General features: G+C 69.6%; 47 protein-coding genes (1 of these 47 running past the window's edge). 24 read left to right on the plus strand and 23 right to left on the minus strand.

Annotated features, from left to right (window positions below; genetic code table 11):
• The first annotated feature begins 3 nt into the window (after positions 1–3).
• Genes TsocGM_RS09575 through TsocGM_RS09585 form a run of 3 tightly spaced genes read left to right on the plus strand, consistent with a single transcriptional unit; the run spans position 4 to position 4,223 of the window.
• Positions 4–879, plus strand: coding sequence for an HvfC/BufC N-terminal domain-containing protein (locus TsocGM_RS09575; RefSeq protein WP_158633457.1), 876 nt, complete (start codon positions 4–6; stop codon positions 877–879).
• 33 nt (positions 880–912) lie between these two features.
• The gene (locus TsocGM_RS09580; RefSeq protein ID WP_126725086.1) at positions 913–1,710 is read left to right on the plus strand and encodes a PP2C family protein-serine/threonine phosphatase; all 798 of its coding nucleotides are present in this window, start codon (positions 913–915) and stop codon (positions 1,708–1,710) included.
• A 14-nt stretch (positions 1,711–1,724) separates the two neighbouring features.
• Positions 1,725–4,223 (plus strand): DUF255 domain-containing protein, encoded by a 2,499-nt coding sequence (locus TsocGM_RS09585; protein WP_233578674.1) that lies wholly within the window; start codon positions 1,725–1,727, stop codon positions 4,221–4,223.
• 61 nt (positions 4,224–4,284) lie between these two features.
• On the opposite strand, the gene TsocGM_RS09590 is transcribed toward TsocGM_RS09585, so the two are convergent.
• The 13 genes from TsocGM_RS09590 to TsocGM_RS09650 all read right to left on the minus strand — a co-directional run bounded on the left by TsocGM_RS09590 (position 4,285) and on the right by TsocGM_RS09650 (position 20,627).
• Positions 4,285–6,036, minus strand: coding sequence for a TolC family protein (locus TsocGM_RS09590; protein WP_158633458.1), 1,752 nt, complete (start codon positions 6,034–6,036; stop codon positions 4,285–4,287).
• 353 nt (positions 6,037–6,389) lie between these two features.
• Complete coding sequence (locus TsocGM_RS09595) at positions 6,390–7,781, minus strand: efflux RND transporter periplasmic adaptor subunit (RefSeq protein ID WP_126725088.1); 1,392 nt, start codon at positions 7,779–7,781, stop codon at positions 6,390–6,392.
• Positions 7,782–7,829: 48 nt separating this feature from the next.
• Positions 7,830–11,087 carry an efflux RND transporter permease subunit gene (locus tag TsocGM_RS09600; protein ID WP_158633459.1) on the minus strand — a complete coding sequence of 1,086 codons (3,258 nt, stop codon included), beginning with the start codon at positions 11,085–11,087 and terminating at the stop codon, positions 7,830–7,832.
• Between the two features lie 565 nt (positions 11,088–11,652).
• Positions 11,653–12,645, minus strand: coding sequence for an anti-sigma factor family protein (locus TsocGM_RS09605; RefSeq protein ID WP_126725090.1), 993 nt, complete (start codon positions 12,643–12,645; stop codon positions 11,653–11,655).
• Between the two features lie 81 nt (positions 12,646–12,726).
• Entirely contained in the window at positions 12,727–13,287 is a 561-nt protein-coding gene (locus TsocGM_RS25945; protein WP_158633460.1) for an RNA polymerase sigma factor, read from the minus strand.
• A gap of 191 nt (positions 13,288–13,478) precedes the next feature.
• Complete coding sequence (locus TsocGM_RS09615; RefSeq protein ID WP_126725092.1) at positions 13,479–14,822, minus strand: IS701 family transposase; 1,344 nt, start codon at positions 14,820–14,822, stop codon at positions 13,479–13,481.
• Positions 14,823–15,125: 303 nt separating this feature from the next.
• Positions 15,126–15,893, minus strand: a complete 768-nt coding sequence (locus TsocGM_RS09620; RefSeq protein WP_126725093.1) for a hypothetical protein — start codon at positions 15,891–15,893, stop codon at positions 15,126–15,128.
• Positions 15,894–16,029: 136 nt separating this feature from the next.
• Positions 16,030–16,470 (minus strand): thioredoxin family protein, encoded by a 441-nt coding sequence (locus TsocGM_RS09625; protein ID WP_126725094.1) that lies wholly within the window; start codon positions 16,468–16,470, stop codon positions 16,030–16,032.
• A 329-nt stretch (positions 16,471–16,799) separates the two neighbouring features.
• Entirely contained in the window at positions 16,800–17,642 is an 843-nt protein-coding gene (locus TsocGM_RS09630; protein ID WP_126725095.1) for a hypothetical protein, read from the minus strand.
• A gap of 292 nt (positions 17,643–17,934) precedes the next feature.
• Positions 17,935–19,014 (minus strand): redoxin domain-containing protein, encoded by a 1,080-nt coding sequence (locus TsocGM_RS26955; protein ID WP_315850371.1) that lies wholly within the window; start codon positions 19,012–19,014, stop codon positions 17,935–17,937.
• A 39-nt stretch (positions 19,015–19,053) separates the two neighbouring features.
• The gene (locus TsocGM_RS25665; RefSeq protein WP_148114872.1) at positions 19,054–19,218 is read right to left on the minus strand and encodes a DinB family protein; all 165 of its coding nucleotides are present in this window, start codon (positions 19,216–19,218) and stop codon (positions 19,054–19,056) included.
• Positions 19,215–19,559 carry a DinB family protein gene (locus tag TsocGM_RS09645; RefSeq protein WP_126725098.1) on the minus strand — a complete coding sequence of 115 codons (345 nt, stop codon included), beginning with the start codon at positions 19,557–19,559 and terminating at the stop codon, positions 19,215–19,217. Before TsocGM_RS09645 ends, TsocGM_RS25665 begins: the two co-directional genes overlap by 4 nt.
• Positions 19,560–19,601: 42 nt before the next feature.
• Positions 19,602–20,627, minus strand: a complete 1,026-nt coding sequence (locus tag TsocGM_RS09650) for a DUF3179 domain-containing protein (protein WP_233578694.1) — start codon at positions 20,625–20,627, stop codon at positions 19,602–19,604.
• Between the two features lie 349 nt (positions 20,628–20,976).
• On the opposite strand from TsocGM_RS09650, the gene TsocGM_RS25950 reads away from it, so the two are divergent.
• Together TsocGM_RS25950 and TsocGM_RS09660 are read left to right on the plus strand one after the other, a co-directional pair.
• A complete protein-coding gene (locus tag TsocGM_RS25950; protein WP_158633461.1) occupies positions 20,977–21,666 on the plus strand; it encodes a Crp/Fnr family transcriptional regulator in 690 nt (229 codons plus the stop codon).
• Between the two features lie 169 nt (positions 21,667–21,835).
• Positions 21,836–22,309 (plus strand): anti-sigma factor family protein, encoded by a 474-nt coding sequence (locus tag TsocGM_RS09660; RefSeq protein ID WP_126725101.1) that lies wholly within the window; start codon positions 21,836–21,838, stop codon positions 22,307–22,309.
• A gap of 509 nt (positions 22,310–22,818) precedes the next feature.
• Here the strand turns inward: TsocGM_RS09660 and TsocGM_RS09665 are convergent.
• Positions 22,819–23,034: a YHS domain-containing protein gene (locus TsocGM_RS09665; RefSeq protein ID WP_126725102.1), complete on the minus strand. Its 216-nt coding sequence runs from the start codon at positions 23,032–23,034 to the stop codon at positions 22,819–22,821.
• An 18-nt stretch (positions 23,035–23,052) separates the two neighbouring features.
• Between TsocGM_RS09665 and TsocGM_RS09670 the strand changes: the two genes are divergently transcribed.
• The 4 genes from TsocGM_RS09670 to TsocGM_RS09685 all read left to right on the plus strand — a co-directional run bounded on the left by TsocGM_RS09670 (position 23,053) and on the right by TsocGM_RS09685 (position 26,436).
• Entirely contained in the window at positions 23,053–23,337 is a 285-nt protein-coding gene (locus TsocGM_RS09670) for a hypothetical protein (RefSeq protein WP_126725103.1), read from the plus strand.
• 396 nt (positions 23,338–23,733) lie between these two features.
• Positions 23,734–24,045 carry a hypothetical protein gene (locus tag TsocGM_RS09675; RefSeq protein WP_199756745.1) on the plus strand — a complete coding sequence of 104 codons (312 nt, stop codon included), beginning with the start codon at positions 23,734–23,736 and terminating at the stop codon, positions 24,043–24,045.
• Positions 24,046–24,213: 168 nt separating this feature from the next.
• A complete protein-coding gene (locus TsocGM_RS09680) occupies positions 24,214–25,170 on the plus strand; it encodes a hypothetical protein (RefSeq protein ID WP_126725104.1) in 957 nt (318 codons plus the stop codon).
• A gap of 51 nt (positions 25,171–25,221) precedes the next feature.
• The gene (locus TsocGM_RS09685; protein WP_126725105.1) at positions 25,222–26,436 is read left to right on the plus strand and encodes an aminotransferase class V-fold PLP-dependent enzyme; all 1,215 of its coding nucleotides are present in this window, start codon (positions 25,222–25,224) and stop codon (positions 26,434–26,436) included.
• A gap of 100 nt (positions 26,437–26,536) precedes the next feature.
• On the opposite strand, the gene qatD is transcribed toward TsocGM_RS09685, so the two are convergent.
• From qatD to TsocGM_RS09710, 5 genes are all read right to left on the minus strand, one after another.
• Complete coding sequence (qatD, locus tag TsocGM_RS09690; protein ID WP_158633462.1) at positions 26,537–27,301, minus strand: Qat anti-phage system TatD family nuclease QatD; 765 nt, start codon at positions 27,299–27,301, stop codon at positions 26,537–26,539.
• Between the two features lie 2 nt (positions 27,302–27,303).
• A complete protein-coding gene (qatC, locus tag TsocGM_RS09695) occupies positions 27,304–28,632 on the minus strand; it encodes a Qat anti-phage system QueC-like protein QatC (RefSeq protein ID WP_126725107.1) in 1,329 nt (442 codons plus the stop codon).
• Positions 28,629–29,279 carry a Qat anti-phage system associated protein QatB gene (gene qatB / locus TsocGM_RS09700; protein ID WP_126725108.1) on the minus strand — a complete coding sequence of 217 codons (651 nt, stop codon included), beginning with the start codon at positions 29,277–29,279 and terminating at the stop codon, positions 28,629–28,631. Before qatB ends, qatC begins: the two co-directional genes overlap by 4 nt.
• 292 nt (positions 29,280–29,571) lie before the next feature.
• On the minus strand, positions 29,572–31,566 hold the full coding sequence (locus TsocGM_RS09705; protein WP_126725109.1) for a KAP family P-loop NTPase fold protein: 1,995 nt from the start codon (positions 31,564–31,566) through the stop codon (positions 29,572–29,574).
• 116 nt (positions 31,567–31,682) lie between these two features.
• Positions 31,683–32,126 (minus strand): hypothetical protein, encoded by a 444-nt coding sequence (locus TsocGM_RS09710; RefSeq protein WP_126725110.1) that lies wholly within the window; start codon positions 32,124–32,126, stop codon positions 31,683–31,685.
• Between the two features lie 474 nt (positions 32,127–32,600).
• Between TsocGM_RS09710 and TsocGM_RS09715 the strand changes: the two genes are divergently transcribed.
• Entirely contained in the window at positions 32,601–34,091 is a 1,491-nt protein-coding gene (locus TsocGM_RS09715; RefSeq protein WP_126725111.1) for a hypothetical protein, read from the plus strand.
• Between the two features lie 442 nt (positions 34,092–34,533).
• Here TsocGM_RS09715 and TsocGM_RS09720 read toward each other — a convergent pair whose 3' ends face one another.
• On the minus strand, positions 34,534–35,457 hold the full coding sequence (locus TsocGM_RS09720) for a nucleotidyl transferase AbiEii/AbiGii toxin family protein (protein ID WP_199756746.1): 924 nt from the start codon (positions 35,455–35,457) through the stop codon (positions 34,534–34,536).
• Positions 35,454–36,056, minus strand: a complete 603-nt coding sequence (locus TsocGM_RS09725; protein WP_126725112.1) for a type IV toxin-antitoxin system AbiEi family antitoxin domain-containing protein — start codon at positions 36,054–36,056, stop codon at positions 35,454–35,456. Before TsocGM_RS09725 ends, TsocGM_RS09720 begins: the two co-directional genes overlap by 4 nt.
• Before the next feature lie 319 nt (positions 36,057–36,375).
• Between TsocGM_RS09725 and TsocGM_RS09730 the strand changes: the two genes are divergently transcribed.
• Entirely contained in the window at positions 36,376–37,197 is an 822-nt protein-coding gene (locus TsocGM_RS09730) for a ParA family protein (RefSeq protein ID WP_158633463.1), read from the plus strand.
• A complete protein-coding gene (locus tag TsocGM_RS09735) occupies positions 37,197–38,099 on the plus strand; it encodes a ParB/RepB/Spo0J family partition protein (RefSeq protein WP_126725114.1) in 903 nt (300 codons plus the stop codon). Before TsocGM_RS09730 ends, TsocGM_RS09735 begins: the two co-directional genes overlap by 1 nt.
• A gap of 8 nt (positions 38,100–38,107) precedes the next feature.
• Here the strand turns inward: TsocGM_RS09735 and TsocGM_RS09740 are convergent, their stop codons facing one another.
• Positions 38,108–39,316 carry a hypothetical protein gene (locus TsocGM_RS09740; RefSeq protein ID WP_126725115.1) on the minus strand — a complete coding sequence of 403 codons (1,209 nt, stop codon included), beginning with the start codon at positions 39,314–39,316 and terminating at the stop codon, positions 38,108–38,110.
• 2,403 nt (positions 39,317–41,719) lie between these two features.
• On the opposite strand from TsocGM_RS09740, the gene TsocGM_RS25955 reads away from it, so the two are divergent.
• Together TsocGM_RS25955 and TsocGM_RS09750 are read left to right on the plus strand one after the other, a co-directional pair.
• On the plus strand, positions 41,720–42,646 hold the full coding sequence (locus TsocGM_RS25955; RefSeq protein WP_158633464.1) for a ParA family protein: 927 nt from the start codon (positions 41,720–41,722) through the stop codon (positions 42,644–42,646).
• Entirely contained in the window at positions 42,639–43,247 is a 609-nt protein-coding gene (locus tag TsocGM_RS09750; RefSeq protein ID WP_126725117.1) for a hypothetical protein, read from the plus strand. Before TsocGM_RS25955 ends, TsocGM_RS09750 begins: the two co-directional genes overlap by 8 nt.
• Before the next feature lie 223 nt (positions 43,248–43,470).
• Here TsocGM_RS09750 and TsocGM_RS09755 read toward each other — a convergent pair whose 3' ends face one another.
• Positions 43,471–44,502: a DUF932 domain-containing protein gene (locus TsocGM_RS09755; protein ID WP_126725118.1), complete on the minus strand. Its 1,032-nt coding sequence runs from the start codon at positions 44,500–44,502 to the stop codon at positions 43,471–43,473.
• A 492-nt stretch (positions 44,503–44,994) separates the two neighbouring features.
• Here TsocGM_RS09755 and TsocGM_RS09760 point away from each other — a divergent pair, with 492 nt between their 5' ends.
• The 10 genes from TsocGM_RS09760 to TsocGM_RS25965 all read left to right on the plus strand — a co-directional run.
• Complete coding sequence (locus TsocGM_RS09760) at positions 44,995–45,231, plus strand: hypothetical protein (RefSeq protein ID WP_126725119.1); 237 nt, start codon at positions 44,995–44,997, stop codon at positions 45,229–45,231.
• 67 nt (positions 45,232–45,298) lie between these two features.
• Positions 45,299–47,695, plus strand: a complete 2,397-nt coding sequence (gene mobF, locus TsocGM_RS09765) for a MobF family relaxase (protein WP_158633465.1) — start codon at positions 45,299–45,301, stop codon at positions 47,693–47,695.
• Positions 47,696–47,714: 19 nt separating this feature from the next.
• Positions 47,715–49,415: a type IV secretory system conjugative DNA transfer family protein gene (locus tag TsocGM_RS09770; protein WP_126725121.1), complete on the plus strand. Its 1,701-nt coding sequence runs from the start codon at positions 47,715–47,717 to the stop codon at positions 49,413–49,415.
• A 675-nt stretch (positions 49,416–50,090) separates the two neighbouring features.
• Complete coding sequence (locus tag TsocGM_RS09775) at positions 50,091–51,062, plus strand: hypothetical protein (RefSeq protein WP_126725122.1); 972 nt, start codon at positions 50,091–50,093, stop codon at positions 51,060–51,062.
• Positions 51,063–51,284: 222 nt separating this feature from the next.
• A complete protein-coding gene (locus TsocGM_RS27585; RefSeq protein WP_261341630.1) occupies positions 51,285–51,413 on the plus strand; it encodes a hypothetical protein in 129 nt (42 codons plus the stop codon).
• Positions 51,410–52,192, plus strand: a complete 783-nt coding sequence (locus TsocGM_RS09780; RefSeq protein ID WP_126725123.1) for a hypothetical protein — start codon at positions 51,410–51,412, stop codon at positions 52,190–52,192. Before TsocGM_RS27585 ends, TsocGM_RS09780 begins: the two co-directional genes overlap by 4 nt.
• Positions 52,193–52,311: 119 nt before the next feature.
• Entirely contained in the window at positions 52,312–52,941 is a 630-nt protein-coding gene (locus TsocGM_RS09785; RefSeq protein ID WP_126725124.1) for a hypothetical protein, read from the plus strand.
• A gap of 516 nt (positions 52,942–53,457) precedes the next feature.
• Positions 53,458–56,145 carry a type IV secretion system DNA-binding domain-containing protein gene (locus TsocGM_RS09790; protein WP_158633466.1) on the plus strand — a complete coding sequence of 896 codons (2,688 nt, stop codon included), beginning with the start codon at positions 53,458–53,460 and terminating at the stop codon, positions 56,143–56,145.
• Entirely contained in the window at positions 56,133–57,278 is a 1,146-nt protein-coding gene (locus TsocGM_RS25960; RefSeq protein WP_158633467.1) for a hypothetical protein, read from the plus strand. The genes TsocGM_RS09790 and TsocGM_RS25960 overlap by 13 nt, the downstream gene beginning before the upstream one ends.
• Positions 57,275–57,671, plus strand: partial view of a hypothetical protein gene (locus TsocGM_RS25965; protein WP_158633468.1) — the 5' portion only. It continues 125 nt past the right edge of the window; only the first 397 of its 522 coding nucleotides appear in the window; it begins with the start codon at positions 57,275–57,277; its stop codon lies beyond the right edge, outside the window. Before TsocGM_RS25960 ends, TsocGM_RS25965 begins: the two co-directional genes overlap by 4 nt.

Here is a 57,671-nt window from a genome sequence, read left to right on the forward strand (position 1 = left end):
CGCATGATCAAGGATTCGCTGGCACTCGACCGGCTCCAGCACTGGATGCAGGCCGTCATCACCCATCCCGGCGGCGTCCTCGCGGGGATGGGCGCCGAGGAGGCCCGGCGGCACATCGACGTCGACGGAGACCGGGTCGAGGAGGTCATCACGCGATCGAGGGCCCTGGGCAGCGTCGATCGCCTGGAGGTCTACGCCAGGGCCTATTACGCCCGCCTGATCGAGTGCCTCCGGGCAGAATTCCCCGTCCTGATCCGGGCCATCGGCGAGGACCTCTTCGACGAGTTCGCCGTCGGTTATCTGATACACTACCCCTCGCGCAGCTACACGCTGAACCGCCTGGGGGCGCACCTCGCGCGCCACCTGGACGAGACCCGCCCCCCGGACGAGGGGTGGGCGGCGTTGCTCGTCGACCTGGCCGCCCTGGAGTGGGCGATCGGCGAGGTCTACGACGGGCCGGGCGTCGAGGGGCAGCGGCTCCTCGACGCCGCCGACTTGCTGGTCGTGCCCGCCGATCGCTGGCCGGAGGTCCGCCTCGAGGCCGCGCCCTGCCTGCGGACGCTGGCGCTGAGCCACCCTGTCGGGGCCTACTACACGGCCCTGCGTCGGGGCGAGGACGCGACGCCGCCAGGGCCGGCCGAATCGTTCCTCGCCCTGACCCGGCGGGACTTCGTGGTGCGGCTCCACGAGCTGTCCCGGCCGCAATACCACCTGCTGAACGCCCTGATGGGGGGCCAGCCGCTCGGCCCGGCCATCGGCGCGGCGATGGAGGCGGATGCGGTCGCCCCGGACCGACTCGTCGCGGACCTGCGGCGATGGTTCCACGATTGGGCGGCGGCCGGCTTCTTCCGGGCGATCGCGTCCCCCCGGCGAGCCTGACGGCGCCCGCGGCCGAGGCAGAGGCACCCCGCGATGATCCCATCTCCCGTCACGCAGCACGAGTCGAGGCCCGAGGGGGCGGCGCGGGCGTTTGGATGCCCCTGGAGGAAGCACCTCGAGCTCGCGGCGCTGATCCACGAGAGCCTGCTGCCGCGGCCCGTCCGCCACCCCCGCATCGAGATCGACGTCCGCTACCGGCCGATGGAGTGGGTCGGCGGCGATGACTGCCAGATCGTCTTCCCCGACGAGGCGTCCTGCTACCTGACCATCTACGACGTGGTCGGCCACGGCCTCGGCCCCGCCCTGCTGGCAACCCGCATCAGCGCCGAGGTGCGCGGCCTGATCGCCGGCCGCCTCCGGCCCGAGGAGATGGTCGAGCGGCTTGAGGGCTTCTTCTGGCGGTATTTCTCCGGGACCGAGCTGCAACTGAGCTTCTTCGCCGCCCACCTCGACCTCGACCAGCGGCGGCTCACCTACAGCGGCGCCGGCCATCCGGCCCCGTTGCTCATGCGCCGCAGCCCGGGACGAATCGAGCAGCTAGCGAGCCAGAACCTCCTGATCGGGGTCCGCGAGGGCGGGCTCGGGCGACCGATCCAGGGCGAGCTGGACTATGCCCCCGGCGAGCGCCTGCTGCTCTTCACCGACGGCCTGACGGAGACGGCGAACCCGGACGGGGAGCTGCTCGGCGAGGCGGGCCTGATCCGCCTCGCCTCCGTCACATGTGCCGGCAGCGTCTTCGACGTGGGGGCCTGCATCGCCCGGCAGATCGAGGCCTTCCGGGTGGGGCCCCCGCAGGACGACGTGACCCTGATCCTCGCCGAGATGAAATGAAATAAGGTTCCCCCATGAATCGATGGAAATGGCGCTCGATCGGCTTCGCCTCACTCGCCCTCGCCCTCGCCCTCGTCGCCGGCCTCTGGATGGCGACCTCCGGCGGCCCGGTCGGCCTCGGCGCGTCCGACGAGCCCAGGGCCGCCGAGGCCGATGAGCGGCCGACGAACCGACTGGCGGAGGAGACGAGCCCCTACCTGCTCCAGCACGCGCACAACCCGGTCGACTGGTATCCCTGGGGTCCGGAGGCCTTCGCGAAGGCGAAGGCCGAGGGCAAGCCGATCTTCCTGTCGATCGGCTACAGTTCCTGCTACTGGTGCCACGTCATGGAGCGCGAGAGCTTCGAGGACGAAGAGATCGCCTCCTACATGAACGAGCACTTCGTCAATATCAAGGTCGACCGCGAGGAGCGGCCCGACGTCGATCAGATCTACATGACCGCCGTCCAGGCCATCACCGGCAGCGGCGGCTGGCCGATGTCGGTGTTCCTCACGCCCGACGGCCGTCCCTTCTTCGGCGGCACGTACTTCCCGCCGGAACCGCGCCGCGGCATGCCCGGCTTCCCCCAGATCCTCGCGGCCGTGGCCACGGCCTGGCGGGAACAGCGGGACGCGATCGAGCGGGACGCCGACCGGCTCACCGGAATCGTCCGGCGCTCGATGGCCAACGCGGCCGGGGACACGGTCCCCCTTTCACGATCGATGGCCGACGACGGCGTGGCCGCCCTAGCCGGGCGCTTCGACCCCGAATACGGCGGGTTCGGCTACTCCTCGAACAATCCGAATCATCCCAAGTTCCCGGAACCCTCGAACCTGATCTTCCTCCTCGATCAGCACCGGCGCGGCGAAGGCCGCGCGGAGGGGGGCCCGGGCCAAGGTGTCATCGCTCGCCAGCTCGCGGGACCAGGCCCGCTGGAGATGGTCGTCGAGACACTCGACCACATGTCCCGCGGCGGCATCCGCGACCACCTGGCCGGCGGCTACCACCGCTACAGCACCGACCGCTCCTGGGCCGTGCCGCACTTCGAGAAGATGCTCTACGACAACGCCCAGCTCGCCGCGGTGTTCGTGGAGGCGTACGAGCAGACGGGCGACGAGCGCTGGAGGCATGAGGCGGAAGCGATCTTCACCTTCGTCGCCGAGACGCTGACCGACCCCGAGGGCGGCTTCTACTCGACCCTCGACGCCGAGACCGACGGCGAGGAGGGGGCCTACTACGTCTGGTCGCGCGACCAGGTCGAGGAGGTCCTCGGCGGCGGCGAGGACCTCGAGCTGTTCGCCCGCGTCTACGGCCTGGACGGCGAGCCGAACTTCGAGGGCGAGCGGTACGTGCTGCATCTGCCGGAGCCGCTCGCGGAGCAGGCCGAGGCCCTCGGCCTCACGCCCAAGCTCCTCGAGGCCCGGCTGGGGCCGCTGCGGGCCCGGCTGCTGGAGGCGCGGCGGGTACGCGAGGCACCGCGGCTCGACGACAAGGTCCTGACCTCGTGGAACGGCCTGATGATCGCCGCCTACTCCGATGCACATCGCGTGCTCGGCGAGGAGCGTTATCGCGAGGCCGCCGAGCGGGCCGCCGACTTCCTCCTGGCGAACCTCCGGACCGACGACGGGGGCCTCCTGAGGAGTTATCGCCAGGGGCAGGCCAAGCTGGCGGCCTACCTCGACGACTATGCCTTCCTGGCCCACGGGCTCCTGCGGCTCCATGCCGCCACGGGAGACGAAGGGCGCCTGGAGCAGGCCCGGGAGCTGGTCGATCGGATGATCGCCGACTTCGCGGACACGGAGTCGGGGGGCTTCTTCTTCACAGCCGACGATCACGAGAGCCTGCTGGCGCGGCCCAAGGACCCGATCGACGGCGCCCTGCCCAGCGGCAACAGCGTCGCAATCTGCGTCCTCGTCGCCCTCGCCGAGGCCTCCGGCGAGCCGCGGTATCTCGATCAGGCGGGCCGCGCGCTGGAGGCCTTCAGCCCGATCCTCGCGCGGGCGCCGGCGGGCGTCCCCATGATGGTCGTGGGCCTGGAGGAATACCTCGATGCCCGGCCCGAGGCCGCCGCGAGGGCCGCCAAGGGAGGTGATGCCCAGACCCCCCCGGCGAATGATGAGGTGCTGACCGCCGCGGCCACCCTCCTCGATGACCCGGCGTCGATCGTCCCGGGAGGGACGTTCGAGGTCGCACTGAGCCTCGACGTCGCGCCGGGCTGGCACCTCTACGCGAACCCGTCCGGCTCGGATCTGGCGAGGCCGACGGTCGTCACGCTGGCCCCCGGTCCGGGCGCCACTCTGGCCACCGTCGAATATCCCGAGGGCGAGCCGATGGTCCTCGCAGGGAGCACCGAACCCCTGCCGGTCTACGAGGGCAAGGTCCGGCTCACGGCCCGAGTCCTGCTGGCCGAGGATGCCGACGGCGTGCCGGATCACCTGACGTTCCGGATCGACTATCAGGCGTGCAACGACCGGGCCTGCCTGGCGCCGGCGATGCTCGCCGCACCGCTCCGACTCGCAACAAGCCCGCAGTGACGCTCGCGGGCGGCGATGGGCCGATCCCGATAGGGGCCGCCAACTCGGGATCGGGCCATGCTCACCTGGCCTGTCGCCGATGGCCTTCCCGGATGTGGAGATTCGCCGGGGCGCGGAACGTCGGGGTCGGCGCGAGCAAGGGGGCCGGGCCGGGAGGTGGGGGGACCGACGGGCCGGGGAGCATCGGCGGCCGTCCCAGCGCGTGGTAGAGCCGGAACTGGGCCCGGTTGAAGGCCAGCGCGGCGTCGAGGTAGTTGAGCCGGGCCTGGGCTAGGGCCTGGATCGGCTGGAGCACCTCGATCGGCCGGGTCGCGCCGGGCAATGCGGCACCCTGGCGGATGTTGGTGAGATTCAGATCGAGCGAGCGGATGGCCTCGGGCAGCGCCTGGGCGGCCTCGTAGAGCTGCCGCTCCGCCGCGGCGCTGAGTTCGTAGGCGGCAGACACCTCCGAGGCCACCCGGTCTTGCGTCCGCATCTTGGCGAGGACCGCCTCGCGCTGCTCGGCGGCCCGGCCGCGGATGACGGCGCGGTCGCCGAGCCCGAAGTTCGTCAGGCCCCAGAAGAGGTTGATGTCTGCGTCGCTCCGGCCGTCGAAGTTGCCCCAGAAGTCGCCGGGGCCGCCGCCGAACCCACCGGCCGAGAAGCGCGTGACCAGGCTGGGGACAAACGGCCGCAGCCGGGCCTGCTTCAGGCGGTAGAGCGTGGCCTGCACCAGCGCCTGGGCCTCGGCCAGCTCGGGGCGATTGGTCAGCCCCGTGACGATCAGGTCGTCGAGCGGGACCTGCCGCTCGACCATCCGGACCACGGTCTCGGGCGGCTCGACCGGGGCGACGAGGATCCGCGGGTCGAGCCTCGTCCGGCGGACGAGCTCGGCCGAGGCGGCCCGGAGCTGGCCGGCCGCCTCTTCCAGGTTCTGACGCTGGATCTCCAGCTCGGTCAGGCTGCGGCGATAGTCCGCCTCCAGTCCCGCCCCGGCCTGGGCATAGGTCCGGGTCAGCGCGACGAGGTCCTCGGCGTTGGCGATCGCCTCGCGGGCGATCGCGACGCGGCCGGCGGCCCGCTGGAGGTCGAAGTAGGCGTCGGCCAGCTCCAGGAGGGTGTCGTTGGTGGTCGCCGCCAGGTTCGCCTGCCGGGCCTCGGCGACCTGACGCGCGGCCAGCGGCTCGAAGATGATGTCCGAGAAGCGGAGGATCGACGTCAGGCTCGACACCTGCGCCGGCCCGCCGCCGGGCGGGGGCGCCGCGACACCCTGGCCGAGCGACCCCGTGCCGCCGATGAACGCCGAGCTGCGGTTGGCCTGGAAGACGTTGCCCTCGTTGTCCTGGATCTGGCCGTCGTGCCAGACCCAGTTCGGCCCGTAGAAGATGCTGGGCAGCCACTGGACGCGGGCCAGTTGCAGCGCGGCGATCGCCCCGGCGATCCGCTGCCGGGCCATGGCGATCTCCAGGTCCCGCGCCCCGGCCAGCCGGAGGGCGCCGACCAGGTCGATCGGGTAGATCGGCCGCGGGGCCGGGGGCGCCGGCTCGATGCCGGGCGGGACCGGGCCGATCAGCGGGTTGATCTCCACCGGCGGGGGCCCATCCTCCGGGTCGATCGCGTCGGGGAGGCCGGACCCGAGGGCATCCGGCCCGCCGACACCCGGGATCGGCGAGGGGACCGTGTCCGGGACCGACGGCCCCTCGGGTCCCCCGAACTCCTGCGGGCCGGGAGGCGCCGGGACGCTCGCCGGCATGACCGGGCGAGGACCCGGCAGCACCGGCGGAGGGATCTCGTCCGCGCCGAGCGCCGCCGACGCCAGCACGCCCAGGACCATCCCTCCGGAACAGCTCCGGCGACTCCGTCGTATCCTGGCGAACATCGAGCCATCCCTCCTTGATCGGCTCCGGGAACCGACCGTCGCGATCCTTCGCGACGGCCACCGAGCGGCGTGACCGGGGGCCCTCGTCCGGCGACCGGGCCGCCGCTCATTCGGCGCAGACGGATCTACGCTCGTATATCGACGCAGTGGCGAAACAGGTTGAATCGGCCGGGGCGATCGACTCGACGCAGGCCGCATCATCCGGGCAATCGGATCGCCGGACGTGGTCCCTCTTCCGGTCCGCGGGTCGTCGGGTACGATCCGCAGACCAGCATCGAGGCGAGGCGCCCCGGGTCCGATCGTCCCGATCAACCGGCCGTCGCCTCCCCTCCGGCCTCGGCGAGGACGGGGACGACCTTCTGGCCGTCGGTGATCTGCGCGCCGCCGGCCCGGACGACCTGCTCGCCGCCGTCGAGCCCGGAGGCGACCCCGACGATGATCCCGTCCTCGTAATTGGTCGTGATCGGTCGCCTGCGGGCGGTGCCGTCGCTGACGACGTAGACGTACTTCTGCTCGCCGTCGCTGAGCAGTGCGGACGAGGGGATGACGGGGGTGTCGGAGAGCTCGTCGAGGTACACCGTCACGTAGCCGTAGTAGCCCGGCCGCAGGCGATGCCCGGGGTTCTCCAGATCGATCTCGACCCGCATCATCCGAGAGCCCAGGTTCAGGGCGGGCGAGAAGCGCGTCACCTCCCCCTCGATCGACGCGTCGGGCAGGACGTTGACGCGGTCCAAGACCGCTCGGTCGCCCAGGTCGAGCAGCCGCACCTCGGCCATGGGCAAGTCGAGGTGGATGCGGACGCGGTCGAGCCGCGTGACTGTCAGCAGCGGCTCGGCGGGACTGTTGCCCTCGGCCGACTGGATGAAGGCCCCCGTGTCGACCCAGCGACGAGTCACCTGACCGACGAAGGGTGCCCGGATCGTGGCGTACCGCAGCATCGTCTCGACGTATTCGAGGTCGGCCTGGGCGACGTCGACATTCGCCTGCGCGCTCTTCCGATCCGCGTGGGCCTTGGCCAGGCTGGCCTTCGCCGAGTCGACCTGCGTCTTGGCGGTCCGGATGCTTGCCTCGACCGACTTCAACTCGGCCTCGGCCGCGGCGAGCCGGAACCTCGACTCGTCGACCAGGTCGCGCCGCGCGGCGCTCTGCTCGACGAGGTTCTGGTAGCGCCGGTATTCGGCCTGGCGGAAGCCGACGAGCGCCTCCTTCGCGGCCCGGTCGGCCTTCGCCTCGTCGAGGGCGGCCTCGGCGTTGGCGACCAGGGCCTCGGTCTGGCGCACGGCCGCCTCCGCCTGGACGACGTCGGCCCGTGCCTGCTCGAGCTGGGCCCGGCGTCGTTGGAGGTCCTTGTGCATCTCGGGGACGTGGAGCCGGGCCAGCTCCTGCCCCTTCGTGACCTCGTCGCCGATGTCGACGTGGATCTCCTCCAGGTAGCCGCCGACCTTCGCGTAGAGTTCGGCCGTCTCGTAGCCCTCGACCGTGCCGGGCATCTCGATCGTCCGGGCGAGGTCGCGCTGCTCGACCCGGACAGTCTCGATCCGCGGGACGTCCTCGCCAGCGGTCGCCCCTGTTTCCCGGGTGATCGGGTCGGCCGAGCTGGCATGGCCGCAGCCAGCGGCGACGAGAGCCGACAGGCCCGAGGCGATCAGGGCGGCGCCGATTCCTCGGGACCGATTCGCGATTCGTTCCGCAGGACTCATCTCTCGTCCTCCTCGATGGCTTCGATCCGGTGCGCGGGGCGCACGAACTCAGGCGAGGGCCGGCTCTACCACCCGGGCGGGGCGGGGACGCTTCAGCATCACGTACAGGCACGGCACGACCAGCAGCGACAGCACGGTCGCCCCCAGCACGCCGCCGATGATGGCGCGGGCCAGCGGGATGTTCGCCTCGCCGCCGCCGAAGCCGATGGCCATTGGCAGCAGCGCCAGCCAGGTGGTCATTGAGGTCATCAGGATCGGCCGCAGCCGCACCTTCGAGGCGTCGATGATCGCCTCGCGGACGCCCAGGCCCTCGCCGAGCCGGTGGTTGGCGAAGTCCACCAGGACGATTGAGTACTCCACCACGATCCCGACCATCATGATGATGCCCATGAAGGCCATGATCGACAGGTTCGTCCCGGTCAGCCACAGCAGCGCCACGACGCCGACGAACCCCAGCGGCACGGTCAGCAGGATGATGAACGGGTCCAGGAAGCTGCGGAACTGGGCGACCATCACCAGGTAGACCAGGGCGATGGCGATCAGGAGCCCCTGGCCGAACTGCGCGAACGACTCGCGCATGCTGCGGACCTCGCCCTGCATCTCCATCGAGTACCCCCGGCCCTCGTAGGCGCCGGCCACGTCGTAGACCTGGCCCCGCTCGGTCTGCAGGGAGACCAGGGCCAACTCCGGGTCGGCCTCCAGGCGGCGTTCGATCGCGGCGACGACCGAGCCGACGTCGAAGCCGGGGAGGACGTTGGCGTAGACGTCCGTGGCCCGGGTGATGTTGCGGTGGTTGATCACCGCCGGGCCCGTCGTCTGCTCGATCTCGGCGACGTTGCGCAGCAGGGTCGGGCGCTGCGTCCCGGGGCCGGTGATCGGGATGTTGCGGAGCGTGTTCAGCGAGTCGATGTCCTCCTCGCGGTACTGCACGCCCATGAAGTAGTGGTTGCCGTTGCTCTCGTCGATCCAGAAGGCCGGCTCGAAGTTGATCGAGCTGTTGGTGGCGCTGACGAGGTTCTTCATCACGTTGTCGACCGTCACCCCCTGGTAGGTCGCCAGCGTGCGGTCCATCTCGACGTTGAGCACCGGGTAGTCCATCCGCTGGGCGACCCGCACGTCGGCCGTGCCGGGAACCTCCTCGGCCCGCTCCTTGACGAGGTGGGCGATCTCCTGGGCGGTGTGCAAGTCCGACCCGGTGATCTGGAAGTGGATCGGCGACGGCTCGCCCATGTTCAGGGCCGCGGTCATCATGCCGCCGGTGTCGAAGGCGAACTCGACGCTGGGGAACTTCTCCTCCAGCTCCCGGCGCAGCTCGGTGACCAGCCCGAAGACGCCGGGCTTGCCGGCCTTGTCCTTGAGCTGCACGAGCATGAAGGCGTCCATCACGCCGGTGTTCGGCGTGTAGGCCGCCGGCCAGTCCATCAGGACACCGATGTTGGAGATCAGCATTTGAAGCTTGGACTCGGGATGCGATTCCTCGCCGATGCCGAAGCCGGGGTCGGGCTCGCCGAGCCGGTCGACGATCGCCGCCTCGATCCCCGCGATCGTCTCCTCGGTCCGCTCGATCCGCGTCCCCGACGGCAGGCGGACGTACATGGTGAACTGCCCGGCGTCGACGGGGGGGAAGAGCTCCTGGCCGAGGCCCAGCAACAGGAGCACCGAACCACCGAACAGGGCGAACGCCGCCAGCGCGACCCCGTAGCGGACCCGGACGAGCCCCCTCAGGAGCCGATCGTAGGCCCGGAGCACGAACCCCTCACGGCCCGACGACGACCCGCCGTGGCCGCCGGCATCCCGCGCGGCCTCGCCCAGCTTCATGAAGCTGGCGCAATAGGCCGGGACCAGCGTCATCGACAGCACGAACGAGGCGATGATCGCCACGCAGGCGGCCACCGCCAGCGGCGTGAAGAGGAACTTGGCGATGCCGGACAGATAGACGATCGGGAAGAAGACGACGCAGAACGTGACGGTCGAGACGAAGATCGGCATCGCCACCTCGCCGGCGCCGTCCAGGGCCGCCTGCACCGGCGGCTTGCCCATCTGCGCGTGGCGGACGACGTTCTCCAGCACCACGATCGACTGGTCGACCAGGATGCCCACGGCCAGGGCCAGCCCGCCGAGGGTCATCGCGTTGATCGTGTCGCCCGTGTAGAACAGGCCGATGATCGCCGCGAGGATCGACAGCGGGATCGCCAGGAAGATCACCAATGACGACCGGAAGCTGCGGAGGAAGACCAGCACGACCAACCCGGCCAGCACGGCCCCCAAGCCGGCGGCGACCTGCAGCCCGGTGATGCTCTGTCGGACGCCGATCGACTGGTCCATCACGACGCTCAGCACCAGGCTCTGCATCTTCGGGTCGTCGGAGTTCATCTCCTTCAGGCGGTTGAGGATGCGGTCCAGCCGGTCCTTGATCGCGTCGACGATCTCGATGGTGTTGGCGCCCGGCTGGCGGTAGATCGGGATGTAGACCTGGCGGGCGCCGTTGATCCGCACGGCGTTGGTCTGGATCTGGCCGGCGTCCTGCACCTCGCCGACGTCGCGCATCAGGACCATGGCACCGTCGACGACCTTGATCGGCGTCTGGTTGATCTTCTCGACCGTGTCGGGCAGGGCGTTGGTGAAGATCTGGAAGTCGACCTCGCCCATCTTGGCGTTGCCGGCCGGGATGAGCACGTTCTGCTCCAGCAGCGCCTTCTGCACGTCCATCAAGGACAGCCCGCGCGCCTCCAGCTTCTCCCGATCGACGTAGGCCAGGATGCGCCGCAGCTTGCCGCCGTAGACGGCCGGGGCGATGACGCCCTGAATCGCCTGGAGGCGGTTGCGCAGCTCGAAGTAGGCGATGTCGTAGAGCTCCTTCTCGTTCATCTCCGTGCTGGAGACGGTCACCAGGCAGAGCGGCACCGAGGCCGTCGGGTCGAAGGGCATGACCATCGGCGGGATGGTCCCCGGCGGCAGGTAGTACATGTCGCTGACCGCGTAGCTCGTGACCTGGCTCATCGCCGAGTCCATCGAGATGTCTTCGCGGAAGAAGTTCTTGACGATGCTGACGCCAAGCATCGCCTTGGCCTCCTGGTGGTCGATGCCGACCGACTGGCCGGTCCAGCGCTCGAGCCGGCTCATGATGTCGCGCTCCATCACCTCCGGCGGCATGCCGGGGTAGAACGTGACGATCTGCACGGCCGGGGTCTTGAAGATCGGCAGCAGGTCGGCCGGGATCTTCTGATACGACGTCACGCCCACGACCAGGACGGCCAGGGCCATGACGACGACCAGATAAGGATTCTTGAGAGCAGTACGAATCATGAATGTCTCCGATGATTCCGACCGAGCGTGGCGCCGCAGGCCGCGACGCCGACGACGAGCATCTGATGACGGGCCGGTGACGTCCGCTGGTCGAGGCCGGCTCCCGAGGGGACGCGGCCCCACGGCTCCGGCGACTCCGGCTCGGCTCCCGCGATCGGTGCCGACGAGTGTTCCATCACTTATCTCCGATGATCGCGGGCCGCGATTCGTCGGCCACCCTTCGTGCGACCCGCGTGAGCTTCGTGCCATCCCGGCAAGTCCGCCAAATCGCACCAGGCGTATCGGGCCGGCCCGATTTCGTGTGAACTGATCGACCTCCACGGCCCGGGAGACTGCCCGAGCCCGCTGACTTGTCGCTGCAAGTTCTCCAACCACCGGCGGATCGGCGTCGGCGGCCCGTGGTCCATCCGCGCCAGGAGCCGCGAGACCCGCCGGGTAAAGGTCGCTATCTCACTCGGGCAGCACCCGCCCGCAGCGGTGATTCGCGACGCATCAGCCGCCAGTTCCCGCACCTCGGCTGCAAGCCAGGCCGCCTGCGGATACGTCGCCTCCTCGATCGCCATCGTCACACCCCCCTCGGGATCGTCGGCGCATTGCCGGTGAGCCGGGCCGCCCTCGTCAGCCCGGAGAAGTCGCGGCGATCGATCCCTGGATCGGTGCTCCCCCAGCGAGGTCGTCGCGCCAGGCGGACGGCAAGGCGGCCTCGCCCCATCTCCCCGGCGATCTTGTCGTCTTCGGGCCGGATGAGATGCCGGGGCCGTCCGGAGGGATGAGCCTCGTGGTAGCTGCCGTAGGCGTCGAGGATCCTAAGGAGCTGGCCGGGCTCCGCCCGCCCGACGACGAGCACGATGTTGCGGTCGACGACCGCCATCGCCATCTCGTAGGGCCCCTGGCGGCAGCGGTGCGTCCCCTCGCGGTGGATGGCGTCCCGCTGGTGCGGGAACGCGTCGAGGCTCTCGCGCGGGAGGACGAAGATGGAGACGGGGGAGTCGCCGACCTCACCCACGAGGTAGGCCGCCGGGCGGTCGGCCAGCGCGCAGACCCCTGTCCCGCGGACCGCGAAGCCCGCGTCGCGCCGCGGCGGGCAGCGGACCGGGAACGACACCCGGCGGCGCAGGTAGCGCTCGACCTCCAGGTCCGAGCGGCTGCGGAACGGGACCGACTCCCGACCGTCCACGAGCCGTTCGTGCCAGGCGGCGGTCAGCTCGGCGAGGTCCGCACCCCCGGGATCCGGGGCGGAGGCCCACGGCCCGAGCCAGGCGATCGCTGCGAGCGTGGCGGCGCAGGCCGCCACGCCGGCGACCAACACCCAGTGGCGGGTCGGTGCCGCCCGCTGGTCGAGGCCGGAGCCCGCGAGGACGCGGGCCCACAACTCCGGGGTCTCCGGCCCGGCCCGCAGCTTCTCGGCGATCAGGTGCTCGAGTCGGCTCTCCTGGTGGAACCAGCGGGCGCAGTCGGGGCACGTCGCCAGGTGCTCGCCGACCTGCAGGTGCAGCTCGGCGTCGCCCTCGGAGTCGTGGTACAGGTTCCAGTGCCGTCGCGCTTCGTCGCAGGTCATCGTTGGCCTCCCCCGACACCTGTGCCGGACCCGGCAGGACAGTTGATCTGAGCGGCGAGGATCGGTCGACCCGGGAACGCCTCATTCGATCTCAGCCCCGCCCGGGCCGAGCAGTCCCCTCTCCCCACCGAAGTCTGCGAGTCGCTCCCGGAGCCTCTGGCGGGCCCGCGACAGGCTGGTCATCACCGTGCCCAGCGGGATGCCCAGGATCTCGGCCATCTCGCGGTACTTGAACTCGCCGATGGCCCGGAGCAGCACCACGGCCTGCTCCTGCGGGGGCAGGCCGCGGACGGCCTCGGCCAGCACCTCGTCGCACTGTTCCAGGACCGCGTCCGGATCGTCCCGCAGGGCCTCGACGAGCGGCGCATCCGCCGGCATCTGCCACGTCGGCTCGACGAGCACCTCGACCTTGGATCCCATCACCTGCGGGGCGCGCCCGGAGCGGCGGTTCGCATTGAGGATCTCGCCGTTGATGTAGCGGAAGATCCAGGCCCGGAAGTTCGTGCCCTCGACGTACAGGTCGAAGTCTCGGTAGGCGTTGGCGACCGCGGCCTGCAGCACGTCGCCGACCTCGCCCCGGTCCCGGAGCGAGCGGCGGCAATACGCCTCGAGCGCCCCGCGGAGGGGGCCCAGGTGCCGCATGAAGCTCTCGGCTTTCGATCGCTCACGAGACAAGGCTTCTCTTCTTCCGATCGGACGCCGTGGACGGCTTGCTCTCCAACCAAGGGAATGTCGGGAGGGGCGTGAATTATTTCGAGAGCGGCGAGGGTCTCGAGGGTGGGACGATTGAATGGCCTGTCCTGCAAGCTGCTCTTTGCCAGTGGCGACCTGCGTCAGGCCACCATCCTGACCACTCCTTCCAGCAGTGGGCGGATTTTCTCCGACCACGGCAGCGGTAGCCTGACCCGCCGGAATTCCTCCTCGACCATCGACCGCTGCAACGCCTTGCGGCGGTCGGCGTGCGACGGCCGACGATCCGGATCGTCCCACGGGCGATCCCGGCGGTCCCTGACTTCCTCGGCCGGGCGGCCCCAGGCCCACACCTCGACCAGCGTGTGGACCCAGAGGTTGAGGTTCAACGCCCCGACGTTCGACCACACCCGCCGCAACTGCACCTGCTCGATCCCCTCGACCTCCTTCAGGTCGGCGAAGCCCTGCTCGATCGCCCATCGATCGTGGATCGCCTGGACGATCGCCTCGACCGAGGCACCGGGGTCGGTGCAGAGGTAGGCCCGCCACTCGCCATCCGGCTCCTCGACGATCACCACCCGGATCGTGCCCCCGGCCGGCCGCCAGGTCGCCAGGAAGCTCTTGGCCATGCGGATCACCTCCCGCCCCCTGATGGTCGAGGCCCGCACCTCCTGCCATCCCCGCCGCTGCCCGGCCCGCTTGGCCAGGCTGATCGAGCCCTTGCCGTAGATCGGCGGGCGGCCTCGCCCTCGCTTCTGCCCCGGCTTGAGCGGCGGCGGCAGGTCGCTCAGGTCGGCATCCCGTCTCAGCCGGGCGACGACGACGAAGCCGGCCCGCTTGGCCGGCTTGAGAAACTCCCGGTTGCCGTAGGCCCCATCGACGGCGACCCAGGGCCGTCGCCCCGGATCGGCGATCCGGCCCCCCGCCCAGCCGATCAACTCGGCGGCCAGTTGCGGCTTGGTGCGGAAGTCCCACTCGACCTCGTCGGGCAGATCGGGGATGTCCCTGTCCCGGATGTAGAGCCGCCCCAGCAGCGGCAGGCCGACGACCCCACCCTGATGGTGGTGGACGATGCGGCTGAGAACCACCCAACTGTGACCATAGAGGAACTTCGATCCGGCCGGCCCCGGCGTGGGGTTGTGATGGACGCCGGCCCCCTGGACCTCGGGGCCGTATCGCTTCGTCGGCGTGTCGTCGATCGCCAGCAGCAGCCGCTCCTCCGGGGCGATCCGGCCGAGGACCAGGCCGAGCAGGACCGTGGCGACTTGGGTCACCTTGCGGCCGAGGTGGTCGAGGAAGTAGTAGTAGGATCGGAAGGCCCGGCCGATGCCGGCGGCCCGCCACCAGCTGGAGGCGGTGCGGCGGCCGGAGGCCATGAGGATGCCGGCGACGACGGGGGCCAGTCGCCAGGCACAGCGGCGATGCAGCGGGGCGGCCAGGGCGGCGACCCAGGCGGCCCACTGGGCGGTCAGCGTGATGGCGAACACCCTCGTCCCTCCCCGGTGCGATTGCGGCGGTGTTGCAACCGCAAGCGTGCCGGGAGGGCGGGGGCTCGTTCAAGCCCCGAGCCGTCGGACAGCCGTCAGAAGTGGCAAAGAGCAGCTGCAAGTGGCGTGCGTCGAGAAATGGCAACGAGCAGATGGCCCGTCCGCCGTCGCCGGCGATGGATGCCCGGGCCGTCCGCTCGGAATGGTCACCCATCGCGGTGGCGATGGAGCCCATGAAAGGAACTTGTGGTGGTCGGGCCGTGGGGTTCGACGGGTCCCGGCGGCCGACCGATCCTCACCGGTTCACTCGGCGTCGAAGCCCAGGCCCGGGAAGGTGAGCACGTTGCGGATGTTCGCGACCAGGCGACCGTCGGCGCCGACCCGGGGGATGGAGATCCCCTGGGCGAGCCCGCCGCCGAAGTCGTCGAACGAGTCGCTCGTCAGGCGGCACTGGAACAGGATGCCCTCCTGGAATGGGTTGGGGATGATCGGCTCGGCGGATTCGTAGTGGATGATGATCTCCCGGTCCCCGCGCCGGCCGTTGCCCACCCCGGGCGCGGCGATGTTGTAGTCGCCGAAGACCATGACGGTCCCCTCCGGCACCCACCGGCCCGACGGCCCGCCCCAGGTCCCCCTCAGCGTGGCGCCGCCGGCGCCGATGGTGACCATGAAGCCGCCGTCGCGGACCACCCAGCCCTCGGGCGGCACGTTCTCCCCGGAGACCACGTAGGCGCGGTACTCGTTCCTCGGGTCGAGGCCGAAGGCGGACGAGCGGCCCGGCGGGACCCCGAAGGTCGCCTGGAAGTAGGCGTCCGCCCGCGCCCGCTCGGCGGCGATCTGGGCCGGGCCGCGTCCCATCACGTCCCGGTGGAACCAGAGGGCGAGGTCACCCTCTGCCGGCGGGATGCTCGGGTCGTAGACGCCCGCCGCCGAGTAGACGAGGTACGTCCCGAAGGGCTCGGGGGGCGGCGGTCCCTGCGGACGGTTGCCCTGGGCCGCCGACAGTGCGGCCCCCACTCCCGCGACCATGACGACGAGGACCGGGACGGCGAGTCGCTTCTTGCTGCGCATAAGACTTGTCCTTCTCCTGGCGGGTTCTTCGGATCGAGCATCACCCCACTCCGGGCGACGCCGCCGCGAACATCCCAGGAGCGGGCGCCTCGTTCCGTGTGCCGCTTCACACTCGCCGCATCCCGACGCCCCGGCCCTACCGGGGTCGACCCGCGACGAAGGGGCGGATGAAGCCGAGGAAGCCGACCCGGTCGAGATACCCCACCCGGCGGGCGACGATCCGGCCGGGCGGCGCGACGACGACGATCGCCGGGACACCCTCCGCCCCCAGCGTCGCGACGAGGGCCTCGTGGCCCAGGTCGCTCGCGTCGATCTTCAGGGGCACCGTCGCCCCGTTGAGCACGCCGACGACCTGGGGGTCGAGCAGCGTGGTCCGCTCCAGCCGCCGGCACCAGCCGCAACCCTCCGACTCGACCACGATCACGACCGGCCGACCCGACCGACCCGCCTCCTTGAGCGCGGTGGCGTAGTCGGCGCGCCAGGCGACCTCGGACGCCGTCGCCTCGACGGTCGAGGCGCATGCCAGAACGGCCGACACGGCCATCCCCCAGCTGATCGCACGAGCGAATCGTCCCATCGTACGGTCCCTCCCCTGTTCGATTCGAGTGATCGATCCCGTCGACGGCCCCGGCCGTCAATGACGGGCCGAGACCGGCACCCTAGGAGATCGGCCACTCGGGCGGGGGAGGAACGTGAACCACGGCACACTTGCGGCGCGTGGGGCGTCGGGCCCGTCAGGTCGCGAGGAACCAGGGCCGCGTCGTGGGATCGCTCTGGAAGAAGTCGAGCAATTGCCGGGCGACCTTCAGGGCACCGCGCGGCGAGGGGTGGGTCCCGTCGGCGGCGAAGTCGCCGCGGGAATAGGTCAGGCCGTCGCTTCGGGGCGTCGCGCCGTCGGCCCAGAGATTACGGCCCCCACGAGAGCCAGGGCGCCTCCACCGGACCGCGCAAGGGGTCGAAGTTCAGCCCTGGTGAGCCGGCGAGCTGCTCCTCGATCAGCCACTTCACCGCGAAGCCCGACTCGAAGGCGAAGGGCTCGGGGTTCAGCGGGGTGCGAGCGTAGCCGCCGAACGTCCGGCTCGAGACGTAGGCCAGCTGCAGGTTCGGGAACCGATCCTCCAGGAGCCGCGTGATCCGCTCCAGTTCGCGCTGGAGGACCCGCGCGTGGGTGGGGAACTGGCCCCGCGGGCCCGCGTCGGCCAGCTTGATCCAGACGACCTGGACCTGGGCCGGCGTGACGCCGGCGCGGGCGAGCCGCGCGTCGATGGTCCGCCAGAACTGCAGGCCCTTCGCCCGGTCGCCGAGGATGACGTTGGCCGCCATCCCGCCCTGGGCCCCATCGACAATCACCAGGTCGGGATTCGTGTGCGGATCGGCCTCGGCGATCGTCCGGAACGCGTCGAACTCGATCGACGTGTTCGACATGCCGATCGAGAGCAGCACGATCCGGCCGTCGTCAGCAGGCCGGCCATCGCGGTCGAGCGGCCGGACGGCTCGGGCCCGCTCCAGCCCGGCCTGCTCGTGCTCGGCGGGCCGCCGGTTGCTCCCGCCCGGGTAGAGCCCCCCCTGCTCGCCCCGATAGGTCCCCTCTCCGAGGTCGGTCAGGGGCACGGCCTGGATGCCGACGCGCGGGAGGGAGCGGGGGCTCCCGGGGAGGGTGATGCCCCGGACCGGCCGAGGGAACGCGAGGAACGGCCGGCCGCGACCTACTAGCGGCGGCACTCGACGGCCGTCGATCTCCCGGAACATTGCGACGGTCTCGATCGCGAGGACAGGACGAGGGTGCAGGTCCCGAGCGACGACGGCGGGCGATTCGAGGTGCTCAGGCGGCGCGGCCCCCAGTGGCCCGATCCTGGTCCCGTGCGAGAGCAGCGCCCGCGGTTCCAGGGATTCGAGATCCGCCCGGCGCGCGGCATGCTTGCCCCGCCTACCTCGATCAGGTCGTTTCATCGCTCAGTCCCTTCGAACGTCAAGGGGAACCAACGGCACGAACAAACCTCTGGATCAGCTCTCCCCGCCGATTACGGCGTCGGGCCAGGGTCTACCTCCGCTCGATTTGCTGCACCTGCTGGATCAGCTCGTCGGACGTTGGTCGATCGTCATACGCCTTGGCCCGGTGGCCGAACCGGAGGATGCCGTCGCGGTCGACGAGGAACACGGCCGGCCGGTTCGACCACTCGGTGTGGATCTGCATCTGGAAGGCGACGCCGTAGGTCGCACTGACAACATTGGCCGGGTCGGCGAGCACCGGTACGTGCAGATCCTCAGGGTCGAACCCGGCCTCCTTGAGCATGTGCCGGACCCGATACGACTCGTGCGGATCGATGACGAGGACCTGCGCACCCGCCGCGGCGAAGTCCTCCAGCCGGTTGCGCAACTGCGCAACTTGTCCGTGGCAGACCGGTCAGGTGTCGCCGTAGATGAACACCAGCACCACGGCGCGCTCGCCCCGGAAGTCGCTCAGGCGATAGGTGTTTCCGAGTGCGTCGGTAAGCGTGAAGTCCGGCGCGGCCTCGCCGACCCGGGCCGAGTCCATCCGCTCCAAGTCGAACGATCGGAGTCGGTCCCGGATCGCTTCGTCCAGCGGCTTGCCGTCGCGCTCAAGGGCAAATCGGACGTGCGCCCGGACGTCGCGGTTGGCGTCTTCGGACTCGACCCGCTCCAGCAGCGGGGACGGCTCCAGCCCGCCGATCGCCCCCAGGGCGTCGGCAGCATACAGCCGGGCTGCCGGCGCTTCGTCCCCGGCGAGCGTCCGCTCCAGCCCCGCGTCCGCGCGCGGATCGGCCAGGTAGGCCAGGGCCTGGGCCGCGAGGACCCGCACCTCCGGATCGTTGTCGTCGAGCGCCGCGACGAGCACCGGGACTGCACCGGGCCCGAGGCGTACGAGGCCCTGGAGCACCCGCATCCGCGTCTTCCAGCCCCGATCGTCGAGCGGCCGCATGTGCTCCTGCGTGGCCTCCCAGCCGGCGCGGAAGCGGGCGATCCACTCCTCCGCGGACCGGGCGGCCTCCCGGACCGGCTCTCCGCCCATCGGCTGGGCCACGACGGGGCCCGCCGGGCCCAACCGACCGACCACGGACAGCGCAACACAGCATCCCAGGACTCGCGCGGCAACACTCATCGAATGGCTCCTTTCGGCTGTCCGGACTTCGAGCGGGAGTCAGTAGAACTTGCCATGCCCCAAGAATCGCCTCAGCAGGCCGATCTGGCCGGCGTGACGCATCTCGTGCTGGCTGCACCAGGCCAGGACCCCGTATTTCGTGGTGCAGTTGCGCAGCGGGGTCAGGGGCGGTTGGTCGAGTACTTCGTCGGGGAGGCCCCTCAATTCAATTCCTCGAGGGCTCGCCGATGGACCCGATCCAGCACCGCCCGGATCGCGCCGGGACGAGGATACGTTGCCGGATCGGGATCAGGAACCGACCCACGCCCGAACTGCGTGAGGAACCCGTCGGAGATCAGATGGGGATCGTCCGGCCTGACCCCCCGGATTCGCTCCAGGGCCAGACGATACTCCGCGAAGGCCAGGTGGCCGACCTGCCAGGCGACGTGGGTGATGCCCCCGCTCGGCATGCGGAACCAGTCGCCCTCGGCGATGTCGTCGAGGAGGCTCAGGCTGTATCGCCGCGCGGAGCCGATCTGATCCACAAGGAGTTCGAGTCGGGACATCGATGGACTTCCGTTGCTGACCTGGAGATCCGGCGGCCTCGCTCACCGGATCATGGCGATTTCCGTCTCCGGATGGAAGGCATACCAGGCGAACCAGAGGGAGTACATCCACCGGAGCCCCTCGTCGGCCTCGACCACGCGCAGGCTCTCGGACCGGGGATCGTAGCGCAGGGTGAGCTTCCGCCCCGCGACCTCGTCCTTCACGAGCGTCGGCTCGCGCCGGTCGGCGAACGCGGCGAGGGGGTACGCCTTGGCGGCGCCGTCGGACCACACGCCGAGGACCTTGGCCTTCTCCGGCAGAAGATCGCTGGTCGGCCGGGCGGGGAACATCAGGCCGGGCCGGTCGAGGTAGCCGCGGTACGGGTCGGCCCGGTAGTCGCGCGGGTGGCCGGTGCGAGCCGACAGGACGGTCGTGTCGGGGTGCCGCGCCCGCCAGTCGCGCCAGGTGGTCAGCTCCACCGGCAGGGCCCGGAGCGGCTGACCGGCCTGGGGCCCGGAGACGGCCTCGGCCTTCAGCTGCGACCAGAGCCCTTCCGACCGCCCGCCGCGGTCGTACATCAGCACGTTGCTGTTGTAGAGGAGCCCGGAGACCCCGAACTCCTTGACCCCCTCCGGCGTCCGGCGGTCGAACGCGGCCACCGAGTCGCACAGCGGGCAGTAGGACACGACCACGGGCACGCCCTGGATGGTGTCGTTGACGACCTCGTGCCAGGTGAGGATCCGCAGCGGGTAGGCGCGGGCGTCGCCGCCGATCACCACGCCGGCGACGCGATCATCGGGTCGGAGGTATTGTGCCCGATCCGCCGCGATGAACTCGGGATCGGTCAGCGCGGGGATGCCATCCTTCGGCGGCCCCCCGGCACGGATCTCCTCGCGCGGGATCGTCGCGCGGCTCAGGTCGAAGTCGGGCGACGACGGCCGGACCTGCGGCTGCCGGGCCAGGGCCGTCGCCCACTCGTCGCGATCGAGATAGAACTTACCGGCCGCGACGGCCACCAGGGCCAGAGCGATGGCCAGCTTCGCCCCGCGATACCGCTCGCGGCCACGGTCACGGATGTTATCGGTCATTGCCAATGGAGAAGACCCTCCCGGGCGCCTCGGCCCGCCGTCGCTCACCCGGCGGAGGCCCAATTCCGCCGATGCCCTGCAACCACTCAATGGGCGACCGGTCGCGGCTGGGACCCCGGGAGTCGACTATCGCCCGTCCGGCGGGCGAGCGTCTGTACGAGGGCTCACAGTCGGCGCGGGCCGCGTTCGGGATAATTGCCGGGGCCGGAGTGTGGCCTCGGGCATGGTCCCCATGAGGTGGAACTTGTTGTTCCCCAAGGACTTCCCTATGATAGATGGCTGGGACGTCGCCGCCGCGAACGGTACGGCGGCCGTGGAGCACACGGACGACGCCACGGATCGCCCGGCCATGAATGACTCGAAGCTCTGGTACCTCAAGCGCTGCGACCTGTTCGAACGGCTGACGCCGGAGCAGGCCGCTCAGCTCGACCGCCGCGCCGCGATCCGCTCCTTTCGCAAGGGTGAGCTGATCTACTTCCCGGACGACGAGAGCAAGAGCGTGCTGGTCGTGGCCCGCGGGAGGGTCAAGATCAAGGGCATCACCCCCGACGGCAAGGAGTACATCCTGGCGTTCATCGAAGAAGGCGAGATCTTCGGCGAGCTGGCGCTGGTCTCCGACGGGCCGCGGGACGAGTTCGCCGAGGCGGCCGAGGCGACGGCGGTCCTCGCGCTGGCCCGCGAGGACCTGGTTTGGCTCATCGAGCAGCGTCCCGACCTGGCGCTGCAGATCACGAAGCTGCTGGGACTGCGCCGCAAGCAGATCGAGAACCGGCTGCGGAACCTGCTCTTCCGCAACAACCGCCAGCGCGTCGCGGGCGTGTTGCTCGAACTCCTCGAATCGCACGGCCAGCGCAACGGCCAGGGCTGGGAGATCGGCCTGCGGCTGTCCCACCAGGACCTGGCGAGCCTCATCGGAGCCACGCGGGAGACGGTGACGATCGTCCTGGGCCAGATGCAGCTCGACGGGCTGATCCGCGTCCGACGCAAGTGCATCACGGTCCTCGACCGCGAGGGCCTGACCGAAGAAACGAGCCTCTGATGGCCTGCATTCGCCGGGGACGTCGTGAACGCGACATGTGTACGATGGCTAACAGAAATCGCTGTGTGAACGAGGAATACTCATTGCAGGGAGGTTGCCGGATGAATGCGGCGGATGTTTTACGACGGCGAGGCAGACATCGCGGAAGGATCTTCGGGGAGATGGCCGCATGAACCGCGGTGCTGGCGAGACCTGGACGGAATGCCCCGAGGGCGAGTTCGCACGCCTCGCGGCGCGGCTACGCGGGCGGAGACGCCAGCGGACGGCCCTGCGGGCGAGCGTCGCGATGGTGCTGGTCGCCGGCATCGCGGCCTGGGCGGTCCACGGCCGCCTCACGGGGCCCCGCGAGTACCAGTTCGCCGGGATCCGCTGCTCGCGTGTCCTGGAGCTGGCCCAGCTCTACGCCCAGGGCTCCCTCGAACCGGCGCTGGCCCGGCAAGTGCGCGCGCACGTCGACCAGTGCCCGCGCTGCCACGAGCGATTCGAGGCGATGGGCCTGGTCTCCGGGCTGCTCCGCGGGCCGGGCCGATTCGCGGGGCAACTCCTCACATCCGGGCCGCACGACGGCCGCTGTCCACTCCCGCCCTCGATCGATGAGGGGCATGACCACCGCGCCTGCGAACACCATCTGCACGCCGGCTGAGGAGAGCCCTCCGCCACCTTGTCCCCCCGCCAGGATGGCCTCGGAACGGGAGCGTCGGGATCGCCATATCAGAAAAAATCAAAAGGCACTGACCGAGTCCCGCCTTCACGCGCTGCTCCTCACCCGAGGATCCCGTGTCCGGTAGGCCCGGATGCGCTCCGCGGCCGCATCCTCATCATCCCGTTGCGTTTTCGAGCCTGGCATGCTCGCCGTCGCGGACCCGGCTCCCCCAAACCGCCTCGCCGTAGAGGGTGAGCGGTCGACCCGTGTCCTGGAGATCTTTCAGCCGCACATGTTTGAGTGTCGGCCGCGGGAGTCCCTGTCCCGGCCCCCCGCCCTCTCGACCTCACACCTCGCCCGCGGCCGGTCGATCTCCGGTCCCGTGAGCTTCCCCCAGTCGAATTCGATGTCCTCGAACCCGCGCCGCATCTCCAGCCCCGACATACGGCGAGGGAATGATCGTCGAGAAATCGAGGGGAAGCACCTCGGAGCTGCCGGTGTCAATGGGCTCACCCTTGCTGCCCCGGTTCCTGGCCGACGTAGCGGCGCGGGTCCTCGTCGAATCGTCGCTTGCAGCCAGGAGAGCAGAAGTAATAGGTCCTGCCCTCGTACTCACTCTCCCCCGCGACCCGCTCGGGGTCCACATCCATGCCACAGACGGGATCCTTCACCCGCTCGGGCCCACCCGTCACGCTCCGCTCAGCGACCAATCCCGGCCGCGACATGATCAGCAGGACACGGTGATGGCTCAGACGGGCATCCCGATCCAGCACGACGGCAAGACCTACTTCGGCTACTGCCAGATGTACAGCGGCCGCATCGCCGCCGACCCCGAGCGGTTCACGAAGGCGAAGGACCCGATCACCGGCGTGACGATGGACAAGCCGACCGCGTTCATCTACGGCTTCCGGGGGAGGGCTTATTACTTCGAGTCCGAGGCGACTCGCGGGCAGTTCGGCAAGGTCCCGCAGTGGTACGCGGTCGACCGGCGGTCGAAGAGCGAGGCAAGCGTAGGCGTGCGGGAGTGATCGGGCCCCGGACGGGCAGCGTCGCCCCTTATCGGTCATTTTGGGGATCGTCACCGGTATCTCCGTGGTTCGTCTCTTCAACCCCAATTCATCTACTCGCCGTTGCTGGGTTTACCTCGCTTCTCGGCGGTTGTATACGAACTGCCGAGAGGCCGATGATGCCGAAGGTTTTCGGGGCTCGCGCGTGAGGCGTGAGGGGGCCGCCCGGATGGTCGCTGATGCGATCGCCCGGGCGGCCCCTTTCTCGTCCGATCCACCCGTGGAGCCCATCGCTCGAACGAGCAGTCCAGGACGTTGCAGCAGGGCGGCCTGCCATTTCATGGCGGCGCGCTCACCCGGCTGTCCCGAGGTGTTGAGCATGCAGGCGATCGAATGAAGCACCGAGGAGCATCAACGATGGTACGCAAGAACGCCACCCAGCCCCAGGGACCGGAGCCCCTGCCCGCCGACACGCCTCCCCCCGAGGAGCCGAGGCGGCCCGTGCAGGAGTTCCGCCTCGGGCGGATCAAGGCTGTCGTCTGGGAGAACGAGACGCAGCTCGGCACGCGCTACAGCGTCGCCTTCCGTCGTCTCTACAAGGACGACGCCACCGACCAGTGGCGCCAGTCCACCTCGTTCAATCGGGACGACCTGCCGCTGGTCGCGAAGGTCGCGGACCTCGCGCACACCTGGATCTTCGGTCAGATCCAGAGCGACGCGCCGTTCTGAGACGATCGCTCCGAGCAGGGACGCTCGGGGCGCACCCTCTTTCGAAGGTTCCCTCCAAAAGGATTGCCGCGTCATCCGGCCTCCCCACCGAATTCTTCACACCATGCATAGAAGCAAGGCGGTGGTGTCGGAGAGCACCGCGATCCGACCCCGCACATCGATCGTTTATTGCCCGGCCGCCTCCCCTGCTGTACCTTCCGCAGCATGCCGCAACCCCGCCACGAGCCCCGCACCCGCTCCGTCATCCTCAGCTTCAAGTTCGTGGGCATCGCCTTGGTCGGCTCGCTCACGATGGCGCTGGTCAGCACTTTCGCGCCCCTCCCGGCCCAGATCGCCGTCCTCGGCGCCTGCGTGAGCGTCCTCGCCGGGCTCTTCGTCGCCTACGTCGAGCAGGAGGACGTCCGCGAGCGGCGCCGCGCCGAGCTGCTGGAGAAGCTCCGCATCCCGCTGGCGCTGGCCCCCGAGCACGACCTCTTCGACCAGTACTCCGCCTTCGCCGAGGCCCTGGCCGAGCTGGCCAGGCAGGCAGACCCCGTGCTCCGCCAGTTCGCGCTGCTGAAGCTCGCCTCGATCACCGAGCAGGTCCAGTCTATGGCCCGCGGCACGGTGGTCTTCGCCAGCACCGAGACCTGGCGCACCGTCTATGAGCAGCTCCTGGAAAGCCCCGGCCTGGACTCCTACCGGTCGGTCGCCTGGGTCAAGACCCGCGACTACTGGCAGGACCCGCCCGGCCGCCAGAGCATGCGGCTCAACTTCGAACTGGCCCGGCGCGGCATGCGGATCGAGCGCATCGTGATCCTCCGCGACCACCTCTGGACCAAACTCGACCCCCTGCCCTCCCCCGACATCCGGCCCTGGCTCGAGGAGCAGCACAACCAGGGCATCTGGGTCTCGGTGGTGCGGGAGAGCGAGCTCGCGTCCGAGCCCGACCTCCTGACGGACTTCGGGATCTACGACGACCGGGCGATCGGGGTCCAGGAGCTCGACGAGCAGTCCCGGACCATGCGCTTCATCCTCTGCTTCGACCGGCCGAGCCTCAAGCTGGCCCGCGACCGCTGGGCCCGCATCGCGCTCTACGCCACCTCCTACTCGGACCTCCTTGACCGGGACCAGGCCGGCCAATAGGATCTGATCAGTAGGTTTCGATCCGGCCTCGCGCTGTCCCGGGGGCGGCCCATGCCCACGCAGTTGTACCTCGACACCGCACGGCTCGGCCTGATGGGTCCGAGGGTCCAGGGAGCTTGCCGCGACTTCGCCCGGTTCTGTGGGGACGAGGGCGCATCGGCGGCCGCGGAACGATTCCTCCGCCGCGGGGCCGAGGATCGGTCCGACGAGGTGCGCGTCCGCTATCCGGGGCTCGCCGACTGGAGAGGGCTCGAAGCGTTCGAGCGGTCCCTCTGCGACCTGGTGGCCGCCCCCCCGGGGGCGCAGGTCCTCACCGCCCAGCGCTCGGCCCAGCTGATGCGGCTCACCGCCCGGGCGATCGCCCTGCGATGCGGACGCGTCCTCTACACCGACCTGGAATGGCCCGGCTACGTCGCGATCCTGCTCTCGGGGCTGCAGCGGCTCGGAAGAGAAGCGATCCGCGTGCCCGTCCGTCAGGCGATCCTGCAGGATGGCCTCTCCGCCGAGGACTTGGCCCGGATGCTCGCCGAGCACTACCGAAGGCGCGGCTGCGATGGGCTCTTCCTGAGCGACGTGAGTTTCGAGGGCTTCCGACTGCCGGCCAGAGGGCTCGTCGAGATCCTCTCGCACCGGGAGCCGCCCCGGCTGGTCGTGCTCGACGGGGCCCAGGCGATCGCCCACACGCCCCCCGACCTCGGCTCCTGCGACATCTACCTGGCGGGCTGCCACAAGTGGCTCGGGGCCGGGAACCCCACGGGTCTCGCCCTCTGGCCCAGGCGACGCTCCCAAGGATTCCTCCGGACGACCTATGATCAGATGGTGGCGACCGGCGAACTCGACGACCCGCTCCTGCTCTTCACCCGGCAGCTCCAGGGCGAGGCCCTCGAATCGTTCGGCGAGACGGTCGGGCTGGCAGGCCTGTTCTCGTGCGCGGCCGCGGTCACCGAGCATGGCGACCGGGATGAGGGTCGCCTGCGGCTCGAGGCCCGCGTCGCCAACGCCCGGGCACTCGCAGCGGCGATGGCCGGGACCGGCTGGCGACCCCTCTCCCCTGCCCCATCACTCCGGTCCGGTATCCTGCTTGCACAGGCGGAGGGCCCCGAAGTCCGCTCCGCCCCTCCCGGACGGATCCGGGCCGCCTTCCAGCGCCGGGGGATCGCCCTGACGACCTACGACGGAGGCCTGGCCCGCCTCTCGATGCCGGCCGCCCCGTGGGAGGCCGACGCGCTCGACCGGATCCGCTCCGGGTTCCAGCTCTGCTGCTGATGGGTCCGACCCGATGGACGGGAGGCTCGAATGGCCGCGGGCATTCGAGCTCGGAGTGCCATTCGCGGACCTCCGCTAGCCCCTGCGGCGCAAGCGCCCATCACCCATCGCCGGCAATGACCTCGTCGAAGTTCGACCGTATCACGTGACTCGCCTCTTCCGCATCCACCCGCCACATCTCCGCGAGCCGTTCGACGACAAGGTTCACGTCCGAGGGCACGGCGGGCTTTTGTCCCACCGTGATGAAGGGGCCGTCCGTCTCGGTGAGGATGCGATCGGCCGGCACCCTCGACACCAGGGCCAGGCTCTTCTTCGACGAGATCATCGCCGTGTTCACCGAGATGTAAGCACCATTTTTCAGGGCGCGATCGAGATCCTTCACCGTCCCGCTATACCAATGCAGGATGACCTTCCCGGGAAACGAGCCACCGACCGCATCGATGACGTCCGGGGCGGCCCGGCGGGAGTGGACCGTAATCACCTTGTCCCCATGCTCCGCGCACGCGCCCAGGATCCTCGCGAAGACCTTCCTCTGGAGCCGATGGTCTTCAGGATCGATCGACGTGTAGTCGAGGCCGACCTCTCCGACGAACCGGGTCGAGTCGAGCAGGGCGACGAGGCGCCCGACCTCGTGGGACCGGGAGGCGACCAGCTGGGGATGGAGCCCGACGGCCGGATACAGGTACCGGGCCCGTTCGGCCAGGGCCCTCGTATGGTCGAAGACGAAGGGCGAGTTCGTCACCGCGATCGTGCGGACCCCGAGCCTCTCCGACAGCCCCGCCACCGCCGCCGGATCGGGATACAGATCGACGTGGCAATGCGTATCGATCAACCCAGCGGATACGTCGCCTCGCGTCGCACCCATGATCATGATCCGCCCCGCAGGAATCGCCGGACCTCCTCCATGCCACGCCGGTAGACATCGACCAATCCCGCGATCTCCCCCGGCGGGACCGGGCCGGTATCGATGACGTCGAACAGGAGCCGAGCCCGGCCGCTCGTCGAGACCCGCTCCACCGCCATCTGGAATGCCCGCAGGTCGTGCCCGGTGTCGCTCGCCACGTCCGGCGGGTCAGCGATCACGTCGACGAGGTAGTCTTCCGGTCGATCCAGGCCGGCCTCCCTCATCGAGGCCCTGCGGATGATGCACGGCACGCAGTACCCGCAGTGCTGCCCGGGGGACTTCCGGTGGAATCGGCCCACGTCCGGGTGCGAGCAGGAGACCGTCTTCCTGGCCCCCTCTGCGACCAGGGTCCGATTCTTCGCGTGCCCCAGCATCTCCCCCTTGGTCTGGAACCGATACGGGGTTTCGAGCGAGACACGAATCCCCAGGTGCCGGAGCAGCTTGGCGAGCAGCCCCAGGAAATACGGGTGTGTCGTGCGAGTGCTGAGGCTCCCCATGCGCGACGGAGTCAGCGGGACGTTCAGGGAGATCAGCCCGTTCTCCGGTACGAACAAGGCGGATTCCTCAGCCCGACAGGACGCGACGAGGACGCCGAGGGCGAGGAAGAGGATCGAGCGGGCGCGGCTCGTCAGCTCCCGGTCCGTCTCCGACTCGTATGGGGGCAGCAGGTAGAACCCGAAGCGGTCGTACCTGCCCTCGTGGGACCGATCCAGCACCGACCAGACTTCCTTCTGGGCCGAACTCGTGGCGCCCCCGGACCCGTAGTGCCCGACGAGGGTCGGCCTGCCGCCCGCCTCAAGCAGATCGAGGGCGCCCACGAACGAATCGAGCCCGCCCGAGAAGAGGCAGACCTGGGCGGCCTGGCCGGGCTGCATGCGCCGCGACCGGAAGCCCTGGGGAGGTCCTATTGGCTCCCTGCCGCGGAAGACCACCTCCCAGTGGTCTCCGGTCAGGAACCCGAGCATCTTGACGAGCGTGTCGGTCGACTCCCGCCAGAGTCCGACGTCGACGACCGGCAGGTGCAGGATGATGTCCCGGGTCCACCGATCGTACGCGGTTTGGCGCCTGACGCGAAAATCCGCCGAATAGGCTGCGATCGCCAGGTTGAGGAGGTCGAGGGTCGCGTCGTCGGGGTAGAGCCCCGCCTTGAGGAGCTTCGGCATTACATCGTTGCGAACCGAGATATCCGGCCTGGAGATTCCGAGGCCGAGCTCGATCCGGGCTTCCCCGCCGGCCGCCTCGGCCCTGTAGCGATCGCCGTCGCCGACGAGACAGACGACATGATGCCTCATTCGGACGCCTCCAGCAGATCGTATGCCTCGCGGTACAGCCGGTCGATGATGCCCCTCCCCTCGGAACCTGCCCAGTCGATCCTGAGCACGTCCACCGAGCCCAGGTCGAGCCGGACGGTCTCCCGTACATAGTCCTTCACCTCGCGCTCCAGGCGGAGGGCTTCGGCGGCGCTCACGGCCCTCACCTCGATCCTCTGGCTGAGCTCCTCCAACCACCTCGTATACACGTACGACTCGATGGAAATCCGGATAGAGTCTCTCACCGCGTCGGCGTCCATCGAATCGAGCGTGCCGGCGTCTCCCTCGGGGGTGACGTATCGCTCGTAGAGATGAGCCAGGGCTTCGTCGATCGCTGCGCGGGCTGCCGCGGACTCGAGCGTGGCCCCGTCGGGCGCGATCGCATTGGCGATCGCCGCGAAAACCTCGTCGACCGCCCGTCCGACGACGCCGGTGAGGCCGAGCTCGCGAGCGGCCCGGTCGATGCCACGCCGCAGGACGTCGGCCAGGAAACCTCCCAGCCGCGCCGTCCCCGCCCGGCCGCTCGCCGCGGCCCTGGCCGCGTTCCTCGCCCCACCCTTGGCCCCGACGTAGTTCGACGCGGCCCGCTTCAGCGACGTCCTGCCGCCCCCACCCGTGAAACGGGTCATGTTGCCCTTGGCAGCCTGCCAGCTGCCCCCCGGGTCTGGGGGCTGGTTCCCCGTCGGTGTTTCCTCCGGAGCCTGCCCGTCCCCTGCTTCATCCTGCTGGCCGGACGATGGCTCCGTCGCAGGATCCGTCACGGGGTCTTTGGGGACTGATGGTTCCTCGCCTCCGGGGTCTTCCGGCTCCGCTTGCGGTTCCGGCCCGGGCTCCTGGGTCTGCTCCGGGTCGAGGGCCCAGGGGGGCAGCAGTGGAGGTCCACCCGTCGGCCCGCCGTAAGAGCTGGAGGTGCCCATCGCGTCACTTCCTCCCGAGCTGGAGTTCGGCGGCCTTGGCGAGGCGCGGATTGCTCGTGTTGGCCTTCCAACGCTCCAGCAGCTCGTTCCCGGCGGCCTCGCTATCGGTGCCCTGCGTGAGCCCGAAAACCCGGGGCGGGATCGCCAGCGGCAGGGCGGCCTCCGGCATCCGCCCGAGCAGCGTGAGCAGCTCCCCCATCAGCTCCCGCCGCACGCCGGCCCATTCCATGAGCACGCCGAGGGCCTCGCTGGCGCCGTCTCGTTCGTCGCGCTCGACCTTGGCGCCGAGGGCCTCGAATATTGCGGCCGCCTCCGCCTGATTGAGTTCGCCGGCCCTCCTGAGCGCGGCCATCCGGACCCCCTCGCTCTCGCCGAGCAAGTGGTTGAGGAGTTCCTGGGCGGCCGGGCTCATCCGCTGGACGGCACCGCCGATCGGCCCCAGGGAGTCCCGAGAGAAGAAGAAATAGGGGCCCAGGTTCTCGTCGGCCAGCAGCGGTTCCGACTCGACCCACTCGCGGAGCCACGGGTCCGACAGCCATACCTGAAACTCTGCACCGAGGTCCGGCTGCGAGGGCTTCTCCACGGCGGTCGGTGCCTTTTCCGGCTTCGCCGCGCGCTTCGCGGGGACCTCGGCCTTCGCCTTCCGGGGGCCGTCGCCGCCCCCCCGATCATCCCCCGGCACGCCCACGGGGTCGGCCTCGGGCTCTTGATGGACGGCTTGCGGCCTGACCGTCCTCTCGAGGAGGGCCAGTTCTCCCGGCTTGCCGCCCTGCTCCGCCTGGAGTTCGGCCAGCCGCTTGAACGACTGCGGCCGGAAATATTCGAGCAGCATGAGCTTCGCGAGGACGCGATCCTTGAGGCCGATCTTCCTGGCCGCAGCCATCCCGGATCGCATGAGCAACGTATTGAGGAACCTCTTGCACTGACGCGGGTTGCCGCTCAGTCCGACCGCGAGGACGGGGGCCAGTCGCTGGGAAAGGGCGAGGCGTTCGCCGAGGTCGTCCGGGACTTCGCCGAACAGCTCCTTGGCGATGCCGTAATTGAACGTGACCTTCAGGTAGGCCAGATCATCGCAGCCAACCGCCGCCGTCCTCGCCTTGTCGAAGTGCTCCCGATCGGTGATGGCCAGGCTGGAGAACAGCAGGTTCATGTAGGTTTCCAGCTCGCACCTGCTCAGGGGCGGGACGCGGACGGGGAACTGCACGAGCTTCTCGAGGTAATCACGCCCCACCTCGACCCGCTCGCCGGGGAGTTCGGGGAACCGCCGCCGCACGGCGTATTTCACCAGCCGCTCGTCGGCCCCGATGATGAAGGCAGTCCTGGGTACGAACAAGAACAGCTTGATAGCTTCCAGGGTCTCGATGATCGTGTCGGGATTGCACCTGTCGAGGTCGTCGATGGTGACCACGAGGGTCTTGAGCTCCGTCTCGTTCAGCAGCTCCTCGAAGTCCGAGCGGAAATCCCGGACGCTGCGCTGGAGATTCTGCCCGGGGTCCTCATCGAAGAACTTCTCCAGCTCCGCCGGGTCGATGTCCTTCGCCTTGCTCGCGGCCTCCTTGACCATCCCGACAAAGTCCGCCCCGGTCGCGAACGCCAGACCGGCGGGTCCTCCCGCTGCGAAGGCGATGGCATGCTTGCTGAGCGAACCGAGGACCCTCAGGACGTTGACCCGTTTCAGGAGCCGATAGGCCGCCTCTTGCGCCTTCAGGCCGAGGGTCCTGCGGCCCCTGATCTCGTCGATGATCGTGCCCATGAGGGCGGTTTTCGCGTCCTCGTAACCCTCGAAGACCCAGCCGTTGAACGAGAGGACCAGGACGCCGTCATCGCTGCGCAACTCTGACTCGACCATCTTGAGGAGGCTCGACTTCCCGCTCCCCCAGTCGCCGAAGATCCCGATGGTGGTGGGCAGGAGCCTCTCGCTGCGGATGATCGACGTCACCGCCCCGACGAGGTGATGGAGCCCCAGGTAATCGATGTCGGTTTCATTGTCGGACCACATGGCGAAGCCCCCCGTGACGGCCCCCGATTTGATCCGCTTATTATACAGATGTCAACTCCGGAGAGGAGTCATGAAGCCACCGAGAATCGCCCGTCCTGTGCCGGTGCCCACCCCGCTTACTTCAGCCGCATACCGTCGCCGCGATCACCCCGATACAAGTAGCGGTGGATGCGGGCCCTCGCCGCATCCTCATCCCGCAGCGTGACGAATCGACCCCCTCCCGATCGGATCATCCGCACGAACAGCCCGCAGGGATTCCGCGTGCCGGCCACCAACGCATGCTCCGCCGAGGCGACGAATTCGAGCCTGGCGTGCTCGCTGTCGCGCACGAGGCCCGACCTCACCGCCTCGGCATAGAGGTCCAGCAGTCGACCGGTGTCCCGGAGATCCTCCGGCAGGACATGCCGGAGCGTCGGTCGTGGGAGTCCCCGCCCCGGCTCCCCTGCCCTCCCGGAATCGCACTTCGCCTGCTGCCGGTCGATCTCCGGTCCCTTGAGCTTCCCCCAGTCGATCTCGAGGTCCTGGAACAGTCGCCGTATCACCAGCACCGAGGCTGCCACGATTCGCCTGCTCGTGCACGTGCCGACTCGAGGACCCTCGAACCCTCTCGCGGGCCCCGACGAGCGGGGGTAGAGTTTCGCAAGCCGGAACTCACAGTCCGCCCATATCCTGGGGCATAATTGCTGAGCAGCTTGCCCGGACATCTTCCCCGGTCGGCGGCCCGCTACCTTTGAGGATCTCGTGACACAAATCTCCCCAGACCGGCCGCTACTTTTGGGGAGCGGCGCCGCTACCTTTGAGGGTCGAGATCGCTACTGTTGGGGAGCGGCTTCGCTACCTATGGGGGGCGGGATTGCTACCTTTGGGGAGCGCGATCGCTACCTTTGAGGCGCGGATTATCAATCGATTTTTTCGGCAACTCGTTCTGTGTTCCGGCCTTATGACAACACCGACCGCCCGTAGACTTTCTAGACTTTGAAGACTGACAGAGCGACAACAACACGGCCCGGTTGTTGTTCCCGTGGACTTCATCAATGCAAGCAGAACAGCTGCCCCTAGAGCCGTCCGACCTAGGCACGCTCAATGTCATCCGGGTGGAGACGGCCCTCTCGCGATACCCCGTGCATCGGCTTGCGAAGAAGGGCAGCATCGTCATCGAGATCCGCGAAGAGGACGAGCGGGGGCAGACGACCCTGCGCTGGGAGGTGAGCCACAACAGCCGCTACGGGCAGCCCGGACCGCTGGCCTACAAGGTCGACACCCTGATCGTGAACCGGAGGATCGAAGGCGCGCCCCGCCCCGTCCCCCGGGTCATCAGGCTGGGGAGCCTGCGCGACATCTGCCGGGAGCTCGGGGTCAACGAGGGCCAGGCCACGCGCAACGTCAAGAAGGCCCTCTATCAGAACGCCTTCGCCGGCATCCGGGCGAAGATCCGCTACAAGCTCGCCGACGGTGCCGAGCGCAGCATCGAGATCGGCGACACCCGCTACGCGGTCGTCTTCACAGGCGAGAAGCTCCCCGACGGCCGCACGGCGGACGCCGTCTACCTCATCCTCCACGACTTCTTCCGGGAGGTGGTCAACAACGCCACCACGCGCCCCCTCGACTACGACTACCTCCGGGGGCTCACCCCCGCCTCGCAGCGGTTCTACGAGCTGGTGAGCTACCAGATCTTCGGGGCGCTGAAGCACGGCCGCGCGCGGGCGCGGCTGGCCTATTCGGAATACTGCACCTATGCCCCGCAGACGCGGTATTTCGACTGGGAGCACGTGCGCAAGCAGATGGCCAAGGTGCATGCCCCGCATCGGAAGTCCGGCTACCTCGAGGATATCGCGTTCGAGGCCAGGACCGATCGCGACGGGCAGCCCGACTGGCTCATGCTCTACATCCCGGGCGCGAAGGCCAGGGCGGAATACCGGACGTTCACGAAGAAGGGGGGGACAGCCCTCCCGGCCGCCGAGGATCCGAAGGAGATGCCCGAGCTCGCCCCCTCCCCTGCCCCGGGTCAGACGGGCCCGGAGCAAGAGCTCATCGCCCGGGGGGTCACGGCCTTAACCGCTTCCGGGCTGGTTCGGGAGTATCCCGCCGATCGCATCGAGGCCAAGATCGAGGTCCTCGATTGGCTGCTCGAGAAGAAGGACAAGCGGGCCTCGGCGAGCCCGGCGGGGTTCCTCGTCGAATCGATCCGCAAAGACTATGCGCCCCCGAAGGGCTTCGAGAGCAGGGCGGAGCGGAAGGCGAGAGAGCAGGCCGAGCAGGAGCGGCAGCGGCAGGAGGCCGAGGCCAGGAGGCGGCAGAAGCAGGAGCAGGCCCGCGAGAAGGCGATACAGGTCAGGATCGCGAAGCACTGGGACGGCCTGACTCCCGAGGAACAGGATCGGCTCGACGCCGAGGCGCTGGAGCAGGCCGAGGAGTCGCTCGCCAGGTCCTATCGCGAGATGGCGGAGAGCAGGAACCCGATGGCGGCGGGATTCCTGCGGCTCATCCGCGAGGCCCACATCAAGAAGCTGCTCGGCATCTCGTAGAAAATGCGGCCGGTTGGCCCGGCCTCGGCGACGCGGATTGCCGGGGCGCTACGGCGAGCGGTTAATTCGTCGCCTCGCCGTGGACCTGCCCCAACGCTTCGGGCGGGACTTCGGCCGTTGGAATCGTCAGCAGACGCGGGCCTCCTTCCGCGCCTACCCGCAAAAAGTCCGGACACTGTCTGGATAATTCGACCTCTCCAGGTCCCTTTCCGCTGCCCTGGTCGCACAGAAGGTTCCACGGTGGAAGCCCCAGGGGATCATCGGGCTGACGGGCGAGATCCCGAGGGTGATCATGTCGCGGAACGAGGCCGCGGGACGATCTTTCGGGCTCCCGCCCGCACATCGGGAACGGTTCCACCGTGGAATCGACCGGCGATGACCGCGGGCGACGCCGGCCCTCGAACCTGCGGGCGTACGGGTCGACTGACCGCGGCGCGGCCAATCAGGCGCCCGACCAGGGGCCCCCCGGATTCCAGGTCTGGTCGAACGGAGTCTCGCCGACGATCGCTTGCACGGGTGGCATGAGGAAGCCGTCCAGGAACTTGCACACCTGCTCCAGGCCGGTGCCGCCCACGTCGAGCGCGCTCTTCCTGATGAACGCCTGCCACTGTCTGGACTTGCCGGCATCGGTCCCGAACGCCGCCGTCAGTGCCAGCGGGGTCTCGGCGGATAGCGCGGTCTTGCGCCTTCGGAACGTGGCCCCGATCGCCCGGCACAGCTCCGGTCCATCGAACGCGAAGCGGTTGGCGAGGAACCACAGGTCGTAGAAATCCTTCATCCGGCTGTTGGCGATCCCCAGCATCACCATCGCCTGGAACTTCTCCGCCACCACCGCCGGCCTCGGGTACGCCTTGAGCACCGGGGCCGGCAACTCCAGCATCGCGGGGTAAGTGAGCTTCGCCGGTCGCGGCACGACCGCATCCCCGAAGCCGACGTCCACTTGCAGGTCGATCCGCGCCTTCCCCAGGAATACCCGGCAGACCAGCCGCACGCCCTCGTACTGCTGGTCCTCCCTGATCCGATCGGCGGTCACGGAATCCGGGTCGAAAACCAGCCCGTCGTCCTCGACGGCTAACCCGCATACGGCACGGAAAACCTGGGCGACCGCTCCGAGCGAGGCGTCGCCCCTGCCGAGCAGGTCCAGGTCGCGGGTCGGACGATGCGGCTGATCAGCCCAGACCCGGAACAGCATCGCCCCTTTCAGGACGAACTCGTCCCGGTGCTCCGAGCGGCTCAGGCGATAGAGGAGGCGCTCGATGACGTAGCGGGTGAGGACGTGCTGGAAGTCCTCCCCCTGTCGCCGGGCCAGCATCATGAGCCGGTCGCGGACGGAGGCGGCGATGTTGCGGGGCCTGTCCTTGCTCACGCCAGCGACTCCAGGTACGGCCTCATCACGTTGGCCATCCGGCGGGCCCGCGCAGCGCCGTGCAGCTCGTCCATGGTCGCCCGCCCCCCTCTCCAGCAGTCGCGCAGGGCCTCCAGGGCCACGTCCAGCCCGATCTTGTTGCGGTACTTGAAACAGTCGGCCACGGTGTGGGACGGGTCGGTCACCCGCACGGGCACCCCTTCCACGGTGTGTCCCTCCACCCCCTCAGCCAGCGCGGCGCCGGAGAATCGCACCACCCGCAGCGGCGGGTACTCGACCTTCGGCAGCCGGGCCTTGCGGTCGATCGCCAGCCAGACCTCGAAGGGTGCCTGGGTCGTCAGCCCGTGGAACCGCAGGGCCGACAGGAGGCAGACGACGCCGTGCGGCACCCGCTTGCAGGCCTCGGCGAGGCCGTGGTGCTCGGTCGGTTCGCCCTCGGCCAGGACGTACAGGCCCCGGGAGGGGCGCTCAAGCACGCCCGCCCGGTGGAGCCGATCGAGGTAGGTGCGAGGGATCCCTCGTCCCTCGAGGTCGCGCGGGCGCACGACCCCCATGCGATGCACCAGGTCCAGCAGTTCCTCGGATTTCGTTCGCGGCATGTTACTTAGTGTAGGCTGTCGTTAATATTGGCCGACATTATGCAACAAAGCCTTCGGCCCGTCAATCTTGTGCCCCTCCCCTGTTCGCCCCCCCATGCGCCGCGTCCGGTTCCACGGTGGAAGTGGGAGCCGGATCCTCCGGGGGGCGACCGGGGGGTGCGGCCCGGCGACCCCTGCCCGGATCGGCCGCCCGGGATCCTCGACTCCCGCCCCGCCCGATTCCAAGGTGGAAGCCGGATCGGCCGAAGGCCGCCGCGGGCGGCGGCCGATAAAGCCACCGATGCAGGACCAGTTCCACGGTGGAATCGGAGGGGATGCGATGCCGGCACGGACGTACGTGGCGCTCAACAGGAAGGGGGGGGTCGGCAAGACCTCCACCTGCTTCCACTGGGGGGGCGAGCTGGCCCGCCGCGGGCAGCGGGTGCTGCTGATCGACCTCGACCCCCAGCGGAATTTGACCGATAAGCTGCTGATGGACCCGGAGACCGGCGAGGTGCCCGAGGTCCCATACGAGGAGACGGTGGCGGCTCTGTTCGACCCGGAGGTCTATGTCGAGGACCGCGCGAGCCTCGTCCGGCCGACCCGGCACGCCAATGTCTCCGTCCTGCCCGGTGCCCACCGGATGGAGCACCTCAACATGGGCAACCCGGCGACCGACGACCGGCAGCTCGTGCTCCGGGACTTCGTCGACGAGGTGCGCGACCGGTTCGACTCGATCATCTGCGACTGCCCGCCCAACATCATGATCGGCAGCTGGGCGGCGATGGCGGCCGGCGACGGCGTGATCGTGCCGCTCCAGGCCGAGGACTTCGGCGCGATGGGCCTGAAGCTCCTCAACGAGTCGCTCGTGCAGGTCCGCCGCGAGGCCAACCCGGGGCTCGCCCTGCTCGGCTACCTCCTGATGATGTACGACGACAAGTCGCCGCTGCACCGGGCCTACGCCCAGACGATCCGGGACTCCTACCCGGGCCGGGTGCTGGAGACCGCCGTGCCCGTCTCGCGTGACCTCAAGATGGCCGTCACCACCGGGCTGCCGATCACCCTGTTCAAGCCGCGCAGCAAGGCCGCCAAGGTGATGCAGGCGCTGTGCGACGAGCTGCTCGCCCGCGACGGTTCCGCGGAGCTCAAGGAGGTCGCCTGATGTCCAAGATGACCGACAAGCTCGGCGGCGCCATGCGGAACAGCCTGGGGGTGGGCACGCCGGCCGCGGCGGAGGCCCAGGCCGCCCCGCCCGCCGGCAACAGCCTCTACGCCGGGACCCGGGCGATCGCCGAGGCGAGGTCCATCCCGGTGGATCGCATCGCGCCGGACCCCGACCAGCCGCGGCAGCAGTTCGACTCGGAGGCGCTGGCCGAGCTGGGGCTCTCGATGAAGCGCCGCGGCCAGCTGCAGCCGATCCGGGTGCGCGAGGACAAGGAGCACGACCGCTTCATCGTCGTGGCGGGGGAGCGTCGCTGGAGGGCGGCGAAGATGATGGAGATCCCCGCCCTGGACTGCGTCATCGTTAAGCGGGCGATGACCGACTCCGAGAAGCTGACGCTCCAGCTGATCGAGAACTGCGTCCGCGAGGACCTGAAGCCGATCGAGCAGGCGCACGCCTTCAAGGCCCTGATGGACCGCGAGGGCTGGACGGCGGAGCAGGTGGCCAAGGAGCTGAACCTCTCCCCGCAGACGGTCGGCCGGGCCCTGGCGCTGCTGGGCCTGCCCGGGCCAGTGCAGGAGCTGGTCGAGACCGGCAGCCTGCCGCCGTCGACCGCCGCAGAGCTGCGGAGCATCGGCGACCCGGCCAAGCAGGTCGAGGTGGCCACCGCGATCGTCCGCGACGGGAAGAACCGCGACCAGGCCCTGGCGGAGATCCGGGCCCACGCCCCGCGGCGGCGGGCCGCCCCGGCCCAGTGCGCCTACGACGTAGCCGGCGGCCAGGTGATCGTCAAGGGACGCGGCCCCTGCCAGGACCCGGCCGCCAAGATCCGCGCCCTCCGCGAGGCGCTCGAACAGGCCGAGGCGGAGGGCCGGGACCGGGGACGCCGCGAGGTCGCGTGAGCCGCCCCTCACGCCGCGGCGCGGTCCCACCGCGGAATCGCCCGCCCGACGGGGACGAGCCCCTCCCGGGCCCCGCGCCCTCGGGGGGGCGGCCCGCCCGCGGGGCAGGGGGGGGCCGGCCGGCACGCCGCCTGATCCGCCGCCTCGGCGCGGGCCCTGAGGCGGGCGAGCGCCGCCCGCGCCTCGTCCTCCTCGGCGAGCGTGATGTGGTGCCAGAGCCGCCTGCGGACGATCCCCATGAAGATCCGCGGCGCCTCGCGGAACTTCCGCGCCCGGATCATGGCCGAGAAGAAGTTGAGCCGGTCGGCCTCGGTGTCGGCGACGAGGCCCCGGGCGACCGCCTGCCGGTACAGCTCCTCCGCCCGCGAGAGCGTGCGCAGGTCCTCGGGCCGCACGTCCCGGATCGAGGCTTCCGGCCGGACACCAGCCTCCTGGTTTTTAGATACGGAAGTAGTTTTAAGGTCTTTATATGGGGGTGCAGATCCGGTGCGCCCGGGGAGCGGCAGGGGTGCAGATCCCGTGCACGCGGCCCCCGCGCCGAAGTCGAGGTTGATGACGAAGTAGGCGCCGTCGCGGTTTAGCTTCCGCTGCAGGGAGGCCGTGTCCCTCGTGATGAAGCCGAGCCCGATCAGCCGGGCCCGGGCGGCCTTCACCGCCCGGAGGCTCAGCCCGAAGTGCTCCGCGATCCAGGAGGCCTTCACCGTCCCGCGCGGGACGATCTCCCCTCCCCCGCCGCGGAACGACAGGCCCCGCAGCAGGTGCGCGACCACGGTGAGGAAGAGGCTCGGCGTCGCCTCCCTCGAGAGGAAGCGCAGGAGCGACCGCGGCACCGGGATCGGGCGGGTCGCCCGGCGGCCGCCCGAGGCGCGCTCGATGAGCGGCCCGGCGAACGGGAGCGGCTCGTCGGCCACCGCCAGGTCGCGGCTCCCGCCCCGGATGAGCCCGGCCCGCCTCAGGGCCGAGAGGTCCCGCCGGATCAGCGATCCCTTCGAGCCGACCAGCGGCTCGAACTCGGTGAGCCGGTACAGGACGCCGGCCAGGGGCCTCATGCCCGCTTTCGCCCGGCGGCGGCCCGCAGCATCCCGGATCGCCAGCAGGTGCAGGACCGCGGCGTACACGCGCAGCGCCCGGAACGAGATGAGGCCTGCGTTATACGCGGCGACCGCGTTCAGAAGGATGATCGGCGTGACCGCCTTATACCCGGATTTTGGTTGCACTTCCCCCGTCCTCCCCGAAAAGGAGGCGAAAATCGCCCCGGCCGCATGGCACACCTCGCCCGTGCTACCTCGCTGATTGGCCGTTGACGTCGGGGGAAAGGGCGGTCTACACTACGAAGTGCCAGTCCATAGTGGTGTCGCCTCCCCCGCGGGGGGCCTCACCGAAAGCAGAAAAGCGAGCCTGCCAGCTCGTTTTTTTGTGCCCGAAGCCGCTCGCCTACAACATTGTCTTCCTCATTGTCAGTCCTCGACGCGAGGGGGCCGCAGCTCCCCCGCTACTCCCGGTCGCGGGGCGCACTCGCCCCGTCCGAACCGAAACTTTCGCCGTTGACGTGTGCGGGGAAGTGGGAATAGGCTGGTCGGGTCAAGTGGCGACAGCCATCCCGTTTTCGAAACCAGCATTCCCGGATGCTGGTTTTTTTATGCCCGCAGTCTTTTGCTCCATGCGGTGCCCCTGGCGCACCGTCCGCCGGATCCTCCACGTCAGTTGCTTAAACATGCTTAAACCCATCAAATGGGGGAGCCGAGATTCTCGCAAGAGGGAATTTTCGGAGATATGGTATTGATAATAGGATCATTTATGCAGGTATACCGGTATACCGGCACGGCGGCACCGCGGGCGACGCGGAGGGCGTAAGTCGCCGAAGTCACGCCAGTTCCCGGCGAAGCCACGGCGATCTGCCGCGGCGCGGCCGCGCTGCGGGCCCCGGAGGGGCTGATCCGTGTGCCGGTACAGAGGCAGAAGGAGTAACTCGCAATCCCGCTTCGGGAAGTGCTCGCGGCGCCCCGGCCGAGCGTGTGGGGGTATAGAGGCACTGGGTTCCGCCGTGGAAATCGGCGTCCCCGGAGAGAAATCGATCAAACGCCGTATCGTCGCGACCGCGCCGCCTCGGTCGCTGCGACCGTACCGGTGTTGCCCGCACGTGGCCGCCCCGGGGGAGCCGGCGTGGCATGGAGGTAGAGCTCCCCCAGGCATCGGGCACACAAAGGGTCGGGGCCGCCCGGGGCGGGTGTACTCCCGTTCGTCGAGTGCCGGTATACCGGTACGCCGAGTGCCTCTATGCCGGCACACGCATGGCCAGTGGCATCTGCCCCGGGGGTGGCCCTTGCGGCTCCTCTCGGGGCGCTCCGTCGCCGAGGGGTGGCCTCTCACCGGAGGACCCCGCCCGCCCGCCGGCGGCTGGGACCTTCCGGGCCTGCGCCGTACAGAGGCACGATGCGGTATCGTGCGCCGACATAAGGGGAGCCGCAGGGCGGCAAGCCCGCCCTGCCACTCCAGCGGTATGCCGGTATTCCGGCCCACCGCTTGCCTCTATGCCGGCATATGGCGGATGAGGTCGCCGGTCCGGCGAGATTCGGAGGGGTTCGCGAGGACGACTCCTCGGAGGGGCGGTTGCCCGTGTGCCGGTACTCCGGCAGACAAACTTCCCCTGTGACGCGCAGGATGCCTCGCATCGAGCGGGTCGCTTCCCCCGCGTGCCGGTATACCGGCCCACGGAGTGCCTCTATGCCGGCATACGCGCCGAGAGGACGCCATAGCGATGACCGTCCGGGGCGGTGAAGGGTTCGCCCCGGCGGATTGGGGACCGTCCGGGGGAAGGAATGTGGGTGCGCGGCCCTTCGCGTGGCGACCTCGGGCCGCTCGAATCAGGCCGGCGGTCGCCCTCCGGCAGGGCAGACATGCCGGTCCGCCGCGGCCGGCAGCGGGACCTCAACGCGCGGCACCCCTCCGCCGGTGGACTACCCGGTCTGCCGGTACTCCGGCAGACACGTTCGGACCGAAGGCCCCGCACCGCACCGGCGTGGGAGCGGTCGGTGTCCGGCGCGATCGCCCCCACACCGCCCTGTGCCGGTATGCCGGCACAGGGCGCGCCTCGATGCCGGAACCTGGCCGCCACGGCAACCCGGGTCCATCGGCGTATGCCGGCATACCGGCAGGGGCGGGCGGGGCGAACCCGGGCCGGACGTCAGGATTCGCGCTGGGGGCGTGAACGCCCGCGGGGGAGGGGTGGGTCCGGCGGGGGCGAAAACGGCTCATCACGGGGCAGCCAGGGGCCCCAGAATCGATCCCCGGTGTGCGGCGGTGCGGCCCAGGGGCCGCGAGTCCGCCGCCTCGGCACGAAATGGCGAGGGGCGTCGCGGCGGGGCGCCCCTCACGGCCCGGATCTGGCCCGTATGCCGGAGTACCGGTACACCCGGCGCCGGGCCGCCCGTCGCGGGGGCGGGGAGGGTATGACCGTCGGGCACGCGGTGCGCCGGTGTGCCGCCATGCCGGCACACGCGAGCGTCTTACCGAAAAAGCGTTCTTGTGCGACTAGAATCTTAACTTTCTATATTGGCAAATATACCGGTATGCCTCCATACTGCTGGCGGATTGAGGCCGGCAACGACGGAGAACGAGGGATGCGGTTCGCTAGTACACAGATCATCTGCTTCGCCAACCAGAAGGGGGGGTGCGGGAAGACGTCGAGCGCCGTCTCGCTCGCCGCGGCGTTCGCGGAGCTGAGCTACAAGGTCTGCGTGATCGACGTGGACCCGCAGTGCAACGCCTCCGAGTCGTTCGGGGTGACGCAGGACCTGATCGACCGGGAACGCTACTTCACCCTGGCCGACGTCTACCTGAAGAAGACCAAGGCGATCGAGGTATGCATCGACCTGGGGGAACGGTTCGGCGGCAACCTCTCCATCATCCCAGCCCACCGCGGCCTCGGGTCCGTCGGCCCGCGGCTGGAGGCCGAGATGCAGGCGGCGATCGCGAACTCCGACGAGCACTCGATCCTCGACGCCGACGACATCCGGACCGAGCAGAGGGTCCGGCTGGCCAGGTCCGCGGAGAGCCTCCGGGGGGAGTTCGACATCGTCATCATCGACACCCCGCCCGACCTGGGCTTCCTCATGACCACCGCCCTGATCGCCTCCGACTGGCTGATCATCCCGGTCTTCCCATCCGGCTACGACCTGAAGGGCCTGGAGCTCCTCACGCGCACCGTCGAGAAGGTGCGGCAGCGGTACAACCCGAAGCTGCGGCTCGCCGGGGTGCTGCTCGGGAACTTCGACAAGTCCGCCAAGCTGGACACGCAGATCCACGACATGCTGAAGCGAAAATTCGGCCCCGCGCTCGTCTTCGAGACGACGATCTCGCGCAGCGTGCGGCACCGCGAGGCCACGATCAACGGGCTGACCATCTTCGAGCACGCGCGCGACCAGCTCCCCTCCGAACAGTACCTGCAGCTCGTCAAGGAGCTGATCCGCCGCGGCCAGAAGGCGCTCGGCGGCTCCTACTCCCCGGCCGACGGCAACGGATCGCTCTCGGAGGTAGCGAATGGCTAAGCGGATCGTCGGCCTGCCGGAGGACTTCGACCTCAACATCGCCGAGGAGTCCGTGCGGGACGAGCCCGTACGCATCGGGGACTTCCTGGACGACTTCCCCGTGGCCGCCAGGCCGGCCGCCCCCCGGCCCGGACGGCGAGATCCCCCTCCCCGGGGCGGGGACGAGCCGAGATCCACGGGCCCGGCCGCTCTGCCCGCCCGCGTCGACGAGCCCCCGGGGGAGAAGGAGCCGCCGCGGGCCCCGCAACAGCGGAAGGTGAAGCCCAGGCGGGACCCGACCCAGAAGGCCAAGGAGGTCGCGGCCCCGAAGAAGCCGCCGCGCAAGCAGATCAACATGACGCCCGAGACCCTCGACATGGTCGATGACCTGCTGCGGTACATCCAGATGTACAGCCGACAGAGCGACACGAAGGCGAGCGAGATGTTCCACGCCATCGTGCTCGCGGCCTTCCAGGCGAAGAAGCACCTCGACCTCAGCGACGTGCCGCGCCGTGGGCAGTGGGGGAGCACGACCGCCAAGAATTTCCCGGTGGCACTCTCTCAAGCCTTTACGCGGGCAATTGCACACGCCTTCAGAGAGAAAAGGGAGCTCGATCAGTAGTCGCCGAGGGGGCTCCCGCTGAGCGGGGAGTCCGCCGCCGGCCCGAACCGAACGAGACTAGGCCGATGGGACGAGGGGCGGTGGGCCGCGAGAATCCTTCGGATGGCCGAACGACGCATGGGCGCGGATGCCCCCCCTCGCCCGATGAGCAAAGGGGGCGCCGTCCCGTCCCGACGGTGGGTCCTTCCCCCGGGGGACGGGACGCGCGCGCCGCCTCGGGCGATTACGAGGCCGCGAGGGCCAGCAGGGACGAGGCCCGCTGGTCCGCCTCGGTGCGGTCCCCGGCGTTGGGCAGCTCCCGCGCGAGCCGGGTCAGGGCGTCGACCAGGGCGAAGACGGTGAAGCGGCCCTGCCGCCCGGCGATCTCGATGGCCCGCCTGGCGAGCGCCCTCGTGATGCCGGAGCGTGTCAGCACCTTCATCACCTCCTCGGCATCCTCGCCGAGCTTCGACTCCATCGCCTTGCGGACCACGGCGACGAATCCGTCCCGGCGCGCGTCACGCGTCTCGACGAGCGTCTCGACGATGCTGCGGATGTCGCCGAGCGCCTCGCCGACCCGCCCCGTGTGCTTGCGTGTGAACTCGACGACCTCCGTCGCATCCCACACGATGTGGTTCCGGCACACGGCCTGGAACCAGAACGTAGAGATGCCGACGGAGCGGCGTCCGACCTCCGAGTTCCAGACGAAGAAGCCCGGGGCGAACGCCTGGCCGTCGATCTCGGCCCAGCCGGTCGGGTCGATGAGGAACGCGAAGAGGTCCTGCTCCCCGCAGTACAGCCCCGTGCCGCCGCCCGTGCCCTCCTGGGGCGGGCGGAAGTCCACGGCGAACTCTCGGAGCATGGTGACCACCTCCACGTCGTGCAGCCGTGTGTAGGTGTGGCCGTGGATCGACCGGATGAGGTCGTCCTCGGTGAAGACCTGGAGCGGCTTGTTGCCCGCCGGCAGGGTCTCCTGCAGCACGCGGCTCGCCGTGTCGGCCGAGACGCGGTTGACGGTCTCCTTGCTCACCCTGGCGATCGAGCAGAGCTGCCCGAACGACCAGTCGTTGAGCGCGAACGGTTCGTTGCCGTCGCCCAGGTCGACGACGAGTCGGCCACCATCGGGGCCGGGCCGGATCGCCTGGGGCGGCCGCCAGCGGTCGGTGGACCGCTCCTTCTGCGCCTGACAGTGCTCCCAGAGCGCCTGGAGCGTCGGGAAGATCTGGTCCGGGGTGCGGCGGAAGAGCTCGCGGTGCGCATGTGTCAGGTTCGTCATCGGATAGGCTCCTCTCGGTGACGTGGGCGAAGAATCGAACGCACGGCTCGGAACGTCCGAGCTCGGGGCCACCCCACCTGGGGACAGTCCCGGGCCCGGACACCCCGGCCTCGCACGGCCGCTGGGAGCGAGAAATCCTCGTATGGCCAAAACCTTCGTGGCCCACCGGCCCCTCGGCAGGACGGACGCGGGTTCGCATCCGGCCGGACGAGGGGCCCGGTATGACGGTGCATCTACCCGGGATGGACCCGCCCCGAGGGGGCGGTGATTGTTACGGCGGGCGGGACTCTAGCACGGGAAATCGGACATTGTCACGCGAAAGTACCGGACGGCAGTGGCACGGGAGAGGGTCGGGGCCGACGCGTCCCCGAGGTCGTCCGGGAACCCCGGTTATTCGCGGGGCCGCGTGGCGCGCGGCGTCCCTTTCTGGTAGGTGTTTTTCACATCCATGTGTCGATGATGACGAATTCCGGTTGCCGGATCGCTGGAGAGATGAGACCACGGGATCGCAGCAGCAGGCCCATCAGCTTCCGGCTCGACGCCCGCTACGAGCGGGAGCTGCGCAGGCGGGCCGAGGCGGCGCGGATCTCCCCGGGCGACTACGCCCGGCTGGTCCTGATCCGACACATCGAGGATACGGAGCTGGCCAACCTCCGAGACGAGGTAGCGAGCCTGAGGTCGGAGCTCGAGCGGTTCCGGACCCATTTCGCGGCCGTGGTCGAGGAGTAGCACGCTGCCTCCGCCCCGGCCCCGCACGACATGAGGGGGTGAAGAGTTGCTGTCGATCGGCCGAGGCGTGACAGCCGGATACCTGTGCGACCTGACCGACCCGGGGCATTCCCGCCCGGGCGTCGACGCCGCGGGGCGGTGGTTCGGGCGGGGCTGCCCCGCATTCGGAATCTCCGGCGAGGTCCGGAGGGAGGACCTGGAGCACCTGATGTGGGGCTTCGCGCCCGGCGGGCGGGCCCTGGTCCGGAACGCGGGCGAGGCCTCCCGGCGCGCCGGGTACGACCTGACGTTCTCGGCCGACAAGGACGTCAGCGCCCTCTGGGCGGTCGCGGGGCCCAAGACGAGGGAGATCATCGAGCGGGCCCAGCGGGAGGCGGTCAAGCAGGCGCTCACGTACCTCCAGGATGTGGCCTCCCACAGCCGACGCGGCAGGCACGGGCTGGGCCGCGAGCCGGTCGGGCTCGTCGCCGCCCTGTTCGAGCAGGGGAGCTCGAGGGCGGGCGAGCCCCAGCTCCACACCCACGCCTTCCTCGCCAACGTGGCGGCACGCGCGGACGGCTCGTCCGGCGCCCTCGACGGCCGCGACCTCTACATGCAGAAACGGTGCGCCGGGGCGATCTACCGCTGCGAGCTGGCCCGCAGGCTGGAGGAGCGGCTCGGCGTCCGGATCGAGCGGAAGGGAGAGTTTTTCGGCATCGCGGGCGTGCCGGCGGGCCTCACGGCGGCCTGGTCCACCCGCCGCAGGGAGATCGAGGAGCACCTCGAGCGGCACGGCCGCTCGGGGCCCAAGGCGGCCGAGTACGCCGCCCTGGCGACCCGCCCGGCCGGGCGGCAACTCACGGGGCAGGAGCGCCTCGACGGATGGCGGAGGGAGGCCGCGCGGCACGGCTTCACACCGGAGGCCGCCCGGGCCCTCATGGGCCACTTCGTCGCCCGGGACCCCCTTGCGGAGGCGGAGCAGGCCGTCCGGCGCGCGGTGCGGCGGATCACCGAGCGGGATGCCCACTTCGGGGAGCGGGAGCTCCTGCGGCTGGCCGCCGGGGAGGCCCTGGGCCGGGGGGTCGGGGCGAGCCTCATCCGCACGATGGTCACGCACGCCGTGGAATTCGGGCCGGACACCCACCGGCTCGGACAGCTCCGCGGCGAGCGGCGCTACACCACCGGCGAGATGCTGGAGGCCGAGCAGCGGCTCCTGGAGGCCGCGGGCCGACTCTCCCGACAGGGGCACCGGACGGTGACACCCGAGACGATGGGGCGGGTCCTCGCCTCCCGGCCGACGCTCACGGCCGAGCAGTCCCGGGCGCTGGTCCACATCACCCAGGAGTCCGGGCGGATCGCGGCGGCGACCGGCATCGCCGGCGAGGGCAGGGCGTTCGTCCTGGACGCCGTGCGCGAGGCCTACGAGGGGGACGGCTGCTCGGTGTTCTTTGCGGCGGCGGATCCCGGGGCCGCGCGCGAACTCGAGCGGGGGGCGAAGATCCCGGGCGCCACGCTCCACGAGACGCTCCGCTCCCTCGAGCGCGGCGTGCTGAAGCTCGACGACAGCAGCGTCATCGTGGTCGACGAATCGGGCATCGTCGCCACGCGAGCGATGGAGCGGCTCACTTACCACGTGGAGTCGAGCGGCGCGAAGCTCGTCCTGGTCGGCGAGGCGGACCCGTCATTGTCGCTCGAGGCCGGGGGCTCCTTCGGGGCCCTCGCCGCACGGCTCGACGAGGGGCGGCGCGCCGAAGTCCTCCGCCGGCGACGGTCGTGGGCCCGTGACGCCGGGGACTCCGTCCCGGGCCACACGGACGCCGCCCTGCGCACCTACGCCGAGCGGGGGCTGCTGACCCTCGCCCGGGGGAGCGACCAGGCGATGGCGGCGCTCGTCGCCGACTGGGAGCGGCACGTGGGCCGCGACCCCCGGCGCGGCCTCGTCATCGCCCCAACCGACGGGCAGGCCCGGGCGCTCAACCGGCTGTGCCAGGAGGCGCGCCTGCGGGCCGGCGAGCTCGGCGACGCCGCGGTGGTCGTCTCGGGCGAGCGGATTCGCGCGGGCGATCGCGTGCGGTTCACCCGCGGCAGCCGCCTCTACCAGGTCCGCAGCGGCCACCTCGGCACCGTGCTCGATGCCGACCCCGTGGCCGGGACGCTGAAGGTCAGGCTCGACGACGGCGAGCGGATCACCGTCTCGCTCGACCGCTACGGCCACGTCCGCCTGGGCTACGCCCTGACCGCCCCCGAGGCCCACGATGCCCGCGTCGAGGACGCCTTCGTGCTCGGGGTCGGGGCGTCGGCCGGCCGGGGGCAGGGCCTCGTGCTGGCGTCCCGCACCCGACTCTACGCCGACGAGCGGGATGCGGGCGAGGAGGTGAGGGCCCTCGTCCGCGAGGCATCGCGGGCGAGGGAGAAGGGACATCTGCGTGAGGGCGCGCGACGGTCGGGCGACCGGGAGCGGCCGGACGTGGAGCTGGCCGTCTAGTCGTCGAGGGGACGCGACCGTGTGGACCGGGCCGCCCATCCCCCTCGTCGAGGGGACCCTCCTCGGGGGCCTGCCCCCGAAGGTGCAGGCGCTCGTCCTCGCGAGCCCGCTGATCCTCGGGGCCCTCTACGTGCTCTACCGCCGCCGCCTCGCCGGGGCGCCGATCGTGCGAGGCCGGGAGGTGATCGGCTTCGCGGCGGCCAGGCGCCGCGCCGCGGCGCTCGCACCGCAGCGCGAGCACGAGGACGTCTTCGCCTTCGGGGGGCTCTACCTGCCGCTGCGCTTCGCCACCAGCCACGTCCTCTGCGTCGGGACGACGGGCAGCGGCAAGACCGTGCAGCTCCGGCTCCTGATGCAGTCGGTCCTGCCGGCCATCCGGCCGGGGAGCGGCCGTCGCGCCGTCGTGTACGACGCGAAGGGCGAGCTGGTGCCGCTCCTGGCGGGCATGGGCATCGCCGATCCGATCCTCATGAACCCGCTCGACCGGCGCTCCCACGCCTGGGACCTGGCCCGGGACATCCGCACCCGAGCCGCGGCCCGCCAGCTGGCCGAGACCTTCATCCCCGCGCAGCTCGACGACCGGAACGCCTACTTCTCGCTGGCCGCCCAGGACCTCCTGGCCAACGTCGTCATCGCCCTGATGCGGCGCCTGCCGGGGGACTGGACGCTCCGCGACGTGCTGCTGGTGGCCACGCACCCGGGGCGGGCCCGGCGCCTGCTCGAGTCCGACCCGACGACCCGCGACGTGGTCGCCAAGCACTTCGGGGTCGAGTCGACGCTCCAGAACGTCCTCTCGACCGCCGCCGCGCACCTGGCGAAGTTCGAGCCGATCGCCGCCCTCTGGGAGCGCAAGCCGCGGGGACGTCGGCTGAGCCTCAAGGCGTTCGTCGAGGGCGGGGGCGTGCTCGTGCTCGGCAACGACGAGGAGAACCGCGCGGCGCTCGACGCCGTGAACCGCGTGCTCTTCCGGCGGCTGGGCGAGCACCTGCTCGCCGGCCCGGAGGCGCGGGACCCGCACACGTTCGTCATCCTCGACGAGGTGCGAGAGCTGGGGCGGCTCGAGGGCCTGCGGAGCCTGGCCAACAAGGGGCGCTCGAAGGGTGTCGCGCTGGCGATCGGGTTCCAGGACATCGACGGCCTGCGGGATCCGAAGCTCTACGGCGAGAAGGAGGCCAACGAGATCGTGGGGCAGTGCTCGCTCAAGGCGATCCTGCGACTCGAGTCGCCGGCGACGGCCAAGTGGGCCTCCGAGATGTTCGGCGAGGTGGAGCGGCTCGAGACCCGCGAGAGCGTCAACCGCGGCCGGGGCGGGGGCACGCGCGGCGAGTCGACCGAGGTGGTCAAGCGCGACGCGGTGCTCCCCAGCCAGTTCCTGCAGATACACCGGGCCACGCCGGCGGCGGGGCTGCCGGGCTACTTCATCGTGCCCGGGGTGGGCGCCTACCACGCGAACCAGAGGGACTGCTTCGCCCGCCTGGCCCCGCCCGCCGCCGCCCCGAGCTTCGACCCCGCGGACGCGAAGGACCAGGACCTCGCGCCGTGGACGGCCGGGGACGAGCAGCGTCTCGGCCTGGTCCGGTTACGTGAGTGCGAGCGGGAGCGGGAGCCCGAACCTGACCTCGCCAACGAGCGGCTCCCCCGGGCCGATGCCGGGGGGACGCCCCCAAGACCCAGGAGGCGGGTGCGCATCGTGCGGACCTCGCCGGACGCCGGGACCTGACCCTCCTCGACCCCCGCCGCAGGTTTCCCGGAACAGTTCTCCCGGTCCGTGGCATCACAGGGCTCGGGCATCGCACGGCCCGACTCCGGCCCCGCCGGGCCAGGGAGGGACAGCAGTTGCTGGCCGAAGGTCCTGGACGCGCCGCGCTAGACTTACCACACCTGTGCACCCGATCCGTACACGGGCGCCGCTGTGGACGGCGTGACTCCAGCGAATTCAATTGCTTACGCGGTAGACATCGCCGTAGACGCCCCCTGCGGCCCCTGCCCACAACCCATCGATCTCGAAGCGTTTCCGCTGTAGACGTTGCCTGTCTACGCCCGGGTGCGGGGCTTGCCGTCAGCTCCGCCGCACCGCGGAGGGCAGCCGATCGGGCGGGCCGTCCCCCGGCCGGCAGGGCAGGGGGCCTCGATGAGTGGTCGCGGGATCGACGGACAGTCCCCGGGCAGTCCTCATCGCCGACAGGAGCCGTCGGGGGGTGCCGATCCCCGTTCGGGGGCAGGAGATCGCAGGAGCCGGCGAGGGTGACTGGCCGACCTTCCGGATGGCGGCGACAATGGGGAAAGGGGCCCGGCGGGCGGGATGGGAGTACCAAGGCGACGTCCCAACCAATTTGTGAAGATCGGTCGGCCGAAGGACGCGATCCTTTGGGGGCGACGAATCCGGAGCGCCACGGTGGCAAAAGACAGGTCCGAACACGACTGGCAGGAACGCCGCCCGCGGGAAAGCTCCGTCACCGGTGGTTCTTCGACCGGACGCCATGTCGTTCCAGGCTACGATCCCGCGGCCCACGGCTTCGCCACGGTGCAGGAGCATGAGGCCAGTTGCCGGTACTCTCCTTGGGTTGAGAAGGACCAGGTCACATGGAGCGATGCGGAACGATCCGTCTATTCGTGCTTGGTCAGCGCCATCGAAAAAATCGGAGCGACCGAAAAACTCAAGGTGCTTCTGGGCACCGATCTTGGGTTGCGGTTGTCCTATCAGGGCCCGTTTTCGATTGATGCACCGATCGAGCCAGAGCCGCAATCGGTGCTCGGAGCCATGGTGGAGGAGCTGCTGGTCCAGGATAAGGACACGCTGCATCACCACGTGCAGATCTCGGACAATCCGCTGAGCTCCTACGTGCTCCGTCTCAGCGTCGCCGCGCTGCCTCGTTGGCAGCGCGAGTTGACTAGGGAACGGAAAGCGGTCGATGATCACCTCGTGGAGCGAATCGAGAAGGAGAGGCAGCAGAAGGAACAGCAGCTCGTGGAACTAACGTTGCCGCGAGCGATTCCGCTCGAGCACGATTCGGTAAGTGAGGTCGAAGAAGGCATCGAGCGCCTATCGAAATATGTAGCCGAGATCCATAAGCCGGTCGTGATTGCTCTGCAGGGCCTCCTGGACCGCCTTCACGAGATCAAGAATCTCGGCTCTTACGAGGCAAATGCCCACGCTGCATCCGAGATATATCGTTTGGCGAAGGCCTGCGACATGGATCTGATCTATGAAGGGACACCAGTCGCCATTGGATGCGTCAAACGATCGGATTACAAGCAGGGAGCGTTCCGGCTCCGAACCCTGAGCGGCAAGGCCGAGACGATCCTCACGAGCAAGAACTTTCCCTCGCTCCAACTTTCGCCGCTGGATGCGACACGTCAGGGATAATTTCCTGAAAAATTCCGAACCGCGGCTTGACTCTTACCAAATTGGTCAGGATAATCCCGGTGTACTGACCAATGTGGTCAGAAAGGTTCCGGGGCGAGGGGTCGAGATTCTCTTCCGCACGGAATACCTAGAGCACGACGCTGCCGCACACTGTCGCCCCCTTCCGTGAGGACACGCCAACTCGGCGAGCGGTTCTCCGACCGCGCTGAGCGGGAGGTGCCGATGAGTCCGCGCCAATGGTTCGCGAAACTGATCACCAGATTCTTGCACGGCGTCGATTCGGCGAGGCGTGAGATCGGCTCGACCTTCCGCGTCGGCGTCATGCGGAGGCGAGAGGAGGTGACCTCATGAACGGCAGCAAGTTCGCCCAGAGGTGTGCGTTGGCCTACATGGCCCGTTATGGGGCGTGGCTCGGGTTGGAGAGGCGCGAGGGTCGCCCTCGGACGTGGACCCGGGCGGATCCCGCGCTCCTGCGGCGGGTCGCCCGAGCCTGGGGGAACGCCCGGCATGCCCCGACCGATGACGTGGTCAGGCTCCACTACGGACGCCTGATCCGGGAGACGGACCTCCAGTACCGCCACATGCTCGATTACGGCCTGAAGGTCATCCTGTACGAGGGACCGGCTGAGCAGCAGCCCTACCGGGGCTACGAGGACATGGTGGCGGACATCGAGACCAATCGCCGCCTGGTCATCTGGCCCCACGATACCCACATGCCGGCCGATCACCCGCTCCTCCGGGCGACGAGCGGCGGCGTGACCGCCAATATCCAGTTCCGCACCGTGCACGACGTCCTCGGGCACGCCCTCGGCCACGACATCTCGATCGCTGGCGAGGAGGCGACCTACGCCGAGCAGACGACACTCTACAGCCGGGCGGCCTGGCCCGCCCTGGCGAGCGAGATTCGCGGACAAAACGCCTGGCTCTTCTACGGGCCGCACCTCTTTCGAGCGGACGGGAGCCTGCCGAAACGCGGCGATGCTGACTACATCCCGTGGACGGAGCGGCCGTACCCCGAGCAGAAGGCGGTCATCCTGCCACCGGAGTTCTGGGTGCCGGTCGTCACGGAGGAGGCCGGGGCCCCCGATAATCGCACCAACGGCTCGCTGGCGTTACAAGCCGCCGTCTGACGGCTCCGGACCGCCGACGCCACGGATGGCGCCCCCGTCGAGACCTCCGTCCATGTCCCCCGAGCGCTCGCCGATCCGGCGAGCCGTTTCTCCGACCGCGTCTAAAGCGGGAGGTGCCGATGAATCTCCGTGAACGGTTCATGAACTTGATCACCAAGTTTCTGTACGGCTCGCTGGCCCTGAAGGCCCAGGAGGAGGCCCAGGCCCTCCACGCCGATGCCGTGCGGGCTGCCGCCGAGGGCCTGCGAAGCACCATGGCCGCCATGGAAGAGGCCGAGCAGTACCTGAAGGGAGACGATGTCGATCCCGCGAGACGGGAGATCGTCTCGACGTTTCGCGTGGGGGTCATGCTGATGTCCGAGCAGGTCACGGACATGCTCCGCACGCCGCTATCCGATGACGAGGTGCGGAAGGAACGGCTGAACGCCCCTTTCGACCGATCGACGAACTCCGAGAACGGATCCGCAGCGGCCGGTGGAACGCTGCCGGTGCCGGGGCAGGGGAGGGGGCGGGGCGAGGGCAACAACCTGAGCCTGCCACCGCCGGGCCGCCCGGATCAGGCCCAGACGAATGGATCCTCGCCTCCCTCCGCGCCGCCATCCTCGGAGAACGCGGAGCCGCCGAAGCGCAGGCGGGGCCGACCACCGGGGACGGGCAAGCGACAACGCGAGGCCAGGGAACGGGCCGCCCGGGAGGCGATGGAGCAGCAATCCCGCACCGCCCAGCAGGGGGACACCAACGGATCCTGAGTCGGCCCGACTCGGAGCCCGAAGGAGATCCCGAAAGAAGTCGATCCAGATCACGCGCGCGGTTGCTCCATCGAGGGCCGCTCTACGGGCTAACCGCCGCAGTGCTACTCATCGCCGCGTTCATCCTGGGCATCCCCCTCGGGGAACGAAGCAGCGACAGCGACGCGATCACAACCAACGACGCCCGCAAACGACCGGCCCCCGAGGCCTGGAGGAACCTCGACCGATGGCCGTCGCCGGACCCCGTCCGTAGCCATTCCGGGAAGTCTGCTCCGGCGGTGTGGCGGGACATCGATACGCGGGGCATTTCGGCCAGAGCCACGAATTCGACAGCGACGTCCGACCTTGCAGATCAGACACGTCCGGCCCCCGAAGCCCACGGCTTCGTGCATCACCAGCAGGAGGCGTTCCGGGATGCCGCGATCCGGGTCAGGGAATGGATCGATTCACATTTCTGACGGCGATTGTCGCGAGTTCGCCGACAACGGCCAGGTCCCGGGAGACCAGGAGGTACCGATGTTCTCAAACGAAGATCTCGAGAGCCCAACCTTCTTTCGTCTTGATCGGTTGCCCGCACGCACGCGGCCGCACGGGTCTCGGATCCACGGCGATGCGCGGTTCGCCACGGAGGCCGACCTGCGGGCGTTCCTGGACCCGCCCGACGAGGAACATCCCGCCTACCTCGACGACGTCAGCCTGCTGACCGACGCGCCCGAGGGCGGCGGGTATGCCCCGATCTGGAAGACTCGGCTGTACTTACCCGCCGAGATCCGACGACGGAACATGTTGGCCGTCGGCCGCATCGGATCCGGGAAGACCTCAGAAATGTTTCTCCCGCTGATCAACTCCGACATCAAGGACACCGAGGCCTCGGTCGTCACGATCGACGTCAAGGGTGACCAGCACCAGAAGCTGACCCCCTTCGTCGAGAAGCACCGTCCGGGTACGTCGATCGTGGTCATCAATCTGACCGAGCCGGATCGCACGACCCATGCCTGGAACCCGTTCGCCCACCAGGACGACGAAGGAACCGTGCTGGACGACGCCGAGAGTTTCTGTCAGGCGACCCAGACCTTGCGCGGCAGCCGGGACAGCCCCTTCTGGGACTCCAACGCGGCCCGCTGGATCACGGCGGTGATCCTCTGCCTGAAGAAGACCCGGGGGGCCGTCTGCCCGGCCGACGTCCACCGTGCGCTCGAACTGCCGCGGGACCAGCTGCTGGCGCTGTTGATGGCCCATCCCGACGTCGCGTTTGCGTCGGGGGTCCACAGCTTCCTGGCTTCGGGCTCGCACAACGCCGAGACCGTCCAGGCCCAGGCCCAGATGCACCTGCGGGCGCTGCGGGACCCGGGGCTGGCCAGCGTCACATCAATCAACGAATTCCGGTCCACGTGTCTGTTCGAGCGGCCAACAATCCTGATCTTCGAACTGCACCAGGGCTCGGTGGAGAAGCTGCGAGCCTTCGTCAACCTGTTCTTCGCCCAACTGTTCCGCGAGGCTGCCCGCTGTGCGATGGCCCAACCGGGCTGCCGGCTGCCCCGGCCCCTGAACCTCTACCTGGACGACTTCACCGCGGCGGTCGGCCGGATCCCCGACCTTGGCCAGCACCTGAACCTGGCCCGCTCGCGGGACGTCCGGGTGATCGCCGCGGTCCAGTCCCTGTCCCAGATCGAGCACACGTACGGCACCGAGGCCCGCGACATCCTCGCCGCCTTCGGCACCAAGCTGTTCAAGTCGGTCGAGCAGCACGACGCCGAGTGGGCGTCGCTGCAGTCCGGGACCTGCACGGTCGAGGCCGTCGACGAGGTCCAGGAGGTGGGCGAGTTCGGCGACGGGCCGCGCACGGTGACGCGGACGGTCCGCCCCGTCGCGCGGCCCCTGCTGCTGCGGGAGGAGATCCAGAGTTCCCCCGAGCACTTCCTCTACGGGCGGGCCTGGACGGCGTTCTTCCCCGATATCCCCCCCGTGCAGCTCTGGCTCCGCGCCGCCCACAACCTGCCGGAGATGGCCGGCCCGATGGCCGAGGCCGCGCGGCGGCCCCGGCCGGCCCGGCTCCGCGAGACGCCGCTCCGATACACCCCTGTGGTCATCACGACCGGGTTGCCAGCCACCAGGATGACCGACACGACGAGCATGACCACCGAGCAAGGGTCCGCGAGGCTCCGCGATGTCAAGGAGACCATCGGCTGGGCCAATACATCGGGGAACGCCCGCAAGTGGTGGGAAGCCTTGGAGAGCCAGAACCGGCACCGGCCTGGCTTGGTGCTCCGACTGGCTGAGGAGCTGGCAGGCCGCAAGTCGACGATCACCGAGTTCTTCCTGGCCTACGTCGACTCGCGCACCAACAACCTCCAGGCCAACCTCCACTACCTCGACTTCATGCGACTCAAGAGGGAGGAAGAGGAACAGAAGCGGAAAGCTCGCGAGCAATCCTCGCCGAAGCCTCGTGAGGTTCAGGAACCGCGCGGAGGGGCCAACGTCACGGGGTCCGGGAACAATGACCTGGAAACTCCGCCGATATCCACCAAGCGAGCGCCACCGGGGGTCGGGGCTGCACCGAGATCGGGCCTTCAAACGAGCCATGTGGAAAGCGCCGAGGCCGTCATCACCGACCGAGGCACGGGACCATCGTCGGCGTCGGGTCGGCCCGATCCGGGGCCCGAGGAGAACGCCTGGCGATCCCCGAGCGGGCCATGCCGCGGGAAGTTCCCCCGAGGGCCGCTCTTCGGGCTCGCCGCAGCGATGCTGCTCATCGCCCCCGCGTTCACCCTGGAGATCCCGTGGGGACGGCAACGCGAAGGGGGCGAGGAGACGAGCGCGACCGACGTACGCCCCAAACGACAAGTCCCCGTGGCCTCAAGGGGCGTCGCTCGACACCCCAGTCCCGGATCCGGTAGCGACCCGACGCGATGGGCGGCGCCCGCGGCCTGGAGGGACCTCGGCCGGCTCGCTCGATCCGGGTCCGGCCGGGCCAACCCCGCAACGCCTGCCCCGCCCGCCTCCGCCGGCGACCGCCCCCAGAGGGCAGCCCCGGCCGCGTGGCGGACCCTCGACACGCAAGGCACGTCGTCCGCCGCGTCCGCCGGCCCGCGGGCCGGAACGGCCCCCGCCGACGGCGGCCGCGGCTTCCGGTACCACCAGCATCAGGCCCTCGAACAGGCCGCAAGGGAGGTGAGAGGATGGCTCGGCTCATGGTCAGACTGATCGCGATCACCGTCGTCACCACGCCGATCGCGGCGGCCCGCGCCCAGGATGCGCCGATGGGGGAGGCGCCCGATCGGCAGCAGCAGCAACAGCCCGAGGAGTTCTATCCCGAGGACCCGGCGATCGAGCTGGCCAACGCGGCGTCGGCGAGGATCGCCCGGGAAGAGCGGGAACTCGATTCCCTGATGGAGGCGTTCCTCGACGCCGTCGACGCGACGCCCCCCGGCGCGTTCGACCCGGAGAAGGAGGCCATGACCGCCGACCTCATGCGTCGGGTCGCCCGCGGCATGGTCGCCCAGGGCCGGCAGATCATCGACCACTGGGAGGAGATGACGGCCCAGGCCGAGCAGCTCGAGAAGTCGCTCGACTCGGCCCCGGCCCGGTTCCGGGCGGCCGCCGAGGTGTACCGCGGCTACGCCGAGGCCGAGGAGTTCGAGGACCTGAGCGCCCTCTACCTCGACACGGCGCAGATGTTCGAGGGCAAGGCGAGGCTCGCCGAGCAGGAACAGCAGAGCCTCGGCGCCCTCACCGACGACGACCTCGTCAAGTACATCCGGCACGTCACGCGCTATTACGAGCGAATCATCCCGGCCCTCGAATACGCGGACGACCTGACCGCGGCGACGAGGTACGACGCCTTCGTCGAACGGCTGCGCAACTTCAAGGAACGGCACCAGCAGCTCGAGGAGGCGGTGCGCACGCTGCGCGACAAGGCCCTCGGCGAGAACGCCTTCGACGAGGGCATCCGGGAGAAGCACAAGGCCGAGGAAGCCGCGGTGAGGGCCGCGGCGGCCCCCGCCGTCCGGCCCGGCACGCGGACCGCCCCGGAGAGGGCCGATCAGATCGGGGCCTCCAATCCCCATTTCGCCCGGCTCGGCCTGGCTTTCGAGGAGGAATTCGACTTCGATCGGCTCGACCTGGTTGCCGAGGAGGAATCGAACCTGGATCTCCCCCCGCATGAGTGGGATGCCGAGGAGGAATTCAACTTCGATCTCCCTCCAGTTGACGGCTACGTGGTGGAGCAGACAGCCCAAGACCGTCACCGGATCAGGCGCGAGCAGGCCGCAAGCTACACCCGGGAGCAGGGCAGGCGTCCGGCGCCGCGGCTTCCATCGCGAGAGCAGGCTCCATGACGGGGCGATCGCGGCAACTCGTGCTGCGGGGAGCACGGACGCTCCCCCTGGCCGCGACCAGGGCGGCCGCGTTCCTGCTGTTCATCGCGGCCGTCCATCTCATCGCCCTGGGTGTCCTCGGAGCGGAGCCCCGACTCATCGGGTACGCCACCGTCCCGCTCTGCCTCATCAGTTTGATCTTCAGGAGAACAAGTTCACGAGCACTCCGCTTCACCGCCGCCCTCTACTGGGTACTGTTCAAGACCAGCTATTTCGCCTGTTCGGCAGCGGTTTTCCTCATCGGCGTGGCCTTCTACGCGGGCGGGGGCTGGATCGAGGACCTCGTCCTGCTCGCGTTCGGCCTGGTCGTCGCCATCATTGGCCTCGGATTCATCTTCCTACCGAAGCTCCTGG

The sequence above is a fragment of the Tautonia sociabilis genome, from assembly GCF_003977685.1.
Classification (GTDB): domain Bacteria; phylum Planctomycetota; class Planctomycetia; order Isosphaerales; family Isosphaeraceae; genus Tautonia; species Tautonia sociabilis.

Bases quoted from the DNA above. Each gene is read 5' to 3' on its own strand.
- TsocGM_RS09790 (WP_158633466.1), top strand. From the start codon at position 53,458: ATGTTCTCAAACGAAGATCTCGAGAGCCCAACCTTCTTTCGTCTTGAT.
- TsocGM_RS09670 (WP_126725103.1), top strand. From the start codon at position 23,053: ATGGCTCAGACGGGCATCCCGATCCAGCACGACGGCAAGACCTACTTC.
- TsocGM_RS09650 (WP_233578694.1), bottom strand. From the start codon at position 20,627: ATGACCGATAACATCCGTGACCGTGGCCGCGAGCGGTATCGCGGGGCG.
- TsocGM_RS09575 (WP_158633457.1), top strand. From the start codon at position 4: ATGATCAAGGATTCGCTGGCACTCGACCGGCTCCAGCACTGGATGCAG.
- TsocGM_RS25950 (WP_158633461.1), top strand. From the start codon at position 20,977: ATGAATGACTCGAAGCTCTGGTACCTCAAGCGCTGCGACCTGTTCGAA.
- TsocGM_RS09600 (WP_158633459.1), bottom strand. From the start codon at position 11,087: ATGATTCGTACTGCTCTCAAGAATCCTTATCTGGTCGTCGTCATGGCC.
- TsocGM_RS09715 (WP_126725111.1), top strand. From the start codon at position 32,601: ATGCAAGCAGAACAGCTGCCCCTAGAGCCGTCCGACCTAGGCACGCTC.
- TsocGM_RS09730 (WP_158633463.1), top strand. From the start codon at position 36,376: ATGCCGGCACGGACGTACGTGGCGCTCAACAGGAAGGGGGGGGTCGGC.
- qatC (WP_126725107.1), bottom strand. From the start codon at position 28,632: ATGAGGCATCATGTCGTCTGTCTCGTCGGCGACGGCGATCGCTACAGG.
- TsocGM_RS09585 (WP_233578674.1), top strand. From the start codon at position 1,725: ATGAATCGATGGAAATGGCGCTCGATCGGCTTCGCCTCACTCGCCCTC.
- TsocGM_RS09750 (WP_126725117.1), top strand. From the start codon at position 42,639: ATGGCTAAGCGGATCGTCGGCCTGCCGGAGGACTTCGACCTCAACATC.
- TsocGM_RS09785 (WP_126725124.1), top strand. From the start codon at position 52,312: ATGAATCTCCGTGAACGGTTCATGAACTTGATCACCAAGTTTCTGTAC.
- TsocGM_RS25960 (WP_158633467.1), top strand. From the start codon at position 56,133: ATGGTCAGACTGATCGCGATCACCGTCGTCACCACGCCGATCGCGGCG.
- qatB (WP_126725108.1), bottom strand. From the start codon at position 29,279: ATGACCCGTTTCACGGGTGGGGGCGGCAGGACGTCGCTGAAGCGGGCC.
- TsocGM_RS09675 (WP_199756745.1), top strand. From the start codon at position 23,734: ATGGTACGCAAGAACGCCACCCAGCCCCAGGGACCGGAGCCCCTGCCC.
- TsocGM_RS09590 (WP_158633458.1), bottom strand. From the start codon at position 6,036: ATGGTCCTGGGCGTGCTGGCGTCGGCGGCGCTCGGCGCGGACGAGATC.
- TsocGM_RS09620 (WP_126725093.1), bottom strand. From the start codon at position 15,893: ATGCGCAGCAAGAAGCGACTCGCCGTCCCGGTCCTCGTCGTCATGGTC.
- TsocGM_RS09605 (WP_126725090.1), bottom strand. From the start codon at position 12,645: ATGACCTGCGACGAAGCGCGACGGCACTGGAACCTGTACCACGACTCC.
- TsocGM_RS09665 (WP_126725102.1), bottom strand. From the start codon at position 23,034: ATGTCGCGGCCGGGATTGGTCGCTGAGCGGAGCGTGACGGGTGGGCCC.
- TsocGM_RS09705 (WP_126725109.1), bottom strand. From the start codon at position 31,566: ATGTGGTCCGACAATGAAACCGACATCGATTACCTGGGGCTCCATCAC.
- TsocGM_RS09735 (WP_126725114.1), top strand. From the start codon at position 37,197: ATGTCCAAGATGACCGACAAGCTCGGCGGCGCCATGCGGAACAGCCTG.
- TsocGM_RS09595 (WP_126725088.1), bottom strand. From the start codon at position 7,781: ATGAGTCCTGCGGAACGAATCGCGAATCGGTCCCGAGGAATCGGCGCC.
- qatD (WP_158633462.1), bottom strand. From the start codon at position 27,301: ATGGGTGCGACGCGAGGCGACGTATCCGCTGGGTTGATCGATACGCAT.
- TsocGM_RS09630 (WP_126725095.1), bottom strand. From the start codon at position 17,642: ATGTTCCGGGAGATCGACGGCCGTCGAGTGCCGCCGCTAGTAGGTCGC.
- TsocGM_RS09645 (WP_126725098.1), bottom strand. From the start codon at position 19,559: ATGTCCCGACTCGAACTCCTTGTGGATCAGATCGGCTCCGCGCGGCGA.
- TsocGM_RS09660 (WP_126725101.1), top strand. From the start codon at position 21,836: ATGAACCGCGGTGCTGGCGAGACCTGGACGGAATGCCCCGAGGGCGAG.
- TsocGM_RS25945 (WP_158633460.1), bottom strand. From the start codon at position 13,287: ATGCGGCACCTGGGCCCCCTCCGCGGGGCGCTCGAGGCGTATTGCCGC.
- TsocGM_RS09755 (WP_126725118.1), bottom strand. From the start codon at position 44,502: ATGACGAACCTGACACATGCGCACCGCGAGCTCTTCCGCCGCACCCCG.
- TsocGM_RS09725 (WP_126725112.1), bottom strand. From the start codon at position 36,056: ATGCCGCGAACGAAATCCGAGGAACTGCTGGACCTGGTGCATCGCATG.
- TsocGM_RS09625 (WP_126725094.1), bottom strand. From the start codon at position 16,470: ATGGGACGATTCGCTCGTGCGATCAGCTGGGGGATGGCCGTGTCGGCC.
- TsocGM_RS09685 (WP_126725105.1), top strand. From the start codon at position 25,222: ATGCCCACGCAGTTGTACCTCGACACCGCACGGCTCGGCCTGATGGGT.
- TsocGM_RS09580 (WP_126725086.1), top strand. From the start codon at position 913: ATGATCCCATCTCCCGTCACGCAGCACGAGTCGAGGCCCGAGGGGGCG.
- TsocGM_RS09780 (WP_126725123.1), top strand. From the start codon at position 51,410: ATGAACGGCAGCAAGTTCGCCCAGAGGTGTGCGTTGGCCTACATGGCC.
- TsocGM_RS25955 (WP_158633464.1), top strand. From the start codon at position 41,720: ATGCGGTTCGCTAGTACACAGATCATCTGCTTCGCCAACCAGAAGGGG.
- TsocGM_RS27585 (WP_261341630.1), top strand. From the start codon at position 51,285: ATGAGTCCGCGCCAATGGTTCGCGAAACTGATCACCAGATTCTTGCAC.
- TsocGM_RS09760 (WP_126725119.1), top strand. From the start codon at position 44,995: ATGAGACCACGGGATCGCAGCAGCAGGCCCATCAGCTTCCGGCTCGAC.